Annotated in this window: 65 protein-coding genes, 1 pseudogene and 1 riboswitch (1 of these 67 cut by a window edge); of the genes and pseudogenes, 15 read left to right on the top strand and 51 right to left on the bottom strand. The window is 45.2% G+C overall.

From position 1 onward, the window contains the following. The 9 genes from NIE88_RS15195 to NIE88_RS15155 all read right to left on the bottom strand — a co-directional run. A protein-coding gene (locus NIE88_RS15195) for a YwaF family protein (protein WP_253063378.1) crosses the window boundary here: on the bottom strand, positions 1-320 show its start. Its footprint begins 436 nt before the window's first position; only the first 320 of its 756 coding nucleotides appear in the window; its start codon is at positions 318-320; the stop codon falls past the left edge of the window. A gap of 42 nt (positions 321-362) precedes the next feature. Next, positions 363-1799 carry an MDR family MFS transporter gene (locus NIE88_RS15190; protein ID WP_253063376.1) on the bottom strand — a complete coding sequence of 479 codons (1437 nt, stop codon included), beginning with the start codon at positions 1797-1799 and terminating at the stop codon, positions 363-365. A 133-nt stretch (positions 1800-1932) separates the two neighbouring features. Beyond that, entirely contained in the window at positions 1933-2763 is an 831-nt protein-coding gene (locus NIE88_RS15185) for an aldo/keto reductase (protein WP_253063374.1), read from the bottom strand. Positions 2764-2962: 199 nt separating this feature from the next. Beyond that, the gene (locus NIE88_RS15180) at positions 2963-3328 is read right to left on the bottom strand and encodes a hypothetical protein (protein ID WP_253063372.1); all 366 of its coding nucleotides are present in this window, start codon (positions 3326-3328) and stop codon (positions 2963-2965) included. Further along, positions 3328-3831: an Rrf2 family transcriptional regulator gene (locus NIE88_RS15175; RefSeq protein ID WP_253063370.1), complete on the bottom strand. Its 504-nt coding sequence runs from the start codon at positions 3829-3831 to the stop codon at positions 3328-3330. The genes NIE88_RS15180 and NIE88_RS15175 overlap by 1 nt, the downstream gene beginning before the upstream one ends. 194 nt (positions 3832-4025) lie before the next feature. After that, positions 4026-5234, bottom strand: coding sequence for an AGE family epimerase/isomerase (locus tag NIE88_RS15170; RefSeq protein ID WP_253063368.1), 1209 nt, complete (start codon positions 5232-5234; stop codon positions 4026-4028). Positions 5235-5514: 280 nt separating this feature from the next. Then, complete coding sequence (locus NIE88_RS15165) at positions 5515-6921, bottom strand: DHA2 family efflux MFS transporter permease subunit (RefSeq protein WP_253063366.1); 1407 nt, start codon at positions 6919-6921, stop codon at positions 5515-5517. A gap of 144 nt (positions 6922-7065) precedes the next feature. Next, positions 7066-7905 carry a DUF4097 family beta strand repeat-containing protein gene (locus NIE88_RS15160; protein WP_253063364.1) on the bottom strand — a complete coding sequence of 280 codons (840 nt, stop codon included), beginning with the start codon at positions 7903-7905 and terminating at the stop codon, positions 7066-7068. Between the two features lie 180 nt (positions 7906-8085). After that, complete coding sequence (locus NIE88_RS15155) at positions 8086-8577, bottom strand: YbaK/EbsC family protein (protein WP_253063362.1); 492 nt, start codon at positions 8575-8577, stop codon at positions 8086-8088. Positions 8578-8754: 177 nt separating this feature from the next. Between NIE88_RS15155 and NIE88_RS15150 the strand changes: the two genes are divergently transcribed. Continuing rightward, complete coding sequence (locus tag NIE88_RS15150; protein WP_253063360.1) at positions 8755-9126, top strand: ParB N-terminal domain-containing protein; 372 nt, start codon at positions 8755-8757, stop codon at positions 9124-9126. A 30-nt stretch (positions 9127-9156) separates the two neighbouring features. On the opposite strand, the gene NIE88_RS15145 is transcribed toward NIE88_RS15150, so the two are convergent. From NIE88_RS15145 to NIE88_RS15130, 4 genes are all read right to left on the bottom strand, one after another. Beyond that, positions 9157-9462: a hypothetical protein gene (locus tag NIE88_RS15145; protein WP_253063358.1), complete on the bottom strand. Its 306-nt coding sequence runs from the start codon at positions 9460-9462 to the stop codon at positions 9157-9159. 52 nt (positions 9463-9514) lie between these two features. Next, positions 9515-9979 (bottom strand): hypothetical protein, encoded by a 465-nt coding sequence (locus tag NIE88_RS15140; RefSeq protein ID WP_253063356.1) that lies wholly within the window; start codon positions 9977-9979, stop codon positions 9515-9517. Next, a complete protein-coding gene (locus tag NIE88_RS15135) occupies positions 9954-10259 on the bottom strand; it encodes a hypothetical protein (protein WP_253063354.1) in 306 nt (101 codons plus the stop codon). Before NIE88_RS15135 ends, NIE88_RS15140 begins: the two co-directional genes overlap by 26 nt. A 355-nt stretch (positions 10260-10614) precedes the next feature. After that, positions 10615-11058: a hypothetical protein gene (locus NIE88_RS15130; protein WP_253063352.1), complete on the bottom strand. Its 444-nt coding sequence runs from the start codon at positions 11056-11058 to the stop codon at positions 10615-10617. 761 nt (positions 11059-11819) lie between these two features. Between NIE88_RS15130 and NIE88_RS15125 the strand changes: the two genes are divergently transcribed. From NIE88_RS15125 to NIE88_RS15105, 5 genes are read left to right on the top strand one after another with little or no spacing between them, the layout of a single operon-like run. Beyond that, positions 11820-12182, top strand: a complete 363-nt coding sequence (locus NIE88_RS15125; protein ID WP_253063350.1) for a PadR family transcriptional regulator — start codon at positions 11820-11822, stop codon at positions 12180-12182. Further along, positions 12148-12828, top strand: coding sequence for a DUF1129 family protein (locus NIE88_RS15120; protein ID WP_253063349.1), 681 nt, complete (start codon positions 12148-12150; stop codon positions 12826-12828). The genes NIE88_RS15125 and NIE88_RS15120 overlap by 35 nt, the downstream gene beginning before the upstream one ends. 12 nt (positions 12829-12840) lie before the next feature. Next, the gene (locus NIE88_RS15115) at positions 12841-13527 is read left to right on the top strand and encodes a DUF1129 family protein (protein ID WP_253063347.1); all 687 of its coding nucleotides are present in this window, start codon (positions 12841-12843) and stop codon (positions 13525-13527) included. Positions 13528-13539: 12 nt separating this feature from the next. Continuing rightward, positions 13540-13968, top strand: a complete 429-nt coding sequence (locus NIE88_RS15110) for a DUF4064 domain-containing protein (protein WP_253063345.1) — start codon at positions 13540-13542, stop codon at positions 13966-13968. A 26-nt stretch (positions 13969-13994) separates the two neighbouring features. Next, positions 13995-14741, top strand: coding sequence for an EcsC family protein (locus tag NIE88_RS15105; RefSeq protein WP_253063343.1), 747 nt, complete (start codon positions 13995-13997; stop codon positions 14739-14741). Positions 14742-14872: 131 nt separating this feature from the next. Here NIE88_RS15105 and NIE88_RS15100 read toward each other — a convergent pair whose 3' ends face one another. From NIE88_RS15100 to NIE88_RS15035, 14 genes are all read right to left on the bottom strand, one after another. Continuing rightward, entirely contained in the window at positions 14873-15595 is a 723-nt protein-coding gene (locus NIE88_RS15100) for an amino acid ABC transporter ATP-binding protein (protein ID WP_253063427.1), read from the bottom strand. Next, complete coding sequence (locus NIE88_RS15095; protein ID WP_253063341.1) at positions 15595-16254, bottom strand: amino acid ABC transporter permease; 660 nt, start codon at positions 16252-16254, stop codon at positions 15595-15597. The genes NIE88_RS15100 and NIE88_RS15095 overlap by 1 nt, the downstream gene beginning before the upstream one ends. A 77-nt stretch (positions 16255-16331) precedes the next feature. Beyond that, complete coding sequence (locus tag NIE88_RS15090; RefSeq protein ID WP_253063340.1) at positions 16332-17150, bottom strand: basic amino acid ABC transporter substrate-binding protein; 819 nt, start codon at positions 17148-17150, stop codon at positions 16332-16334. Positions 17151-17344: 194 nt separating this feature from the next. Further along, entirely contained in the window at positions 17345-17956 is a 612-nt protein-coding gene (locus tag NIE88_RS15085; protein WP_253063339.1) for a nitroreductase family protein, read from the bottom strand. A gap of 84 nt (positions 17957-18040) precedes the next feature. After that, positions 18041-18373: a winged helix-turn-helix transcriptional regulator gene (locus NIE88_RS15080; RefSeq protein WP_253063338.1), complete on the bottom strand. Its 333-nt coding sequence runs from the start codon at positions 18371-18373 to the stop codon at positions 18041-18043. A gap of 126 nt (positions 18374-18499) precedes the next feature. After that, positions 18500-18901: a hypothetical protein gene (locus NIE88_RS15075; RefSeq protein ID WP_253063337.1), complete on the bottom strand. Its 402-nt coding sequence runs from the start codon at positions 18899-18901 to the stop codon at positions 18500-18502. A gap of 3 nt (positions 18902-18904) precedes the next feature. Then, complete coding sequence (locus tag NIE88_RS15070) at positions 18905-19114, bottom strand: helix-turn-helix transcriptional regulator (RefSeq protein ID WP_253063336.1); 210 nt, start codon at positions 19112-19114, stop codon at positions 18905-18907. Positions 19115-19415: 301 nt separating this feature from the next. Continuing rightward, positions 19416-19661, bottom strand: a complete 246-nt coding sequence (locus NIE88_RS15065) for a hypothetical protein (RefSeq protein ID WP_253063335.1) — start codon at positions 19659-19661, stop codon at positions 19416-19418. A gap of 21 nt (positions 19662-19682) precedes the next feature. Then, positions 19683-20207: an MFS transporter gene (locus NIE88_RS15060; protein WP_253063334.1), complete on the bottom strand. Its 525-nt coding sequence runs from the start codon at positions 20205-20207 to the stop codon at positions 19683-19685. A 13-nt stretch (positions 20208-20220) separates the two neighbouring features. Next, positions 20221-20502, bottom strand: a complete 282-nt coding sequence (locus tag NIE88_RS15055; RefSeq protein ID WP_373689447.1) for an MFS transporter — start codon at positions 20500-20502, stop codon at positions 20221-20223. A gap of 377 nt (positions 20503-20879) precedes the next feature. Next, complete coding sequence (locus NIE88_RS15050; RefSeq protein WP_373689446.1) at positions 20880-21212, bottom strand: DMT family transporter; 333 nt, start codon at positions 21210-21212, stop codon at positions 20880-20882. Further along, positions 21209-21604: a YvaD family protein gene (locus NIE88_RS15045; protein ID WP_253063331.1), complete on the bottom strand. Its 396-nt coding sequence runs from the start codon at positions 21602-21604 to the stop codon at positions 21209-21211. The genes NIE88_RS15050 and NIE88_RS15045 overlap by 4 nt, the downstream gene beginning before the upstream one ends. A 4-nt stretch (positions 21605-21608) precedes the next feature. Continuing rightward, a complete protein-coding gene (locus NIE88_RS15040; protein WP_253063329.1) occupies positions 21609-22052 on the bottom strand; it encodes a MarR family winged helix-turn-helix transcriptional regulator in 444 nt (147 codons plus the stop codon). Between the two features lie 131 nt (positions 22053-22183). Continuing rightward, positions 22184-22684, bottom strand: coding sequence for an AAA family ATPase (locus tag NIE88_RS15035; RefSeq protein WP_253063326.1), 501 nt, complete (start codon positions 22682-22684; stop codon positions 22184-22186). A 138-nt stretch (positions 22685-22822) separates the two neighbouring features. Between NIE88_RS15035 and hemH the strand changes: the two genes are divergently transcribed. Beyond that, on the top strand, positions 22823-23809 hold the full coding sequence (hemH, locus tag NIE88_RS15030; protein ID WP_253063324.1) for a ferrochelatase: 987 nt from the start codon (positions 22823-22825) through the stop codon (positions 23807-23809). 190 nt (positions 23810-23999) lie between these two features. Here hemH and NIE88_RS15025 read toward each other — a convergent pair whose 3' ends face one another. The 16 genes from NIE88_RS15025 to NIE88_RS14950 form a co-directional block, all read right to left on the bottom strand. Next, entirely contained in the window at positions 24000-24455 is a 456-nt protein-coding gene (locus NIE88_RS15025) for a heme-degrading domain-containing protein (protein ID WP_253063322.1), read from the bottom strand. A 14-nt stretch (positions 24456-24469) separates the two neighbouring features. Beyond that, the gene (locus NIE88_RS15020) at positions 24470-25657 is read right to left on the bottom strand and encodes an MFS transporter (protein ID WP_253063321.1); all 1188 of its coding nucleotides are present in this window, start codon (positions 25655-25657) and stop codon (positions 24470-24472) included. A 27-nt stretch (positions 25658-25684) separates the two neighbouring features. Then, a complete protein-coding gene (locus tag NIE88_RS15015; protein WP_253063320.1) occupies positions 25685-26422 on the bottom strand; it encodes an IclR family transcriptional regulator in 738 nt (245 codons plus the stop codon). Between the two features lie 234 nt (positions 26423-26656). Further along, positions 26657-27022: a hypothetical protein gene (locus NIE88_RS15010; protein ID WP_253063319.1), complete on the bottom strand. Its 366-nt coding sequence runs from the start codon at positions 27020-27022 to the stop codon at positions 26657-26659. 344 nt (positions 27023-27366) lie between these two features. Continuing rightward, a complete protein-coding gene (locus tag NIE88_RS15005; RefSeq protein ID WP_253063318.1) occupies positions 27367-27603 on the bottom strand; it encodes a hypothetical protein in 237 nt (78 codons plus the stop codon). Between the two features lie 151 nt (positions 27604-27754). Further along, positions 27755-28798: an ABC transporter ATP-binding protein gene (locus tag NIE88_RS15000; protein ID WP_253063425.1), complete on the bottom strand. Its 1044-nt coding sequence runs from the start codon at positions 28796-28798 to the stop codon at positions 27755-27757. Beyond that, on the bottom strand, positions 28770-29684 hold the full coding sequence (locus NIE88_RS14995) for an ABC transporter permease (RefSeq protein ID WP_253063317.1): 915 nt from the start codon (positions 29682-29684) through the stop codon (positions 28770-28772). Before NIE88_RS14995 ends, NIE88_RS15000 begins: the two co-directional genes overlap by 29 nt. Before the next feature lie 7 nt (positions 29685-29691). Further along, complete coding sequence (locus NIE88_RS14990) at positions 29692-30648, bottom strand: ABC transporter permease (RefSeq protein ID WP_253063316.1); 957 nt, start codon at positions 30646-30648, stop codon at positions 29692-29694. 153 nt (positions 30649-30801) lie between these two features. Further along, positions 30802-32508: a peptide ABC transporter substrate-binding protein gene (locus NIE88_RS14985; protein ID WP_253063315.1), complete on the bottom strand. Its 1707-nt coding sequence runs from the start codon at positions 32506-32508 to the stop codon at positions 30802-30804. A 182-nt stretch (positions 32509-32690) separates the two neighbouring features. Then, a riboswitch (SAM riboswitch) is annotated at positions 32691-32795 on the bottom strand. Positions 32796-32983: 188 nt separating this feature from the next. Continuing rightward, on the bottom strand, positions 32984-33505 hold the full coding sequence (locus NIE88_RS14980; RefSeq protein WP_253063314.1) for a GNAT family N-acetyltransferase: 522 nt from the start codon (positions 33503-33505) through the stop codon (positions 32984-32986). A 15-nt stretch (positions 33506-33520) separates the two neighbouring features. Continuing rightward, positions 33521-33943 (bottom strand): DUF1801 domain-containing protein, encoded by a 423-nt coding sequence (locus NIE88_RS14975; RefSeq protein ID WP_253063313.1) that lies wholly within the window; start codon positions 33941-33943, stop codon positions 33521-33523. A 100-nt stretch (positions 33944-34043) separates the two neighbouring features. Next, positions 34044-34628 carry a sensor histidine kinase gene (locus tag NIE88_RS14970; protein ID WP_253063311.1) on the bottom strand — a complete coding sequence of 195 codons (585 nt, stop codon included), beginning with the start codon at positions 34626-34628 and terminating at the stop codon, positions 34044-34046. After that, on the bottom strand, positions 34594-35241 hold the full coding sequence (locus NIE88_RS14965; protein ID WP_253063309.1) for a response regulator transcription factor: 648 nt from the start codon (positions 35239-35241) through the stop codon (positions 34594-34596). Before NIE88_RS14965 ends, NIE88_RS14970 begins: the two co-directional genes overlap by 35 nt. A 5-nt stretch (positions 35242-35246) precedes the next feature. Then, on the bottom strand, positions 35247-35585 hold the full coding sequence (locus NIE88_RS14960) for an ABC-2 family transporter permease (protein WP_253063307.1): 339 nt from the start codon (positions 35583-35585) through the stop codon (positions 35247-35249). Further along, positions 35582-36340, bottom strand: coding sequence for a lantibiotic immunity ABC transporter MutE/EpiE family permease subunit (locus NIE88_RS14955; RefSeq protein WP_253063305.1), 759 nt, complete (start codon positions 36338-36340; stop codon positions 35582-35584). The genes NIE88_RS14960 and NIE88_RS14955 overlap by 4 nt, the downstream gene beginning before the upstream one ends. Before the next feature lies 1 nt (position 36341). Beyond that, complete coding sequence (locus tag NIE88_RS14950; protein WP_253063423.1) at positions 36342-37025, bottom strand: lantibiotic protection ABC transporter ATP-binding protein; 684 nt, start codon at positions 37023-37025, stop codon at positions 36342-36344. A 346-nt stretch (positions 37026-37371) separates the two neighbouring features. Here NIE88_RS14950 and NIE88_RS14945 point away from each other — a divergent pair, with 346 nt between their 5' ends. Continuing rightward, entirely contained in the window at positions 37372-40302 is a 2931-nt protein-coding gene (locus NIE88_RS14945; RefSeq protein ID WP_253063303.1) for an insulinase family protein, read from the top strand. Positions 40303-40367: 65 nt separating this feature from the next. Here NIE88_RS14945 and levB read toward each other — a convergent pair whose 3' ends face one another. From levB to sacB, 3 genes are all read right to left on the bottom strand, one after another. Then, the gene (levB, locus tag NIE88_RS14940) at positions 40368-41942 is read right to left on the bottom strand and encodes a 2,6-beta-fructan 6-levanbiohydrolase (RefSeq protein WP_373689445.1); all 1575 of its coding nucleotides are present in this window, start codon (positions 41940-41942) and stop codon (positions 40368-40370) included. Between the two features lie 197 nt (positions 41943-42139). Next, positions 42140-42691: a serine O-acetyltransferase gene (locus NIE88_RS14935; RefSeq protein WP_253063301.1), complete on the bottom strand. Its 552-nt coding sequence runs from the start codon at positions 42689-42691 to the stop codon at positions 42140-42142. Between the two features lie 548 nt (positions 42692-43239). Then, positions 43240-44700, bottom strand: coding sequence for a levansucrase (sacB, locus tag NIE88_RS14930; RefSeq protein WP_253063419.1), 1461 nt, complete (start codon positions 44698-44700; stop codon positions 43240-43242). 586 nt (positions 44701-45286) lie between these two features. On the opposite strand from sacB, the pseudogene NIE88_RS14925 reads away from it, so the two are divergent. From NIE88_RS14925 to NIE88_RS14915, 3 genes and pseudogenes are all read left to right on the top strand, one after another. Continuing rightward, positions 45287-45374: pseudogene (locus tag NIE88_RS14925) on the top strand (MBL fold metallo-hydrolase); the annotation flags it as partial. Between the two features lie 491 nt (positions 45375-45865). After that, entirely contained in the window at positions 45866-46171 is a 306-nt protein-coding gene (locus NIE88_RS14920; RefSeq protein WP_253063300.1) for a DUF2089 family protein, read from the top strand. Beyond that, positions 46168-46338: a hypothetical protein gene (locus tag NIE88_RS14915; protein ID WP_253063299.1), complete on the top strand. Its 171-nt coding sequence runs from the start codon at positions 46168-46170 to the stop codon at positions 46336-46338. Before NIE88_RS14920 ends, NIE88_RS14915 begins: the two co-directional genes overlap by 4 nt. A 70-nt stretch (positions 46339-46408) precedes the next feature. Here NIE88_RS14915 and NIE88_RS14910 read toward each other — a convergent pair whose 3' ends face one another. Genes NIE88_RS14910 through NIE88_RS14890 form a run of 5 tightly spaced genes read right to left on the bottom strand, consistent with a single transcriptional unit; the run spans position 46409 to position 52772 of the window. Next, complete coding sequence (locus NIE88_RS14910) at positions 46409-48148, bottom strand: ABC transporter ATP-binding protein (protein ID WP_253063298.1); 1740 nt, start codon at positions 48146-48148, stop codon at positions 46409-46411. Then, a complete protein-coding gene (locus NIE88_RS14905; RefSeq protein WP_253063297.1) occupies positions 48145-49965 on the bottom strand; it encodes an ABC transporter ATP-binding protein in 1821 nt (606 codons plus the stop codon). Before NIE88_RS14905 ends, NIE88_RS14910 begins: the two co-directional genes overlap by 4 nt. Positions 49966-49986: 21 nt before the next feature. Beyond that, positions 49987-51456, bottom strand: a complete 1470-nt coding sequence (locus tag NIE88_RS14900) for an ABC transporter ATP-binding protein (RefSeq protein WP_253063296.1) — start codon at positions 51454-51456, stop codon at positions 49987-49989. Between the two features lie 20 nt (positions 51457-51476). Further along, positions 51477-52145, bottom strand: a complete 669-nt coding sequence (locus NIE88_RS14895) for an energy-coupling factor transporter transmembrane component T family protein (protein WP_253063295.1) — start codon at positions 52143-52145, stop codon at positions 51477-51479. Positions 52146-52163: 18 nt separating this feature from the next. Beyond that, positions 52164-52772, bottom strand: coding sequence for an MptD family putative ECF transporter S component (locus NIE88_RS14890; protein WP_253063294.1), 609 nt, complete (start codon positions 52770-52772; stop codon positions 52164-52166). Positions 52773-53159: 387 nt separating this feature from the next. Here NIE88_RS14890 and NIE88_RS14885 point away from each other — a divergent pair, with 387 nt between their 5' ends. From NIE88_RS14885 to NIE88_RS14870, 4 genes are all read left to right on the top strand, one after another. Beyond that, on the top strand, positions 53160-53768 hold the full coding sequence (locus tag NIE88_RS14885; protein ID WP_253063293.1) for an MptD family putative ECF transporter S component: 609 nt from the start codon (positions 53160-53162) through the stop codon (positions 53766-53768). Next, on the top strand, positions 53765-54454 hold the full coding sequence (locus tag NIE88_RS14880) for an energy-coupling factor transporter transmembrane component T (protein WP_253063292.1): 690 nt from the start codon (positions 53765-53767) through the stop codon (positions 54452-54454). The genes NIE88_RS14885 and NIE88_RS14880 overlap by 4 nt, the downstream gene beginning before the upstream one ends. Continuing rightward, positions 54451-55857 carry an ABC transporter ATP-binding protein gene (locus tag NIE88_RS14875; RefSeq protein ID WP_253063290.1) on the top strand — a complete coding sequence of 469 codons (1407 nt, stop codon included), beginning with the start codon at positions 54451-54453 and terminating at the stop codon, positions 55855-55857. The genes NIE88_RS14880 and NIE88_RS14875 overlap by 4 nt, the downstream gene beginning before the upstream one ends. 196 nt (positions 55858-56053) lie before the next feature. Next, positions 56054-56680, top strand: a complete 627-nt coding sequence (locus NIE88_RS14870; RefSeq protein ID WP_253063289.1) for an NADPH-dependent F420 reductase — start codon at positions 56054-56056, stop codon at positions 56678-56680. Positions 56681-56929 lie beyond the last annotated feature (249 nt).

The following is a 56929-nucleotide window of genomic DNA, read 5'->3' as shown; positions in this document are numbered from 1 at the left end:
GCAAGCAACGCCGAAACATCGCTGACTTCAAGCGGAAGCGATGCCCGCGCCGACCAATCGCCCGCAATCAGCGTGCCGATTTGATAACCTGCTTCGCCAATCAGCAAAACTGCCGCGAGAACATAGCGTGTAAGATTCCTCGGCTCCGGCGCTATTTTAGCTCTTTTTCTACGAAATTTTTTAGTTTCTTTTTTTATGAAAAGGGTCTGCCTGAACAGAAACAGGCAGACCCCTAACGTCATGATGACCAATAATGTACTTATATGCTCGACCGAAAAGAGTGTAAAGCCGGCGATTTGCGGATAAAGATATTCAGACAATTTTTTTCACCTCAAAAGCATTATGCCGCAAAAGCCGCTATTTTACCCTTCAGCATGATCTTCCTTCGGTGCGACGGTGCGCTTCAGAAAGAGTGAAAGTAGCAATGAAATCACGCCGACTACAAGCGCGATGAAAAAGGCACGGCTCATTCCGGCAACAAGCCCCTGCAACATTTGAGCGGGCGCCTCGGGATTTGCAGATCGGCTGAGATATGCCTGCTGGCCGGACACCATAATACCGATAAACAGTGCGGTTCCGATACCGCCGGCAACCTGCTGCAAGGTGTTCATGATCGCCGTGCCGTGCGGATACATCTGCTTCGGAAGCTGATTCATACCGGTTGTCGTTACCGGCATCATGACCATCGACATGCCAATCAGCAATGCAGCATACAAAATGATCACATACAGCATACTTTCGGAAACCGTAAGTCTGCTGAAGAGCCAGATGACGATGCACATAATCAGCAGTCCGGGGGTGACAAGCCAGCGCGGGCCAAATTTATCGAACAGCTTACCCATCACTGGCGACAGCATACCATTAATCAGCCCACCTGGCAGGAGCACAAGTCCGGCGGAGAACGATGACAAGAGCAGCGCCTGTTGCAGATAGAGCGGCAACAGAATCATCGTCGCGAACAGCGTCACCATAACCAAGATCAGGATGATGGTTGCAAGTGTATACATCGGATATTTAAAGGCGCGAAAATCGAGAATCGGATTTGTGATCGCGAGTTGGCGCCAAACGAACAAAATTAAGCTCGCCACCCCGACAACCAACAAGACAATGCTGAGCCAGCCGCCTTCCGCTCCGGAACCCATGCCGTACACGAGTCCGCCGAATCCGAGCGTGGACAGAATCACAGAAACGACATCTACCTTAGGCTTCGTCACCTGGGACACATCGGTAAGATAGCGCGCCGCAAACAGAATCGAGAACACCGCGAGTGGCAGAACGAGATAGAAGAGCCATCGCCAGGAAAGCGAGGCAATGATTAGCCCGGACAAAGTTGGCCCAAGCGCCGGCGCGAACATGATCACGAGTCCGATCAGCCCCATAGCGCCGCCACGTTTATCCGGCGGATAGATGAACAGGATTGTGTTCATCATGACCGGAAGAATAAGTCCGGAGCCGGCCGCCTGAATGACGCGCCCGACAAGTAAAAAGGAAAAGGTCGGTGCAAATCCGCAAATGACGGTACCAATAAGGAAAATGGTCATCGCGCCAAGAAACATTTGCCGTGTTGTGAACCAGCCGGTTAGAAGTGCCGTTACCGGCATTAAGACACCGATCACGAGCAAATAAGCCGTGGTCAGCCACTGGACTGTTGTCGCGGTGACATGAAAATAGCCAATCAGGTCGGAGAGTGCAATGTTGAGCAGTGTCTCATTCAGGATCGCGACAAATGCACCGATGATTAGAGCAACGGTAATCGGACCGCGCTTGATCTCTTGCTTTGTTTTTGCGAGTGTTGTCATCAATGAAGAACTCCCTGTCTTTATTTTCTATGATTAACTTATAGAAGAAACATTTTTGGTCAGAAAAAGAGTCTGACAAAATGTCTGTACTTTTGCCAGGCTCTTTCCTATTTATTACTTTAACTGCGTTTGATTAAAAGTTAAAGTTGTCAGGATCTGATCCAAAGCGTTTATCCTCGTTTAATGCGTCGATTTTATCAATGTCTTCCGAAGACAGTTCAAAGTCAAAAATGTCGGCATTGCTGACGATATGCGCTTTCTGAGTCGAGCGCGGGATGGTAATAATTTCATTTTCGACATCCCAGCGCAGCATGACTTGAGCAGCTGTTTTGCCATATTTTTCTCCGATCGCTTTGAGGGTCGGATGATTGATCAGCCCGCCGCTCCCAAGTGGCGAGTAGGCTTCGACAGCGATGCCCTGTTTGTAGCAGTAGTTACGCAGCGGCACCTGAGACAGGAGTGGGTGCAGTTCGATCTGATCGACAGCCGGCATGATCGCCGCATCCTGCAGCAAATCCTCAAGGTGATGCTCATGGAAGTTGCAGACACCGATCGCACGTGCCCGGCCGTCTTTATACAGTTTTTCCATGGCCTTCCATGTTTCCTTGTACTTTCCGGCAACCGGCCAATGGATCAGATACAGATCGACCGTCTCAATGCCCAGCTTCTTCATACTTGTATCAAAAGCCGCCAGCGTCGAATCATAGCCCTGATCGGCATTCCACACCTTTGTTGTAATGAACACGTCGTCCCGTTTCATCCCTGATTGGCGCAGCGCTTCGCCGACACCGGCTTCATTGCGATAAATCGCAGCCGTGTCGATCATTGTGTAACCGGCCTTCAGTGCCGATCGAACCGAATGGATGACCTCCTCGCCGTCCTTCACCTTCCAGACACCAAGCCCGAAGCTCGGCATAACCAGTCCATTGTTAAGTTTAATCGTATCATTCAATGACTGAATCATTTCATCCGCCCTCCTTATCATATTTATTTTCTCATAGATTCAAATTGGAGAAAATAAATTTGCTCATTATATTCTGTACTAATTTCGAGAAAAATTCGACACAATTCCAGGAAAAAGGCCTCGTATTCATGAATCTTCACTTATCCGGGTGCACCTAAAGAAAAAAGGTACCCGCAGGCACCTCTTTTCTTTTCGTTATTCAGTGTTGGGCCGACCAGTACCAAGATCCGGCTTGCGCTTGGCTGTCTCCGACTGTTCTGCCGGTGCGTGCAGATAATTGCCCGGACAGATCCATGAACCAGTCGCGATCAGATGTGATGAGTGCGAGATCGGTCATGCTGCGCAGTTCCTGGCCGTTCAGCGGCGTAACCGGGAACGGCTTGATCAGGTAACCGAGTGTTTCAATCACTCGACCGACCGTTGTATCACGGTCGCAGGCAACAACGTGGATCTTGACGGTCCCTTCCTCATGGTTGTAGTCAACGACAAACCCATGCATGAGCTCGCCATTTACCGTTCTGCCTTTTACCCAATCGCCTTTTTTCCATTTGGATTCATGTTGCATCAACCTTCACCACCGATCTTTTTTATATGTTTTTTCATTTTTCCTTTGATTCGTGCAGCAAGCAGCGTATCGTGCTCCGGAAACTGTTCAGCCGATGATCCCGTTCGCTTGATCAGCGAATCAATCGACCAATGTTCAAGATATTCTTCGAGACCGCGCTCTGCTCCTGTAAACGCAAAATCCATCACAGAGCGGATACGGTCGAATTCAGGGTCCTGCTCGCAACCGCCGGAACACCAGCTGAGCTTCAAGGGATCGCAAGAAATAGATTGATAGATCCGTGCCAGTGTGCATTCGCTAGGATCGCAGCCGATCCGATAACCGCCGCCGATACCTTCCTTTGTTTCGACGAGTCCATTCTTACGAAGCATACTCATAATCTTGCGAATTCGGGCCGGATGCGTATGCACCTTCTGCGACAGCGAATCGCTGTTCCAAACATGATCCGGCGTCTTGGCGAGCACAATCAGGCAATGAACCGCAATAGTAAACTGACTGTTCATTCTATGATTCCCCTTTTCGGAGATTAGTGTAATTATAATAGATACAGTTTCTAAAATCAATTGATTCCTACGTAAAAAGTGTTGTTGCCAGCATTTTACATCAGAATTCATCGATTTTCTCAATCATCTCAAGGCTGGTGCATCGCCGAATTCTGCAGAAACAGAGCTGGTGCTCGTCAGTTGGGCTCCGATCCCTATTTTTTGAACACATGCATCGCTTCATAATAATTGGTGATCGGATGATAGTCTGTTTTTGTAAGCGGACTTTTTTCATAAATGATACGAAGATTCGCGCGTCCGAGTTTCGGATACCACGCGCCGTAACGGTGATCAATGAAATGAGCCCAGCAATAAGCGAAAAGCTGACGATAACGGTTCAGATAAAAGTCTGTATCCGGTGCCGCAGCGGTAAGACATGCGGAAGCGCCAAGTGTTTCGGCCATAACCCAATAATATTTATAAGGATCAAGAATCCGTCCATCCGGCGCCATCGAAAAATAAAGCCCCCCATACAGAGGATCCGCTGCGGCCTTCCAGGCAGTTCGGTAGAGAAAAACAGCCCGATTAACAAGCCATGGTTCGTGCGTATAGTCGTGCAGCTTCATTAAGAGCTTGCTCCATTCAATCGAATGACCGAGAACAAATCCATACAACCGAAATTCATTGTTTTTATATTCGGCATGCTGCTCCCAATCCGGTTGCCACTGCATATCGTACTGCTCCCAAACAAGTCCGCCCGTTTGATCCGCGAGTGTAACGGTCACGGAATACGCGAGTACCATAGCGCGATGCAGGCAAGCCTGTTCGCTGGTCGCCTCAAAAGCAGCGATCATCGCCTCACAGGTGTGCATATTTGCGTTTTGCCCGCGATACGGATCGGTCATACTCCAGTCACGATTCTTTGCATCGAGATAGAGCTGATGCTCGTCATCCCAAAAATGATCTTCTAAAATTTGCATCTGTGCATCGAGCAACGGACGTGTGTTTCCGATTCCCGCCTTGTCTGCAGTTGCCAGTGCGAGCAGTACGAAAGCCTGGCCATACATGTACTTCCCCGCATCGGTTACCTCCCGCTTTTCTGCCTGCCAATAGTAGCCGCCGTATTCATGATCGTGCATGACTTCTTCAAGAAAACACAAGCCGTGTTCCGCCATGGCTTTCCAGCGCTGCGAACCTCCGATCAGGAACCCAATGCTGAATATATAGATGAATCGCGCAATGCCGACGAGCGACTTGGTTTCACAATCGCAAATTGTACCATCGTCAAGGTAGCAATGATAATAGCCGCCATTTATACGATCAATACACTGCGGATCATAAAAATTGATTGTCTCAAAAATTTGCTCGCGTAGCCAATTCGGATCAAAAAATGCTCGGCCGCCGTCAATCATTTCATCACGCATGGTGCACCCTCCCCGCAGATTCTCATACTAGATGTATGCTGCGTGACAGCTGGCTATGAAAAAAGGCAGCAGCGGCCGAACGATTACAATCGAGTCGATGAACAGAACTAGCGATCAATGCATGAACGGGAGCCTGAACCAACTCTATACATCAAATCCACGCGCTTATACATGAAAATCAAGGATCAATGCACGAAAACCAAAAGTCACATCAGGGATTAAAGAGCAGCAAAAAAATCCTCCGCGCACTATTTTTAGGTGTGGGGAGGATTTTTTTTTATTAGCGGCTTGGTTTTTTCACAAAAAATGCGAGAATCAATGCCGCTAAAATAATCAGCGAAGCGACGAAGAACGCTGCATTGACACCGCGGATCAACCCGTCGACCCCATATTTCTGAGGGTTGAGCGCAGTCGAGGCCATGACGGTGAACAGGAGCGCCGTTCCGATCGAGCCAGCAACCTGACGCATGGTATTGTTCATGGCTGTGCCATGCGGAATCATGTGATGCGGCAGCTGATTCAGGCCGGCCGTCGTTGTTGGCATCAGAACCATTGACAGACCGAACATGCGCACCGCATTGACAAGCGCCAAATAGACAAACGATGTTGACGCATCCAAGCGACACAGCAGCAGGGTCATCACAAGCAGAATCGTGAGACCGGTGATTGACAAGCCGCGTGCGCCGATTTTATCGAAAATGCGTCCGGTAATCGGCGACATCACGCCCATCACAATTGCTCCGGGAAGAAGCATCAGCCCGGATTTGAGCGGTGAGAAACCGAGCATTGTCTGCATGTAAATCGGCAGCATGGTTGCCCCGGCAATAAACGCCGTGAAACAGAGCATTCCGATTGCCGTTGTCAATGCGAAGACCGGATAGCGGAACACCTTGAATTCCAGTATTGGCTGCTCAAGCCGAAGCTGTCTGAGAATGAACAAGGTGAGTGCTACGGCACCAAGTGCAAGCGTCAGCAGTACCTCCGGATCACCCCAGCCACGACTTCCTGCAATACTTGATCCGTACAGCAGGCCACCGAAGCCGAGCGTGGAAAGGACAATCGAGGATATATCCAGCTTCGGATACGTTCGCTTGGTCACATTTTTCAAAATAAAAAAAGCGAGAATAAAATCAAGCAGCGCTACCGGAAGCACGACATAAAACAAAATGCGCCATGAATAATGATTAATCAGCCAACCGGACAAGGTTGGTCCGATGGCTGGAGCAAAACCGATCACAAGCCCGAATATCCCCATAACCGAGCCGCGTTTCTCAATCGGAAAAATAATAAACATAATCGTCATCATTAGTGGCATCATAATTCCGGCGCCCATCGCCTGAATGATGCGGCCGATAATCAGAAAAACAAAATTGTTCGAGACAAGACATACAAGCGTGCCAACTGTAAATGATCCCATCGCCGATAAAAACAGCGCGCGCGTGGTAAACCTTCCCTCAAGAAAGGCCGTAATTGGAATCATAATCCCATTGACAAGCAAAAACACTGTCTGAATCCACTGTACCATAACCGAAGTCAATCTCAGATCATGCATAATGCTTGGCAGCGCAGTAACCAGCAGTGTCTGATTCAAAATCGTTATAAATCCGCCGAAAACCAAAACAAGAACAATCGGTACTACATTGAGATTTCGGTGGACCTGAATTCTGTTTTCTTCCATTATACTCATGCCAACACTTCTTTCTAAACCATTCATGATTGACAATGCTGATTATGGTTCACCGAACATCAGCATCGGGCAACTTATTCATCATACCATGAAAAATTTATTCGTGTAAGCATTATAATGCGGTCGGGTAAAATTCGACTGCTTTTAATAAATGCGCAACACACCACTGTTTACCGTCGCATCAAACGTATACGTTCCGGAGCCATGGACACCGCTGATTATTTTGTCTCCGGACTGCTTTTCTTTCAGCGGCAAGGTGCAGCGAATGATCCCGCTGTTAGTTTTTCCATTGAAACTGAAATCGGCGTCATTCGGGAGATCAACCTTTGCCAGACCTGAATTAACCGTAATTTTGACCGGTCCGCTCAATTTGGCGACCCCCATCGTCAAATTCCCGGAACGCACCTGCGCATGGAATGCTCCGGAGAAACGGGTAACATTCAGATTGCCGGAACGTATATCAAGCTTTGCCGACCGTGCGTGTAACTGATCCATTCGCAAATGGCCCGAATGGACGTCCACCTGAGCGGAATTGACGGAAATCCCGCGCAGATCCGCAGATCCCGATGATATATTCACTGCTAATTTTCGATAAGCTGCCTCATCATCAAATTTTAACGTTCCGGAGCCGACATCCAAACTGAGCGTTTGCGCATAGGAACGCGGGATCGTAATCGTTACCTTCGACCGGTTCCACCATGAGAAAAAGGTAAATTGCCGGTGCGTTTTCACCTGAACCGTATCTCCCGATCGTTGAACCGAGACACTCCCTTGGCCGCTCAGCTTTGCATGCACTTGATTTCCTTCATCAGACACAACTTCTGCCTGAATGCTCCCCGTTTTTACTTGAATCTGATTCACTTGATCCGTCAGAGTCACTGAGTCACGCTGCTTGCCGAAGGGCAGACCCTGTAAATGAATCGGATTGAAAAAAATTAAATACGTGGCTACGACAACGCCTAATACAATCGCAAACCGTTTCACAAAAATCAACTCCTTTTATGTTTTCTTTTTGTAAAAACTTGTCCTTACCTAAGTCGAGTTTTTAGCTGCGTGTATACTATAATCCATGAAATTTTTAACTTTCTTATAGTATAAAAAAACACCGGCGGTTTAGGAACCGTCCGGCGCTCTATAAGTGTCTACGTCTTAAGTGCTAACTATTCAGGCCTGCGGTTCATCCTGCCAGCCTCTGCATGCATCGACCCACGATTTGCCGTTGCCGAAACTGTACAAGTCATCAATGGTCAGTTCGATGGCGGAATTACTGCTGCCGCACGCCGGGAACACGGTTTCAAAACGTTTCAATGACTCATCCATATATACAGGCCAATCGTGAGTCAAGGCAAACGGACAAACGCCGCCAACTGCGTGACCGACGAGCTCCAGCGTTTCTTCGGGTGAGAGCATATGTGCTTTGAAGCCGAATTCATGACGAAATTTTTTATTGTCTATCTTCGCATCGCCCGCCATGACAACCAGCATCGCACCTTCCTTATTTTCACCGCGAAAAGCAAGTGTTTTCGCGATGCGTTCCGGTTCAACATGCAAATGCTCCGCCGCGAGCTGCACCGTCGCACTGGAGAGCTTCAATTCAATAACATCCTTTTCACGGCCGACCGACCGAAAATAGGCCTTCACTTTTTCTACAGACATCCTAACGCCTCCGTCCCTCTTGCATTATCGTCAAGTTTAGCAAAAAAAAGTGTTCTGTCAATCCATGCATGGAATAATTTATACTTTGCAAAATCTACGGATCTATTATAAATTTAAACTACTATCATTTGTGAGCGCGCGAATGCTTGCGGGAAAATCATAAAGAAGGGGTTGCGCATGGCAGAATTATTAACTGGAAAAGAAATTTGCGGTCGCTACAGCGATCTTCAACATGATGCATTTGGCACAGAAGATCATCAATTCAAACGGATCACAATCGAGAAGGAAAAACTGTACGATGTACCTTGCTCATTCAGCAACAATGGAAAGAATCTGGTGACCTATAAAGAATGGGCAAACGACCCGGAAAACTACGATGACTATCACACCGATAATGTCAAACAGATGGTTGATTATCTACAGGAAGGCGGAATATTGCCACCGATGATGGTCAACAGAGACTTAAGCTTGTATGATGGTCAGCATCGGCTGACCGCATACAGCCTGATCCCCGAGATCAAGGAAGTCGAAATATATAAAGAAGTCTAACGTAAAGCGAGCGCCCGGACGCTCGCTTTTTTACTTAACGGCCGGCGTGTCTTTTTTAAGCATCTGTGTGATCCAATAGCCGAATACAAGCCGAACTCCGGCAATCGCTAGTAACGAGCCCAGCCCCATATCGCTGCCTGAGACGCTAAGATACCCGGCCATCAGTATGCTGATGATGCTTCCCTGCACAAAAATGAGATACGAGATGTGTTCGATCATTTTATTGCTTACCTGATCATTTGTTTTCAGCATCTTGATGGTCTTTTCATTCATAATCAGCGTCGTAAAATAACTGTCAAACATACTTCTGCGAAATTTAATGATACCGAGCAGCATACCAAGAAGGCCCTCGCTGAATACTGTGAGTACTATATAAAAAACATTCCGCTCATCTCTCCAATTTGCTGACCCACTTTACAAACGTATATTGCCAATATTTTCCTGAAAGTGGAACCTTATCATTCCTTTCCGGATTAAGTTGTCTGATCAGGCGACGACGATTCTGATCTGCAAAGCAATACATCCATTCCTCTAAAATCCATAAAATTAAAACGCATGTCAAAGCGATGTCCAGCAGCTCAAGTATGCTGCCTAGGTCATCAGAAAATAGGATTCCGCCAAACAATCCGCAGCTTAGCATGACGGCAGCAACGAGCAACTTGGCGAGCTGAAAAATTTTTCCTTTTTTTAAAATGCTTTCCGGCTTTGGCACGTGAAGGAGTGCTTCGGTGCGTTCCATCAACGGAAGTAAATAATCGCTCGTCAGGATCTCGATTTTTTTAGTGTAGTGGGCAACGAGCTGATTGACGGCTTTCACTTCTTCTTTTTTACCTAAATAACGATCGCCTCTCATGACGATGATTGAAACCAAGCGATGAAAAGGCGAGACAGATCAATACCCACATAATGATGTACTGATTAAGCGGAAAATCCATAAGCGCATCACGATTAGCCAGCATCCGGTCAATCTTGGTCACATCCATCGTCGCTAAATAAAAGATCATAATGAAAGCGAGCAGCATACAGATTCCGGCAGCAGCTCTTATGATTCGAAGCAGCGACCGGGTTCGAGTATGGCAGTCCTCCCATGTAATGTTCGGATTGGCCGCCCATGCTACGCATTTAACATTCATTAAGGCAACGATCGTAAAAAAGATCAACGCACTCACTGTGATCCATACATGGTCAAGGCTGAATGGTAAGCTGATCGCGCCAATCCAGATTAAGTATGCGATCGCGGTCTCTATGTATATGCGGCTTCGTTTTTTTCCATGCGCTTAATTCCAGCGAAGCCATTTGGCGCACTGTCGTTCGTACGGAGCGATATGAATATCGTCCAGCAACAGACAGAAAAAATAAAATTAGCTTAAAAAGACAAGAATTAAAGACATGCTCACGCCTCTCTCGTTTTTCTTCACTTGTATTGTATCAGATTATAAGAAAAAGATGGCACCGGATCGTGGGCCATCTCTTTTGTACCGTTATTTTTTATCGGCATGCCGGATGCCACGGAAATTGCGAGCACCACCAGGGCCTCGGCGGGCGCGGCGGCTGTGGCTGCGGATAGGGTACACCCCGTGGCGGGTTCGATCCGAGATAAGTAAGTCCAGACATATCTGTGTAGTGTTCTTGATGCTGTACCCAGCGCCGCTGCTGCGGCAAATAGACGTTCATGCTGACCATGCCGGTATTATGATTGATGCCGAGCAGCTGAATCAGCATCATCCGATTGTAGCTTGCAAGCCGGGTTTGATAAAAATGACCGCGTCTGCCGCGATTGAGTTCCTGCTGAATCGCGTTTGGCGGGACGAGAAATGTCTGTGGCTGTTCGCGTTCATCGTAATCATCATCATATTCGGTCACATAACTGTACGGCTCATATTCGTATGATTCGTAGCCGTACGGGTATTCTCCGTTCTGATCGTAATACATTTTATAAACACCTGCCTATCTTGTTTGTAATACTATATGCCGGGCATTTGCATCGGGGTGGGCAGGTGCCCACAGCTGCGGTTCGGCTAAATGAAAAATTGCCGGCTTTTAGTGATGTGGGCGCTTACGTAGATGATTGACATGATTTGCCTTTGATTATGCGCTGTTGCTTCATTTTTGCTGTTTTTCTATTTCGTCTTTTTCAAGAAAATTTATTATCTTATTTTTATCCAAAGAAAGGTAGAGGGCTCATTGATCAAAAAACAGAGAACGATGTCCTGTATCCTCCGCTCATTGCACGCGTTGAAACGCCAATTGCTGCCACTGCTAATTATTCAAAAACAGCGCACCATGCTGCTTGAGGACTACTTCTTGCTACGTCACCCATCATAACGAACCGTGAGTTCCGACGCTGGGCGTACATAGAAGCTCGAATGCAGGCAGCCACTCTGCTCAAAAACACGAATCGACGCCATACGGGCAGCCATCGCCATACAATTTATCACCAACCCAATCAGTATTGAACAAAAACGGCTTGTACACTCCTTTCGTGTATTGATTTTTGTGTATAGAGTCGGTTCCGGAGCACATTTATGCATTGATTTCTATTTTTCGTGCATTGAACCCGGGGCTTTCATGCATGTGTTGACATCTCTCCTCCGCTTCTTTATAATTTAATCAGCTACTTGGTAATGCCAAATAGCTGATTTTTTAACCTGGTATCTTGTTTTGCAATATACCATTTAAAGAAAGGAGCAGCTATGTCTGTTCGGAGTCAGCTTCTGAAAGGTGTGCTTGATGGGTGTGTGCTCTCCATCATTGAGAAGGAAAACGTTTATGGCTATGAGCTGTCGAAAAAGTTGCAGGATGCCGGCCTGGGTGACGTCAGTGAGGGAACGATCTATCCGGTACTGCTGCGGCTGCAGAAAAATGGGTACATTCGCGGAGAAATGCGTCCGTCCGAATCGGGACCGAACCGCAAGTATTACTCGCTGACGGACGAGGGATGCGCGGCGCTGAACGAACTGGCGCAGGAATGGGCGCATATCGCCGGTCCTGTGACAGCATTAATGCGAAGGAGGCAGGCAGATGATTCGTTCGAAGCAATTAATCGCGGAAAATAACAAAAAGCGCAAGCTGCTGACTAAAGAAAATGAAAAATACTATGATGATATGCTTATCTATATCCGGTTGAATTGGAAAGCATCTGAACAGCAGAGCGAAGAAATTCTGATGGAACTGCTCGATCATCTGATTGAAGGACAGCACGACGGCAAAACAGCGGCCGATATCTTCGGTGATGATCCAAAGGGTTACGCAGATGAACTGCTCGGCGAGCTGCCCAGGGAAACTTGGAAAATGAGACTGCTGTTTTTCAGTTACCTCATTGTCAACCTCATCTCAATCTTTGTGGGCGTTCGTGGGATCGTATTGTTGATTGTCGGTTTCTTCAGGCCGGTGGACACGTCAATCTTCATCTTCAAGTCCACACTTGTTACGCTCTATTGGCTGCTCGCCATTGCCCTTCTCATTTGGTTCATTCTTCATATCATCGAAAAATCTATTTTTAAACAAAACTCAAGCAATTGGAAGAATGCCTTGAAAGCCGGATTAGCCGGCTCATTGGTCACCGGATCGGGCTTCGTGATGACGTTTTTAGTTCCGAATTTCGGCCCCTCTTTCGCTTTCGGTTGGCTACCGTCGCTTGCGAGTGGTGTCATCCTGTGGCTGATTAATTTCTGGGCAAAGAAGCAATTTAACATTCTTTGAGGAGGCGCAAAATTGATTGGCTCGAAGCAATTAGTCGCGGATAACAACGAAAAGCGCAAGCTGCTGACTAAGGAAAATGAAAAATACTATGATGATATGCTCGTCTATATCCGAATAAAATCCAAGGTTTCCGCGCAAGAGAGTGAAGAGATTCTAATGGAGCTTCTCGACCATTTAATCGAGGGACAGCAGGATGGAAAAACCGCGGCCGACATCTTCGGCAAAAACCCTAAGGGCTACGCGGACGAATTAATCAGCGAACTACCGAAAGAGACGTTCCGAACAAGACTGCCGTTTTTCGGCATCTTGGCCGGAATCTTCATTTCGTGGTCACTGATCGGTCGTGGACTTTTCTCCCTCATCACCGGACTTTTTACCGTATTGGACACCCGTGTGTACTTGGGCACCGTAGTGATTGAAACGCTTTACTGGCTCATTTTTGCCCTTCTTATGATCTGGTTCGTCTTCCGTTGCGTGGAACGCTCACTTTTTAATAAAAAAAGAGCACTTTTGAAGCAGATGATTCTCGCGGGGATTGTCGGCGTGCTGGGATCGGCTCCCGGATTTATTCTTATCTTTTTTCATCTTGTGTCCAACTTCGGACCTTCCTTTGCATTCGGCTGGCTTCCGTCGCTGGCAAGCGGCGCACTTTTGCGTATCGGATGCTTCTTGGCAAACAAAAAGCTCAACATTTTTTAGGAGGAAAAAATTATGTACAAACGAGCACTTGAACGAACATTAAGCATCATCGGATTGGTGATCGCCGGACTGCAGACTTGCGCCGGTGTCTTTTCACTGGTGGCTTCACAAAGCAGCGAGTTAAAAAAAGCCATGATGGAATCAGATTCCGCGAAGCATGTGAACGAGCAAATTGCCGAGATGCAGCGCGTCGGTGCATCATTTCTCACCTTCAGCGGTTTGGCCTTCACGCTTGCATTGGTCGCGGTGTGCCTGCTCAGTAAAAAGAAAAAAGCGACTATTCCAGCGGTTCTGCTGATTGTCTCAGGTGTCCTGATTACAGGAAACTTAGTTTTTGCCGGACCGAATCCGGGTCTGTTCGCCGCACTTCTGCTTGTTATTTCCGGTGTGATCGCTTGGCGCAAAAAGCCCATCGCAGATGAAACGCCTGGTCCGCAGTAAACGTAAATGTTCTGAGGAGGAAACCAATGAACGATTACGAATTGCGCGCTTATGATGAAATTATGGCTTGGAAGCGCAAGATGCTCAAGCCCTCAGGTCTGCTGAATCGGATGTCTAAAAAAGTTCAGGCAAAAATGAATGGGTATATACCTGAAAAGGTGCAAGCCACGATTACTGCTGCGATAAAAGGTATGGTTCAATCGACGCTGACCGGTTCGCACTGGATCACGAAAAAGAATCAGGCTGCCGGTCTGTCATTGGAAGAAAAGGATCGATTGGTGACTGAAAAACTATCCAATTATCGAAAAACCGCTGTAGTGGAAGGCGCTGGAACCGGTGCCGGTGGCATTTTGCTCGGTCTGGCTGACTTCCCACTTCTTCTGTCCATCAAGATGAAATTTCTTTTTGACGCAGCATCGGTTTACGGTTTCGATACAAAGGAATATGAGGAACGGATCTTTATTCTGCAAGTGTTTAAGCTTGCTTTCTCAAGTGATGATGTGCGGAATGAGACACTCGCAATTATTGAAAATTGGGACACGCGTAAGCAGCAATTCATGGAGATGGACTGGCAGGAATTCCAGCAGGAATATCGAGACTACCTCGATTTCGCCAAAATGCTTCAGCTGATGCCCGGAATCGGTGCCGCAGTCGGAGCAGTGGTCAACTACAATTTGCTTGACCGGCTCGGCGAAACGGCGAAGAACTGTTATCGGCTGCGCCTTTTGACCGCACAACCCAAATGGATTGACGCACCATCGCAAAAAGACTAAGGCCTCTTCATCAAAAGCTTTAATCGCGACATTCATGGGTTGCCCTTCTTCCCAGATGATTGCGAAACGCGATATCCTATAAATGAAATAGGCAAGCAGCGAATCATTACGATTTGCTGCTTGCCCATTTCTTATAAAACTTTGCTTAAAAATGCCTTGGTTCGCTCCTCTTTTGGCTGTTCGAACAGTTGATTCGGTTCATTTTCTTCCACTATATATCCACCGTCCATGAAGATAACACGGTCACCGACTTCGCGCGCGAAGCCCATTTCGTGAGTAACGACAACCATTGTCATACCGTCTTTAGCGAGCTGCTTCATCACATCGAGCACTTCGCCGACCATTTCCGGATCGAGCGCCGAGGTCGGTTCGTCAAACAGCATCATTTTCGGCTCCATCGCGAGTGCTCGGGCAATCGCAATACGCTGTTTCTGACCGCCGGACAATGAATCCGGATAGGCGTCTGCTTTTTCCGCGAGTCCGACCTTGCCGAGCAGATCCATCGCTTTTGTTTTCGCCTGCTCCCTGCTCACCTTTTTCACCTTGAGCGGCGCGATCATGATATTCTCAAGTACGGTCATGTGCGGAAACAAATTGAATTGCTGAAATACCATACCGACATCCTGACGAATCCGATTGATGTTCGCCTTTTTATCGGCAATATCCGTACCCTCAATAAATACATGACCAGAAGTAATCGTCTCCAGCAGATTAATACAGCGAAGCAGCGTCGACTTGCCCGATCCGGACGGACCGATGACAACGACTACTTCTTGCTTCTCCACCTGAAGATTAATTTTCTTTAACACTTCATTGTCGCCAAATGATTTCTTCAAGTTCTCAACTTCAATCATCATTTTGTCGCCATCCTCCTCTCCAGACGGTTAACAAGGAAGCTCATCGCCAAAGTCAGAATCAGATAGATGAGGGAAATTGCCAGATACGGTGTCCAGACGATTGCATACTGAGCGCCCATTGCCTGTGCCCAATAGGTCAATTCCGGTGCCGCTATCGCAGCAAGCAGAGAACTATCCTTAATAAGGCTGATAAATTCATTGCCCATCGGCGGCAGCACGCGGCGAACCGCTTGCGGCAGTACCACATAACGCATCGCCTGTAGCCTGTCCATCCCCAACGAGCGGGCAGCTTCTGTCTGTCCCTCATCAATGGACTGAATACCGGCCCGGAATACTTCGGCGATATAGGCCGCTTCATTCAGCGACAAGGCAACAATTCCAGAGATAATGCCGTTCGATTGATGAAAAATTGCCGGGACAACGCCGAAGTGTATGATTAAAATCTGAACGAATAACGGCGTGCCTCGAAAAAAGGTAATGTAACAGACAAATGGGGCCGACAACCATTTGTTATGAATCATTTTCCCAAAACAAATGAGCAGGCCAAGGATTGTCCCAAACACAATTCCGGCAAGTGAAAAACCAATGGTAAATAATGTCCCGCTCGCAAAAAAGGGCAAGTATTCTTTAATCAGCGCAAAAGGGCTAACACCCAACAAAATCCTCCCCTAACTTGAAAAAGTTGCTTAACAAGTGTTAAGCAACTCTCAATTGTTGATCCTCATTTCAGTCATTAATTCTGTGCTTGCAGCTTGTCCAGATCCGGTTCTTTATCAAACCATTTTTTATAAATTTTCGTATAGGTACCATCATCAATAATTTTCTTGATGGCTTTATCGAATACCGATTTCAACTTGCTGTCTTTCGGATACATGATGCCATAAAATTCGCCGTCGAACGTTTTTTCATCACCGACTGTTTTTAGGTTCTTACCCGGGTTATTTTTCACATAGTAATCCATGACACCGTTGTCTGCCACAACTGCATCCGCTCCGTGGTTAAGCATTTCCATAATCGCAAGGTTGACTGTTTTAAATTTTTTGATTTTCGGATTGTTTTTCCCAAGTACTTTTTCTACTGCATATTGACCGGTTGTTCCTTGCTGAACGGCAACCGTCTTGCCTTTCAAATCCTGTGCCGACGCGATCTTACTCGCCTTCGGAACCATGATTTCGTTGATTGAACGGTAATATGGGTTTGAGAAGTCATATGTTTTCTCGCGATCACTCGTGATTGAAATCGCTGAAATACTCATGTCCGCTGTCTTTGACTTCAATTCGGCAAACACAGGATCCCAACCGACATTGACCAGCTTGTATTTATAATCTGCCGCCTTTGCAAGCGCCGCCATGACGTCCACATCGAAACCTTCCATTTTACCTTTATTCAATGTTTCAAAAGGCGGGTAAGTGGCATCGTTAACGACACGCAATACTTTTTTCGTCGATGCTTTCTTGCCTGAATCCGATGAACCGCTGCTGCCGGATGAACAGGCCGTAAAAATCAAAATGAATATCAGTAAAAGTGATACAACAGATAATTTCTTAATCATGAAAAGGTCCCCCTGTGTCTTTCTGATTACATGCAAATTAAATTATTTTTAATTATACTCTCTTCGTGAAAGTGATAGCAAGATAAAAGTTGAATTTTAGAACAATTTGAGCTATTTTATTACAGCTCATGATAGAAAAGTTAACAAAAAAGACCGAAGGGGAATGTGATCCCTTCGGTCTTTGCTGCGTATAATCAGCCGAATACTTTGACACGCTCATCGATCGGAGCGAATTCTTTTTCGCCCGCCGGAGCCGCAATATTTCCAAACGGCATTTGCGCGCGCAGCTTCCAGTTCTTCGGAATGTCGAATTCAGCTTGAACCGCCGCATCAATCAGCGGGTTGTAGTGCTGCAGTGAGGCGCCAATACCGATTTCGGACAGTGCGGTCCATACCGCGAACTGTGTTAGTCCTGTGCTGTGTTCCGACCATACCGGGAAGTTGTCGGCATACAGCGCAAATTTTTCCTGCAAACCTTTGACAACAGCTTGATCTTCATAGAACAGTACGGTTCCGACACCTGCGTTAAATGAAGCAAGCTTCTGAGCTGTCGAATCAAACGATTGACCTTCAGGAATCACTTTGCGCAATTCTCGTTCCGCAATACCGCCTTCACCCCAGATTCTCTCACTTTCGGACCCGAACAGGACAACCGCATGTGCCGATTGTGAGTTGAATGCGGAAGGTGCGAATTTTACAGCCTCCTGAATGGTTTTAATGATTTCTTCCTTGCTTACTTTCACGTTCTTATCTAGGGCATAGATGGACCTGCGATTTTCGATTGCATGAATAAATGTGTTTGTCATATGCGAAAACACTCCTCAACTAATTAATTTTTCTTTACTTACATAAATATAGTTTATAATTAAAAAAAAGTAAAGCATTTGCACTTACTTTTTTTCAGTGACATCTCCATACCATTTGTTTGCCCAATTGTGAACTTCATCCAAGATCGGTTTGAATCCCTTGCCCATCTCCGTTAAGCGATACGTCACTTGGATCGGGTATCCGGTATCAACAATGCGCTCAATGATCCCCATTTCTTCAAGCTCTCTCAATCGTGCGGAAAGCATTCGATCGCTCAATTCGGGAATCGATCCGGAAATGGTACTAAAATGAGTTTCTCCGACTAGAAGCACTTCTATAATCAAGCCATTCCATTTTTTCCCTAAAATTTGAAAAGCTTTTTCTAATTTGGGACAGACTGAAACTGCTCTTTGCATGACGCTCACCCCTTTCTTTATTGTACTATACATACAATAAATAACCAACTAACTTTTATTAATTAGATTCTTTTTTATTATTGACAATTTGTTTTCAATTCATTACAGAGGCCGTTGCGCAGGATCTCATAGTTTTGCTGCAATCAGCGTACCGATTCCGATCACCAAATACAAAATCATCATGAAGACAAGCAGCATCCCGGTTTCAATCGCTTGAATACCCATGGCATACAAAACAAGCAAAGCGGCTCCGCTGCCAAATAGCACAAAGTACAAGACACCTAGAAAATAGCGTTTCAAAATTAATGCGGTGCGCTCATCTGCTTCCGGGATCGTTCCCAGTCTGTTCCTGCGCCACGCATTCAATAAAAATATGACGAGAAACACAAGCAGCGGAGTGCCGACAATTGCCGCCGCAATGCCAAAGTCGACAGTCACGCCGGCTATGTGCATACCGATAAAGCCGCCGATGATCATGCCAAGTAAAAGAACGCCCATGGTTAGTTGTTCCAAACGCTTTTTCTTCATTAACTATTCGTCATCCCCTTCTAGATGAAACAATTCCTCAATTGGCACATTAAAATACCGAATTAACTTCAAGGCAAGTTCCAAGCTCGGATTGTATTTGTTTTTTTCAATTGCATTAACCGTTTGGCGAGTAATTTTCAAATCCTGCGCCATCTTCACTTGTGTAATGCCGTTTTTCAGACGAATTTCCCGAATATGATTCACAACATTCATGGCAGTTCCCTTCATAAAGTAAAGATATCTTTACACGCAATATATCATCAATTCTCCTATATGTAAACATATCTTTACATATTTTCCTGTTTAAGATTTTACTTCCACAGGATGCGGTGGCTTTCGCGTTGTCCCATATAAAATAAGCGGAATTTTTCCGTTTATTTCTCAGATTGGGCGCTTACCTGATCGCCCTAACCAAATCTTATGACGTTGATCGTCGTACCAGCAAGGGCAAAACGACGTTAAACTTTTTTTACCTGCAAAAAAAGGAACCGGACGCACCCAGTTCCTTGATGATTTATTCTTTTAATGGCCGAATCGGAAGCAGCATGCCGAACAAGGCAATCGCTGCGGCCCCGAGAAAAATCCACTGCATCGAATCGCCAGCTGCAACAAAAGACAGGGCCAGAAACACCGCCAAATCGCAGCTGGAATCGACAATCGACAGCAGCGAGATCGTTGTCGCGCGGACCGACGATGGAATGTAATCATTGCTGATCCGCGAATAGATCGGGTAGCAAATCACATGGACGATCCGCAGCAAAAGGAACACGCCGATTGCCAGTCACAGTGCTGCTCCGGTAAAAGCCGCCAATACTAAGCCGATAACTGACAACGCGCCGATTACGAACATCAGCACAATTCGGAAATAATGATCGGTCAGCCAGCTGATTGAGCGAAAGGTAAAAAAACCGAGCGCGGCAGCTCCGGCATAAAACAGACCGATAGCAGCAACCGGAACACCCGCATGGGTCAGGAATGGCTGATCAAGATTTTTGAACACCGCACCAACCGGAATGAACACGAGTGTGACATTCAGAAACATGAACAGCAAAAGCGGCTTTCGCTTAATGACAAGAAAACCTTCCTTGATGCGGCGAAGCGGATTCTCAAACAGATCAGCAGCGCGTTTCAGCTTCTTCAGTAATAATGTCAGCATGAGTTCAGCCAATTGAAACGCGATGGTGAGCAGGATCAGCAGATCAAACTGCGATCTGCTCAAGTCTTTTGCCATGTAGGCACCGAACAAAACCGCAACAATCATTGCAATGAAGCTGGCGGATTGAATGTTTCCCATCGCTTGATCCATTCGATGCTCCTCATCACTCTCTTATCAGAGACTCATAGATGAATGCCTCATCGGCTCCCGAATAAAAAGTGACGGAAAAACCATTGATAAAGCTGCAAACGAAAAACATCCAAGTCTCCGATGCGAAAAAAAGTAAAACAATACTTGCTATTCTGAGTACGGGATCGGTAATAAAGGAACATTTCGCACCGAAACGATCCGCGTAAACACCGGTAGGAATCTCCCCAATCAGCACGGCGACGCTCCAGCAAAAAAGTATGATAAAGATGTCCCGCACGCTCAAACCGTGTTGCATGTAAAAAAGCGTCATGACCGGCTGCAGGAAATTCATCGTGTCGAAAAAATCGGGTCAAAATAATAAGTGGGGATTATTATGAAGCAATTGTTTTCAAAATGGTTGTCCCACTCTCTAATTAAATTTAGGTTTAATTAGGAAAGCAGGAGATCTTGCGAATGTTAAGCGATGCAGCCTCCTGCTTCCTGATTTGAGAAGAAGCGTTTTCTTTTTTGCATCTGTAGTTCCCCTACCTTTAAATTGTCTAAAGTATAGCAAAAAAATCTGTTACTATAGATTAAATAAATCAAACAAAAAACCCTGAGTTGCCCATACTAGAGTACCTGCAACCAGATACCGCCTATATATTTTATTACTTTAAAAAATAATTCATAAAATTAATGTCCCTCGCCAAACACATTTAAACCAATGGCGCCAATCACAATCAAACTGATAAAAACGACTTTAGGCAATGAAAGCGACTCTTTGAAAAACAGAACACCAATGGCAACGATGAGAACAATGCCCATGCCCGACCAAATGGCGTAGGCAATGCTGATGTCGATTTTTTTCAATGCCATCGATAACATACCGAGACTGACCATGTACGCAACCATCATCAGCACATCAATCCAAAAATGTGACAAGCCCTTGGACAGCTTCATCAGCAATGTCCCACAGACTTCAAAGAGAATAGCGAATACGAGAAAAAACCAACTCAACTTGCTCACCTCATCTGTTCGGATTGTTTCAACAATTTAGGAAGGAAAAACAGTGGATAAATCATTAAATATAAATTAAACAGCCACCAAGTCCAATCAAAATCGAGTCGAATGGTCCAAAAGACAATCGCCTGCAATCCTGAACAAAAAGTTAATACAAGAGAAACGAACGAAAAATTTCGCCAAGCAACATTTCCTTTACGGAAATAATAAAGCCCCATCAAACCAGTGAACGAGATCAATAAATCAAGTGGAAGAAACGACCAGTTCCAAGAGACAAGCAATGGATTATTGTAATCTTTAAAAAGCATATTTTCGGGAATTACATGCAAAAACGTAATCAGCCAATAAAGCAAAAACCCGATATCCGTAACATAGAAGAATACTTTCATTTTACCCATCTGATTACACCTTCGCCTTGTTCTCTTTCAGACGATCCACTACTTGATCAAATATCTGCTTCAGCACGTTCAACTGATCTTTTGAAATGGTTTCTGCCAATAAATTTTCCAAGTCTTTGAAGGACTTATAATCGTTCTCAATGATCCTCCTGCCTTTGTCAGTTACTTTAAGATGATAAATACGCTTATCCTCCGTCGACCGCTTTTTTTCAACGAATCCTTTTTCTGTTAACCGTTTTACAATCGCCGATATTGCCGGTTTTGTTAATTGGAGTTCTTCTGCTAGTTTTCCCAGATTAGGAGTCTCCATTTGATAAATAATCGTTAAATAGTAGTAATCGTTCATATTGAAGTGGCGAACCTCAGATTCAGATAACGTTCGGTTCAACTCAATAACGGATTGTTTCCACAGATAATTTGCGATCACCGACAAGTGTTCCTGAAACATAAAACCACCTCCAACACATTAGTTTAAATATTTTAATTAATTTTATTTAATTAAATTCATTTAACTATATTATCAATGTTTATGACTGATCTCAAGTACTTTTTCAAAAAATAACGTGAATCAAGGCCTTTTCAAAGAGACACTGTTTTGTTCAGATCCTTTTTCACTTTCAAAATAACCGTCTTTTCCTGAAAAGAATTGAGCATATGTAAAATTTGTGATCTTCCCTCTTTCTGGAATTGCGCACTCCATTGAAACATCATCCAGAGCATGTGAAAGGTTGGTCGATAGTTAGCCTCTTCCAAGTGCAATTTCTGCTGAATGAACCGTTTAACGATCCGATGCTGTATGACCCTATTCGGTGGATCAAGAAAAATAATCCGGTCAGCACTCCGCAACGCAGGAAGCACCCAATCAGCATACTGCGCGCCTTCGATGATCCACGAATCCTTTTTCAAAATGTCTTGCAAAATAGCGTCACGTTCCGCCGGTATCCGGCGCCTGTCTCCGTCAGGGCGATGTTCCCAGACGACGTTATCGAGTTCATAGGCGGCGATCTCTGTTTTTTTGGCGATGTTCCTCGCCAACGTTGTTTTGCCGCTGCCGACCGAACCGATAATATAGATTTTCATGGTTTCACCGCCTGTCCCTTTTTCTTCAGTTTAACGACTCCGCAGCGGATCAGCCAAATAAATTTTTTGCAATCTCTGCGTTTACGCCTGCCTTTTTTTGATACACTTAATTTATTCTGTAGTGAACGGAGCTTGATCATGGATAAGACTGCCGTACTGCTTGTCAATCTTGGAACACCAGACGCGCCGGATCCGAAATCTGTGCGCCGCTATTTAGCCGAATTTCTCAGTGATCCGCGCGTCATTGATTTGCCGCGTTGGAAGTGGCTGCCGATTCTTCATGGTATCATTCTGCGCGTGCGTCCGAAGAAATCGGCGAAGCTGTATCAATCCGTATGGACAGACGAAGGCTCTCCACTTCTGCTCAATGGCCGCCGGCAGCAGGCTGCGCTTCAGGAACGATTGGCGGATACCGGTGTGAAGGCTGTGCTGGCAATGAGTTACGGAACACCCCATTTAAGCGGGGAATTGGAAAAGTTGCATCAGTGGGGGGTACGTCATCTTGTTGTCGTACCGCTCTATCCGCAGTATTCGTCGACGACGGTCGGATCCGTCTGGGACGGGCTGCAGCAGTCGCTTGCGGGTTGGCGCGATTTGCCGGAGCTGGCGTTCATTCGTGATTACCCGGATCATCAGAGCTATATCGCGGCCCTGGCTGATCGCATCCGCAACACTGTTTCCGATCATGGCATGCCCGGACGACTCCTTCTTTCTTATCACGGGATTCCGATCCGCTATGCGCGAAACGAAGATGATTATCCGCAGCGCTGCCGGATCACAACCGAAATCATCAGGCAACAGTTTCCGGAACTATCCATTTTGGAAACTTTCCAATCGAAATTCGGTAACGAGGAATGGCTGAAACCGGCGACGATTGATACCGTTCGAGCACTGGCTGGACAAGGTGTAAAACACATCGCCGTGATCGCACCTGGTTTCAGTGCTGATTGCTTAGAGACGCTTCAGGAACTCGCGCAGGAAAATGCCCACGCCTTTTATGAAGCGGGCGGGCAGCAGTTCGACTATATTCCGGCCGTCAATGATCATCCGTTTTTTATCGATTGTCTCGAAGATCTGGTGCGGCAAAGGCTGAAAATGCCTGCCAAAATAAAGAACCGTTATTAGAAAATTGAGCTACGCCAAACCTCCGCCGCAGGTTCATGGATAGACGAGTACGGGGCGAGCCGCAGGATGCGGTGACTTCGGTATTGCTCATAAATTGTGAGCGCCGTTAGCCGAAAATTTCTTATTTCTTTAATACTTATTTTTATTAAAAAAAGATCGGGAAGCTGTCCCGATCTTTTTACTGTATCCGTTATTTCTTTAAAAAGCTCCTCACACCGGCAACAGCGTAATCATGATCGAGCTGCGCGGTCAGGCCGGCAACGGTGACGGAGCCGAGGACACCCGCGTTCCGAACACGAATCGGGAATGAGCCGCCGACCGCCTGATATTCGGAAGGCGGGAGCAGCGAATTCTGATCATGGGTCAGGCCGCCGGCTTCAAAACGTTTGCCGATGTAAAGCGAGCTGTGATTATAATGATCGACCACTCGCTTCTTTCTCCCAAACCAGTAGACATTTTCCTCCGAGGTTCCTTCCATTAAATAAGTAAACAGCGGGACGCGATTTCTTTCAATATGAATGGCGATTGATTTGCCGTTTTTCTTTGCATAATCAATCAATAACAGTCCAAGCTGAAGCGCATCCTCATTGGTAAACTGATCAAATTGAAGCTCATTTTCGAGCTGTTCCAGTTCTTGTAAGGTCATCATACGTGCCTCCATTAAAATAGTTTTTGTTTTTTATCCATCCGATAATTAATAATTGCCAGTACACAAGCTGTCGCGGACATCAATGCGCCGACCCAAGCCGTATCGAGATAGGTCAGGAAGTCAACGGCCCATCCGCCCAAGGTTGACCCGACCGCAATGCCGACATTGAAGGCGGAGATATTTAGCGCAGATGCCATATCACTCGCCGCGGGAACAAGTTTCTCTGCTAAGCCGACCATGTAGGCTTGAACGCCGGGCGACATCATAAATGCGAATAGTCCGAGCAGGCAAATCGAGATAAGACTCAACGCTTTATTCGGCAAAAGCCACATTTGCAGCAAGAGCACCACGGACTGGAACAGGAAAACCGGACGCAATCCTTTTACAGGGTGCACGTTGGCGATTTTCCCGCCTAAAATATTGCCAATGGCGACGGCCGCGCCGTAGAGCAGCAGCAGCCACGATATGGATGATGTTGAAAATCCGCTTACCTTCTCCAGAATCGGCGATAAATAAGTAAATAAAGTAAACGTCCCGCCAAAACCGAGACAGGTCATGACAAAGGCCATGAGAATGCGCGGATTGCCAATGCATTGCACCATGTCTTTCAACGTCGGTACGTGTGCGCTCCGTTTAATTCGATCAATCGTGAAAACATTGATGATCAGCCCGATGCAGCCGAGTACAGCAATGAGAACGAAGGTCGCGCGCCAGCCGAAATGCTGACCAATATACGTGCCCAGAGGAACACCGACGATGGTCGCAATTGTCAATCCGGTAAAGACAATGGCAATTGCCGTACCTCTTTTTTCAGTCGGCACAAGTGAAGCGGCAACGACTGCGGCAATCGCTAAGAATACACCATGCGTAACCGCCGTAAGCACACGTGCCGCCATCAGCCATTCATAAGTTCCGGAAAGTGCCGCGATCACATTTCCCAATGTGAACAGAGTCATGAGCATGATTAAAAAGCCTTTTTTGGGAATACGCCCGGTCAGCGCTGCAATAATTGGCGTGCCAATCGCGATCGCTGCAGCATAGCCCGAAATGAGTGTCCCGGCCTTTGTTACGGAAATGTGCAGATCCGCGGCAATCGTCGGAAGCAGACCGACAATAACAAATTCGGTTGTGCCGATCGCAAACGCGCTGATTGCCAGAGAATAGATGCCAACAAGCGCTTTGGCAGACATTTCTTTCATAGGTAAACCTCCATTATAAAAGCACCATTAGTCAAGCAATTTAGAGATCTGCTTACTGCAAGCCATTAACTTTTTACTCAGCAGCTTATCCTTCTTTTTTACGAGCCGAGATGCCGGTCCTGATAAAGCGACGGCGGCGATCACTCGGCCATGATAAAAAATTGGAGCCGCAACGCAGCGAAGACCGATTTCCGTCTCTTCATCGTCAACGGAGTAGCCCTGATCGTGTATGACGGCCAAATGGGCACGGAGCAAGTGAAAATCAGCAAATGTTTTCTCCGTTTTGCGTACGAGTGTCAGCTGTCGAAACAAAGATTCGCGTTCGTGATCATTGAGAAAAGCTAAAATAACTTTTCCCAGTGCGCTTAAATGCGCCGCTGCCCGATCACCGATTTCCGAATGACTGCGGATCGCATGATTCCCGTCAACGACTTGAGTGGTAAGGACATCGGTTCCGATCAGCGTTCCCACATAGACGGTTTCACCTAGCTCCGCACTTAGTTGGTGCAGCGGCGCGGCCGTCAGCCAATTCACTTTTACTGATTCAGGTGCGGAATAGATGCTGAGTTTATGGCTTGCACGATAGGATTTTCCTTCTTTTTTCACATAACCCATCGCTTCAAGTGTCGCGACCAAACGAAAAGCAGTGGATTTATTTAAGTTCAATTGTTCGATTATTTCGCTAAGTGTCAGCGCTTCTGTCTGACGTAAAGCATCCAAAATCAGGAGTCCCTTTTTTAAGGTGGCCACCTCATACTGACTCATTTCGGTTCACCTCTTTCTTGGATGTGCCCATCATAAACAGAACGAGATGGAAAATCAAATATTGATTCTATTGTTTCTATAATTGAAACTTTGGGATAGGTATAAGAATAACCTGAACCTTTGCGCGGCACCGGCATTTTTGAATTTATTCGATTTTGGAGTTGTGTCACCGCTGCCGGTGGATGTGTTTTGGGGAATTCATTGACGCGGTTTATCTTCAAGTAATACTGCGGCTCACGATGATCTTGCTTTCTTTTTCAATGCGCGAATGGAAACATCATGTTCGCCGAGCATTTCAAAAATTGCGGCTTGATTTTTGAGCATTTTATCCATGGATTGCTGACTGTGATTGACTTTTTCATCGATCTTCTTCACGTAGCCATGCAGCTTGTCGACGTCACTGCTCAGCGCCGTCAGCTTCGCATCCGACACCTCTTGACGATCATAAACCGCTTTAAGGATACGGTCAGTTTCGTCGAGCTGCGCCTGCATCAGATCCTGTTTTTCTTCCATATGGTCCATACGGGTTTCCATGTTACCCATGCGGCCGTCCATACTTGTCAGTTTATCGAGAATTAACTCGAGCACTTTTTCGCTCATGTATTCACCTATCCTATTGTTTCGCGTAATTTCAGTAAAAGTCATGGATTCTAGCAAATATGTAAAAGAAATTCGCCGATTTGTCAAACGTAATTTCACCTTGTCAGACCCATTGCTTCAGCTTGATCACGTGCGTTAGGTGTAGCTGATTCTGATTTTATCGAACGTTTCGCCAATTAAAAAAGCCGACTCCCGCAGAGAGAAGTCGGACTCACCCTTTATTCGATTAAAAATCAAAATTATCCGAAGTGAAACCTGTGCAGTGATTTTGGTTCAGTACGTTAATCACATTCTCTGCTAATCGTCCCTAACCTTTAAAACTTTGATATTAAGAATCATCATGTCTATCGTTGTAACCAGTAATCAATTGCTCCCGCGACAAGGATAAAACCGAAAAAAATAACAGCAAGTACTCCGACAAAGTTAAAATATCTAAATCGTTTCCTCCAACTCGGTTCATTCACCAGTTTATATGTAGATCTTTTGAGTACTAGTCCTGCCACAACAAATAATCCGAGTGAAGAAACGATAAGCAGAACACGTTGATCTAATAAGAGAAGTGCTTTTACATCCCCATTCAATCGGAAAAATCCTGCACATGTCGTAAAGACCATTACCAAAAAAATGCTTATAAAACTTATCCAAACGGATCTCAGTAAATCCCTAATAAAATCAATGATTCGTCTCATCACGCACCCCTAATTTATAGATCACAGTTTCGCTCAAAAACATTTAGATCGACCATTCCACCTTCGGCGCCTGAGAATGATGCAGCCAGCAAGAAGCCGTATGTCCGAGCCCGAAATCAAAAGATTCGGGGTTGGCTTCCACGCATACATTCATACAATAGGGACATCTTGCCGCAAAAGGGCAGCCTTTGGGCGGATCTAACAAGTCTGGCGGGCGGCCCTCAATAGAATAGAGTTTTTCTTTCGACTTATCGGTCAACTTCGGAATCGCGCGTAACAGTGCAATCGTGTAGGGATGTTTCGGATGATAAAAAATATCATCACTGGAACCGCGTTCTACGATTCTCCCTGAATACATAATGATCACTCTGCTGGCGATGTTGGCAACGATCCCCAGATCATGCGTAATCAGCATTACCGATGTATTCTTCTTTACCTGCAGTGAACGAATCATATCCAGAATTTGTGCTTGGATGGTGACATCAAGCGCTGTTGTCGGTTCATCCGCAATCAGCAGCTTCGGATTGCAAGCAAAGGCAATGGCGATCATCACACGTTGACGCATACCACCGGATAGCTGGTGCGGATAACTTTTCAATTTTTTTGACGCATCGGGGATGCCCACCTGTTCTAAAAGACCGGTGGCACGCTCAACTGCTGCCTTTTTAGATATTTTCTCATGTGCAAATATATTTTCGGTAATTTGATCGCCTATCGTCATCGTCGGATTAAGTGCGGTCAAGGCATCCTGAAAAATAATCGATGATTCGCCTCCGCGATAATATGCCCACTCTTTGGACGTAAACGTCAAAATATTTTTCCCGCGATAGCGTATCTCACTGCTAAGCTTGATCTCTCCAATCGGCGGTTTGATAAGACCCATAATTGATCGTGCTGTAACTGATTTACCACAGCCTGATTCTCCAACAATTGCCAGCGTTTCTCCTTCTTTTACATCAAAGGATATGCCTCGTACCGATTGGACCTCGCCCGCATACGTATGGTAGGAAACGCTTAGATTAGTTACCTCAAGTAATTGTGTGATCGTTATCCCTCCCTCATTGGCGCATTCTTGGATCCAAAGCATCACGCAATCCATCGCCCAGAAGATTAAAAGCGAGAACAATTGTGCAAAGAATCAGTCCGGGAACCAGCAACTGAATTGGAAAGAAGTCCATCGTCTGCTGCCCGATCGAGATCAGTACGCCAAGACTTGTATTCGGCGGCTGCAGTCCAATTCCAAGAAAGCTTAGTCCTGCTTCGGTAAAAATATAGTCCGGGATACTGGTTGCAATTGTCAGCATGAGCAGACCGAATGTGTTCGGAATCAAGTGTTTTAAAATCACCCAAAATGGCGAAGCACCCAGCGCCACAGCTGCAAGTACATATTCCGCCTCTCGAAGCTGCATGACTTGACCACGAATTAAGCGCGCCGTCCCGCACCATGAGGTGACGCTCATGGCAACAAGCAGCGCGACCATCCCGTTTCCGAGTACCATCATGGTCAGAATAGTAATCAACAACGTCGGCATTGAGGTCATAACTTCAATAATGCGCATCAGCACTTCGTCTACCCAGCCACCGAAGTAAGCCATGACACCGCCATATAAGCAACCGGTCACTGTTTGAATCAATGTACAGACGAGCGCTACAATAATGGAAGCTCTAGCGCCATACCATACGCGTGTAAATAGATCTCTGCCTAAATTATCGGTACCGAACCAATTCTCAAGCGATGGATTCAGATTTGCTCGTCGTGGATTAATTGATGAAATATCGTGACCGCTGATGAGCGGACCAATAATAACGAGTATAATAATAATGACCAGTGCCGCAAGCGAAAGCATTGCAGTTGGGTTAACCATGAGTCTACGCCATACATCTTTCCAATACGTTGCCGAGTAGCCGGACAGCTCTTCAGCATTCAGCCGCTTGCCATTATATTTCTTAAAGCTTATTTTCGTTAGTTCCATCGTGATGCTACTTCCTTCCGCCCTGAATCTGAATTCTCGGATCGACGATCGTATAGAGAACATCGGTAATAAAAATTACGGTAACGTAAATGGCTGATATGATCACGGTTTGTCCCATAATCAATGGTAAGTCTCTTCCATTCACCGACGTGACGTAATACATACCGATTCCGGGAATGGAAAAAATTCGTTCAATAAAAAAAGATCCAGTGATACACATGGCAATGCTCATCGGCAGATTCGTAATGATCGGAATCATTGAATTTCGAAGTACATGTTTAAGAACCACACGTGCTTTAGATATTCCTTTGGACTCCGCCGTCAAAATATAGTCCTGATTTACGACATCAAGCATGGATGTTTTTAATAGTCGTGTGTACGAGGCTATATAGGCAAAGCAGCCAGTTAATGTCGGAAGAATGGTATATTCCCATCCCCCAGTCCACAAATCTTTGCCTTTCGGCCAACCGATAACGGGAAACCAGCCAAGATTTCCGGCAAACATTTTTTGAAGAAGCAAACCGAAAATCAGATGCGGAATCGAAATCAGCAGTATGGCCGCTGTAATAATACTGTAGTCAATCCATGTGTTCTTTTTCATAGCAGCAATAATTCCGAGTCCCAAGCCAATGGTAATGCCAAGCACCATTTGCTGAATGCCCAATCGAGCAGAAGCAGGCAGTTTGTCATGCAGAATACTTTGAACAGTTTGTCCCGGATAAATAATGGATTCGCCAAAATTCCCTACAGCAAGGCCCTTCATTGTAATCACATATCGTTGAAGTAGCGGTTTATTCAATCCATATTTTGCATACATATTATGTCTTATTTGAGTCGGCAATTTTTCAACCCGGTCTGAAATTGGATCGCCGGGCACGGCCGCAAGCAGAAAAAATGTCGCTGTCGCAATAATAAACAAAGTCAAAATCATCTCAGCAAGGCGGCGAAATGTATAGATTAGCATGTGTGATGACTCCTATTTATTATTAAATTTAATAAATACAGGAAAAGAAAACATTGTAACGACATGTTTCTTCTCCTGTAATAAACTGCTATGGATGAGCAACTATAACTATACTCATTCCTCAAACTTCATAAAAAAGGCGATACTTCTTTCTTATTCCTTGCCGGAAATGTAAGCACGGCTGAAGTCAATCGGCGTACCAAAGAGTGGGAAGCTGATGTTCTTCACATAGTTTTGAACAAAGTACTGTGAATCGCCATAGTAGATTGGCGCCACACCCGCGTCTTTAGCAATTAGCAAATCTTCTAGCTGTGCATAAATTTTTTCGCGTTGGGCATCATCGGTTACACCATCCAATTTCTTGTAATATGCATCATACTTTTTATCTGAATAAAAACCGAAGAATTTCGAAAATCCATTATTCGCTGTCCACATATCGGTAAACGTGGATGGATCATTATAATCGCCGAACCAGCCGTTCAGCAGGAGATCGTATTTATTTGCATTTCGCTGTGCAACAAACAATTTTGATTCAAGAACATTCAGCTTAACTTTGACACCCAGATTCTTTTCCCATTCCTGCTGATAGTATTCCTGTTCCGATTTTGAAAGTGCATCGGTGCCGGTCGTAATCAGAGTGAATGTAATATCGCTCAGCCTTTTCTTAACACCCAGCTCTTTCAAACCTTCTTTAAACAATTCCTGAAGTTCGCTCTTATTGCCGTTATATTTGTCATACAGAGGTTTCAGCGGTTGTGCAACGTCATCCCGATAGTCTTTATTTCCTACCTGAATACCGTTTGGAATCAATCCATAAGCCGGACGGTAGCGGCCGAACACCAATTTAACCAAATCTTCACGGTTAATCGCTAGAGATAGCGCCAAACGAATTTTCGCGTTCTTCAGTAAACCTGATGTACCGCCGGACTTCTGGTTAAATACGATATAGCTTGTGAGTGGCGTATTGCCATGAATATACTGAATCTTACCTTGTTTTGATTCACCAGCCCATTTCTTGATGTATTGCTGCTGAGCAGCAATAACATCCGTTTGTTTCGACTGGAACAGTGAGGCCTGAGTTGACGTCTCGTCTACTTTCTTTAAATTTACAGTTTTAAGATGCACATTCTTTGCATCCCAGTATTTCGGATTCTTTTTCAATACTAGGCTGTTATCCTTAACCCAGCTCTTAATAACAAAAGGTCCGCTAAAAACCTGTGCCTTATAATCGGTTGCATAGGTTTCTCCACCTTTTTTAATAACATCAAGCCGGATTGGAAACAATGCGACAAAACCGAATTTCTTATTAAATTGCGGTGTCGGTTTTTCCAGTGTGAATTGCAAAGTCTTATCGTCAAGAGCTTTGACGCCGACGTCTTTTGCTTTTGCCTTGCCCGCATAATATTTTTCTGCATTTTTAATGTCATAAGCAAAGAAAGCATAAGAAAATGCTTTTTTTGGATCAAGGAGGCGAAGCACTGAGTCCACATAATTTTGCGCCGTTACTTCTTTTCCATCCGACCATTTATAATTGCGAAGTTTAAATGTGTATACCGTTCCGCCATTAGTAATCTTCCAACTTTTTGCACCTGCTGGCACTGTTTTTTCCTTACCGTTTTTATCCGTATAAGTACGCACAAGTCCCTCTTGAACTTGTGACAGAATCTGGAATTCACTTGAATTACGTACATCGTTCACATCAAGTGTGGTCGGTGATTCAAAAAACAGATTCAGCGTTTGATTCTTGTCGGGTTGCTGACCGGATGATTGATTTGATTCACTTGATCCGCACGCTGTTAACAGTGAAGTAATAATCAACAGAACAGCACAAATCGTTGCAGTTAATTTCTTTGAACACATAGCGTCTCCCCATTTCTATCTCTAATGTTTTCTGACTCGATGAGTCATGTATCAAATCTTTGATACTGTAGTTCTGCAATCTTTCTATTATGTATTTCCTCCCTCTTTGATTTATTTTTATGCAAATCAAATAGCTGCTTTCTCAAAGATAAGAAAAAGCAGCTGGCTAACGGATACTGTTTTTCTTATCTGTCAGACATTGGATCATCTGCTGGAATTAACACCTTTGCACATAGGCAGGTTGTCGGGTTTCATCGGGCCAGTCCCTCCGCCACTCTAGATAAGAATTATGAAATTAATTGTAGTTTATCCCAATTAATCCTATCTGTCAACATGTATTTAAAGGCCAATACGGCACCCTAATTTCAATGTGTATAATTAAAAATCAAAGTTATCCGGGTCGAGGCCTGTGCGGTAATCCTGGTTTAACGCATTGATTGCCACCATAAGTATCATAGGAATAATAAAGTGACCATTACTTTTCACTATATTCATGTTCCAAAAGCGACATTACAATGAGAGACTTATAGCGATCAGAATATCGCATGCACTCGCGCAGCACGCCTTCTTGAACAAAGCCCGCTTTCTGATACACATGCCTCGCTCTCCCATTATCGTCAACCACATCCAGCCAAAGCCGGTGCGCGCCTAACCCCTCAAAACATAGACGCTTCAAAAGAAACAGCACTTCTGTTCCATAGCCTTTCCCTTTTTGAGTAACGGCGATGCGCAGGAGATTAATATTATGATCGCTGCTGGCGACGCCCGCTAAAATAATGTATCCCACACGCACATTGCCTCCATCGCGCACAGTAAAATGAAGCTTGTCGTGATCCGTGAGGGCAGCCTGATGCTCCGCTACTGTCCAATCGCCGACAAATTGGGCGTTCTCCACTGCTCGCTCCACCGATTTCACGAAGGTCAGATCTGCCTCTTCAGTTGGCACGAGTCGAATCAAGGCACCTTTTAAAAATTCCTCTTTTAATTGAATGGACATCTTGTCTCCCCCGATTCATCGATTCTGCTTTTTTGAAAAAATAACTGACACCTTGATCATCTCTTTCAGCACCGCGACATTGATATCCGCGAGCTTGTTGACGTAAATACATGCTTTTCCGCGTGTATGTTTACCAAAATCTGCTGCAAATTTTTCGTATTCATCATCGGGCATGGTCAGGTATAAGCTGATCTTCGCTTTTCGCGGCGAAAATCCGGTGAGCGGGGCGTTGCCTTCATGCCCGGACGCGTACTTATAATGATACGAGCCGAATCCGATGATGCTCGGGCCCCACATTTTCGCCTCATAACCGGTTATCTCCGTAAAAAGATCCAGTAACCGATAAGCATCCTCGCGTTTTCTCGGACTTTCCACAGCTTCAATGAATTCAATCACGTTGTTGTCGTTTTGCTTCAGTTTTGCTTCTTTATTGGCCAACTTCGCTCACCTCGCCGATTTTTTCATCTGAAAAAGTCCTGTGCCTAAATCCTTAACTAGCTTTGAAATTCCTTAAAAATGCACCGCATAAACCTTAATTCTACCTTTTATTTAATAAAATCGTCACTTTTGCGCCGTTTATTTTGCGGCCGACGTAACTATTTTCAAGCTTCAATTCTCCGTGATTATTAGCTAACGACTCAGCGGCAATCGTCAATCCGAGTCCGTAGTGCGGAGCGCCCTTTGTTTTTGTCGTAAAAAATCTGCCGGTCGCTTCTTTTAACGCCTGCTCGCTAAAGCCCGGCCCTTGATCGATGATTGTTATTCGGTAACTTCCGGGTGTGTCTTCAAATGAAAGAATAATCGGCGAATCCGGCGGCGCGTGCTCAACGCTGTTGACAACAATATTTTGAATGGCGTTTGACAGTTGTTCCTTATCGATGCGAAGACTGCTTTCGTCGTGACACCGTACTTCGAGCGTCAATCCGGCATTTTTGGATAAGGAGGCGGCCAACGCTACCCAGCTGCCAACCACTTGCTTATTGATCGGCATCTTGATTCTTTTTTGACTCGAAATACCGCTGATTTTTTTTAATTGCTCGATATACTGTTCTAAACGTTTTACACCATTCTTCAAGTCAGCTAAATATTCAGACTGTCCCGTGATCAATGATTCTTCTTCCATTGATGTCCCACTTATACCCGACTCCCCAAACCGTCTGGATTGGATTAATGTTCGCTTTCTGGAATTTATTTCGAATCTGCTTGATTCGTTCCGTAATCGTTGTTTGACTGTCGCCAACTGCGTCATATCCGTAAACAGAAGTATAGATATCTTTTTTTGAAAAGACCTGCTTGCTGTTCCGCAATAAAAAGACACATAGTTCATATTCGGATGGAGTAAGCTGTATCGGCATTTGATTGGCAAAGAACTTTTTTTGAATCAGATCACATGCCACCGGACCATCCGATAAGCGACTGTGCTTTTTCCTTTTCTCTCGCCGCATATGAGCATCGACACGCGCGCGAAGTTCTTTTATTGAAAAAGGTTTCGTTATATAGTCGTCCGCTCCCGAGGCAAAGCCCTCTAGCTTATCCTCTTCAAAATCTCTGGCAGTAAGAAACAGAACCGGTGCGTCGATGTAATAACGATTTTCTCTTAAAAAATCAAATCCGTCTTTTTCAGGCATCATCACATCAAGAATAATTAAATCATAGAGACCTAATTGATTGGGATCAATGCCAATCGCGTTATCTCTCGTCGTCACTTCATTGCTGGATTTAAGTGCTTGATTCATTAGTTTCAGTAGATCATGATCGTGACGAGCATCAAAATCATAAAGAATCGACTGACAAACAACTTTCCCCTCGATATGCCGATTCTTAATTCATTGCCGAAGTTTCCGGCTTCTCTGTCCGGAGACAGTAAGAGCGGAATAAGTAGGCTCAGTGTAAATAACGCGCAAAGTGTAAAAAACAGGAAAAAAGTGGTGTACTCATTCAATGCCGTTACCCCTGATTTGCCCCGGCTATAAAAGTATAAAAAGAGAACACTTGAATACACGACAGGCAGCAAGAGACGCATCGTTCGAACAAACGTTCTCTTCGCTTTTAACCAATGCGCCCACATCAATTGAATCATCGTCCATTTCTCCTTTTAGAAAGGGCTGTTTGTATGATAACAATGAGACCGTAAACAATAAGTGAGAGAAGTACCCCTGTTCCAATAGAGCCGGTATTGAGCAAAGGACTGCCGGCAGGTAAAAATGTACCGTTAGGATGGAGCCCCAGCGTTGGCGCCATCATTCTAATGTTGTAGCACCATGCGAAGAGCAGCCAGCTTCCTTCTACCGCGATGAGTGCGGCGGCCGAACTCAGAATGAAGTTGATCAAGATCACGATGATTCGATTCAAAAAGCGATTGAGTACAAAGCTAATACCGACGACAGGCAAACTTCCCAGAAACAGACAAGCAGTAGCTATGACAATTCGGCCAAAGGAAATAGTGTCATTTAACAATAGACCGTTCAAAAGAAGAACGAGCAGGCCGGAAAACGCCAACGTGATCAATAGTTCAAAAATAACGATCATATTCTTAGCCATCCATTGATAGCTGGAATCAATGCCTAAAGAACGGGTGAAAACTTCATTTACGGTTTTTTCTTTTCCCTTGATATTGGTAACGAATAAAGTGAGAATGACCGGCAAAATGATTAACGGATACCAGTTGAACGCCGCGGCAACCAGATAACTCTTGCCTTTTGGCGCTGTTCCCATCAATAGAGTCATTAAAAAGCTGAACATGATAAAAACAAGCGGTGTCATCATCATTAGTTTTCTATTTGCAGAACGTTTCTCTTTTAACCATTCTGCTTTAATTTGACGTATAAGCATCATTTCATCTGCTCCTTTTTACGATATCCATAAACAGTTGTTCTAAGTTTTCTTTCCGTTGATCATTACTGTTCTCGTAACATAAATGACCGTTATAAATAATGCCTACGGTGTCGGCAACCTGCTCTACTTTACTCAAAATGTGACTGGACAAAATGACTGAGATTCCCTGCTCCGGAAAGGAGCGGATCAATTCTCGAAGTTCTTGTATACCGAGCGGATCCAAGCCATTCGTTGGTTCATCCAAAATCAATAATTTAGGTTGATTCAAAAGAGCCATCGCAATGCCTAGTCGCTGTTTCATCCCTAGCGAAAAATGTTTAGCTGTCTTATTTCCGGTATTTTTGAGATCGACAATCCGCAGAACTTCAGCTATTCGCGCTTTATCAATGTCCAGCAGTGTCGCTAATACTCGCAAATTTTCTTGCGCCGTCAGATTCGGATAAATCGCCGGGCCTTCAATCATAGCGCCAGTATGAGCCAAATCCCCATGCTTCCATGGCAAAATCTCGCCGGAATCAGGTCTGAGCACGCCTGTTATTGATTTTAATAAAGTCGATTTGCCCGCTCCGTTGGGACCCAATAGTCCATATACGGAATTTTCTTCTACATGAATAGACACCTTTTCAAGTGCCACTTCCTTTTTAAATTTAGTCAGCTGCTTTGTTTCAATAATAGTTTTCATGATGCAATCCCCTCCATGCTCTAAAGGGTACGAAAAAAAAATAATTAAATGATAATCAAGGTTGCTCAATAGCCGAAATTCTTGTTACGGCCGGCGGCTCTTTTGACCGAACGCGAATAGGGCAATAAAAAAATGAAAAGTGGGAATGATAAATTGAAGATTTTATCCTAAGTAAGTGAACGATTAACCTTAGTGAATGAGGAAGCATGGTTATTTAACATCGCGAACGAAAGCTTTGGTTTGTCAATGGCATTTTTTCTCATTTATTAATGTATAATAAATATGTCGCCTTTTTCCGCTCAGTGCCATGAGCCTGGGGACGAAACATCTTTAAACAGGAGGTTTTTTAATGGAAACTCTTACTCAAAACAAGGTTGTCCACGGTTTTCGCCTGCTTCACAAGGACACGATTCAAGACATTCACTCACAGGCCTATGTATTCGAGCATGAGAAAAGCGGCGCGAAGTTATTGTTTCTGGAAAACGACGATGACAATAAAGTCTTCTCAATCAGTTTTCGCACGCCTCCAGAAAATAACACCGGCGTTTTTCACATTCTTGAGCACTCGGTCCTATGCGGATCGGATAAGTATCCGGTAAAAGAACCGTTCGTTGAGCTGCTCAAAGGTTCGCTCAACACCTTTTTGAACGCGTTTACCTTCAGCGATAAGACAATGTATCCGGTGGCAAGTAAAAATGATAAAGATTTTCAGAATCTAATGGACGTCTATCTCGATGCCGTGTTTCACCCGAACATTTATAAATACAAGGAAATTCTGCAACAGGAAGGCTGGCATTACGAGTTGGAAAACGCCGACGATCCGATCAATTATAAAGGCGTCGTTTACAATGAAATGAAAGGCGCGTTCTCTTCCCCCGAGGGCTTGCTGATGCGCGCGAATCAGAACTCGCTGTTTCCGGACACGAGCTACGGCTATGAATCCGGCGGTGATCCGCTTTATATTCCCGATCTGACCCAAGAGTACTTCCTGCAATGCCATAAAAAATATTACAGCCCGGCCAATAGCTATATCTATCTTTACGGAAATATGGACATTGAAGAAAAGCTTGCCTATCTGGATCAGGCGTATCTTGACAGCTATGATCGCACCGCTGTCGACTCGTCGATCGCCGTGCAGAAGCCGATCGGCAAAATCAATGAAATTATCAAGGAATACCCGGTGCTCCCTGATACGGATTTAAAGGATAAAACCTACCTGAGCATGAATTTCGCCGTCTCGACCTCTACCAACCCGGAAACCTATCTGGCGTTCGATATTCTCGATTATCTGTTGCTCGACAGTCCGGCAGCACCACTTAAGAAAGCGATTCTTGACGCGGGCATTGGCCAAGATGTGTTCGGTTCTTATGACACCAGCATGCTCCAGCCGTTTTTCTCCATTAATGTGAAAAACGCGAATGAGAACCAAAAGGAAGCCTTTAAAAAGGTTGTTTTCGATACACTGCGCACATTTGTCAAAGACGGTTTGGATAAAAAACAGATTGAAGCGGCGATCAACGTCAAAGAATTCCAGCTGCGCGAAGCCGATTACGGATCGATGCCAAAAGGGTTGGTCTACAGCATCATGTCAATGGACAGCTGGCTGTATGACGAAGATCCGTTCATGCATCTGAAATTCGAAGGCACTTTGATAAAAATCAAGCAGGCGCTAACGAGCAATTACTTCGAGGCACTTATTGAAAACTATTTGCTGAACAGCAATCATCAAACCTTTGTGACGATTGCACCGTCAAAAACCATTGCAGAAAAGGAAGCCAAACTCGTTGAAGCGAAGCTGGCGGACGTCAAGAAAAATTTAAGTGTCGAAGGCGTACAGCAGATTATCGACGAAACGCAGAAACTTAAGGCGCGTCAGTCCGGCGCAGACAGTCCCGAAGATCTGCGTAAAATTCCAACACTGTCGATTGCCGACGTAGCGAAAAAGGCTGAGGAACTTCCGCTGAAAGAAGTGACGATTGACGCAGTCAAAACACTCTACCATGATCTGGAAACCAACAAGATTGCCTACGTCAATCTTTATTTTGACGCGTCAGCGGTTCCTGCCGATCAAATTTCCTGTCTCACCCTTTTGCAGGAAGTACTTGGGAAAGTCGATACGGAAAAATACGCCTACTCAGATTTAGTTAGTGAGATCAATATTCACACCGGCGGCATTGATTTTGATAATCAGACTTATGGGGATAAGTCTGATGACGATGCTTATGCGCCGAAATTTTCTGCAAAAACAAAAGTGCTTCAAGATAAATTGCCTCAGGCATTTGCACTCATTCATGAGATCATCTACCACAGCAAGTTTGACAACGCATCACGAATTAGAGAGATTGTCAAAGAAATCAAATCCCGCGTGGAGATGTCCTTTAACCAAAACGGTCAATCGGTTGTCGTCCGCCGGCTCGGCTCCTATTTTTCAGAGGCTGCCGCTTATGGTGAAAAACTGAGAGGGCTGGATTTCTACCGATTCATTTCAGATTTGGATAAAAATTGGGATGATCGTTTTGAAGAATTATCCGCTACTCTATCCACGCTGGCAAAACTGCTGTTTAACAAAAAGTCCCTTGTCGCAAGCATTACCGGTGACGCCGCAATACTGAGTACCGTTGAGACGCAATTCGCTCAGCTGGACTTGCAAACAGATGCCGCCGCAGTACGCGGTTCGGAAAAATTGCCGGAACCGGAAGCGAAAAATGAAGGCTTGATGACTTCGAGCAAGGTTCAATATGCGGCAAAAGGCGCGAACTTTAAGTCACTCGGTTATGATTACACAGGCAAGCTTCAGGTACTGAAAAAAATCCTGTCACTTGATTACTTGTGGAATCAAGTGCGCGTGATGGGTGGCGCATACGGCGCGGGACTCGCGCTCGAATCGGCAGGCAACCTGATCTTTTGGTCGTACCGAGATCCGAATTTGAAGGAAACGCTGTCGATATATGATAACGCAGCAAAATTTGTCGAAGCGTTTGATGCCGATGATTTTGAAATGACAAAATACATCATCGGAACCTTGTCCGATCTTGATACACCGCTGACGCCGCGCGGCAAAGGCAGCATGGCCGACGCCCAGTATTTCAAGCACATCACTCAGGCCGACGTGCAAGGAACTCGCGACGCAGTGCTTGATACCAACCGCACCGACATCAACGATTTCGGGCAGCTGCTGAAAAAAGTTACCGACCAAGGTCTGGTCTGTGTCCTCGGCAATGAAGGGAAAATTCAAGAAAACAAGGAACTGTTTCAATCATGCGTCAACGTATTTGACTGATTGGGATTGGGAAAGAGCTGTGAGCGACTCTGCTCACAGCTCTTTTTTGGCTTCATTCAGTCACCTTACTTCGTCGTTTCATTAATTGATCGGAAATGTTTGATCTTCATATTTTCGAAAACAGCGGTGCCGCCTTCGGAGTATAGGCTGATGCCCTCGTCGTTCAGGCGCGGAAACACTTGATTCGTAAGCACAGTCCTACCGTCGTCGACAAACACTTCGATACTTGTTTTATCCACGAGAATTTTCAGATGTACGCGCTTGGTTCCGGCCGCAAGCGGCGCATGGCTCTCCAAATATTTTTTACTTTTATCCGGCTGGTTTGTGAACGCACGATTGACGTAGAGATACCCTGCGGTTGAAAAAATACCAACGTCAATATGCCGTTCTTTGTCTTCGGATTCACGCAACCTAAACCCGACGTTACCGGCGTCGGTCCATGAAATGTCGGCTTCAAGCTGATACGCAGTTCCACGCGCATCGAGTGTTTTCGTCCCATTGACGCGAATTGTTTTCAGCTGTTGCGTCGATGCGGCAAGCTTATCCAGTTCGGCAGCCGGCTGAGAAGCGAGGCTGTAGCCGTCATCCTGCTTAACGAGATGAATTTTGCGCACGATTGAGTTTACCCCGTTGAATTTATCCCTCTTTAAAGTGGGCGTAATGTTCGGGTAATCCCAATTGTTCATCCAAGCGATCGCATAGCGCGAATCGAGCGACGCCCTCGCGTTTTCGAATGTCACGCCGGCATACCAATCGAATCCATAGTCCAGCCATTGCGGCGCATCGTGATCAGCGGTAAACTTTTCACCATTAAAGTCACCAATCCAATAGGCGTATGTATTCGGCAGTCCCGCTGCTTTTCCGTTCGCGCTTGCGCCGAGTACCCACTTGACGGTTCCGTCGCCTGCGCGTAGTTGAAACAGGTCCGGACATTCAACGATCCCGATATCATGAGTCATGAACCCATTCATATAGCGCCATTCCTTCAAATTTTCAGATTCATAAAAACCGATTTTTGACCCTTCAGCGAGCAGCAGCACCCACTTATTACGCACTCCATCCCAAATCACCTTTGGATCGCGAAAATCCTTTACTCCCGGATTGGGCAGTACCGATTTTTCGTTGTCCTGTTTAAATGTTTTCCCGTCATCGGTACTGTGCCACAGAAATTGTTCCTGATCTCGATGCGCGGGCGGCTGAGTCACAAGTGCAACCAACGCATTTTTACCGAAGCCGGCCGTATTTTCCCTATCGCGCACAACAGATCCGGTCCAGATATCGCCGTTTTTATTCGTATATTTCGGAATCGCAACTCCATGATCCTTCCAGTGTATGAGATCCTTGGAAGTAGCCAGCCGCCACTCTGTTCCATTCCCTTTCGGATAATCACGATTGTACAAATAATAATAATGATATTTACCCTTAAAATAGAGCGGTCGCTGCGGATCATTCATCCATTTTTCCGGTACTGAAAAATGATAGACCGGGCGATAGGAATCCTTCTTCTTAGGAATCACTTGCTTTTCCTTCGAGCGAAATGATTGAGAAAGGACGAGCGTTATAATCACAAGAAGCAGCCCAAGCATTATGAAACTACTCATCGTCCATATTTTTTTGTTCACAAGAAAAACCTCCAGCATGTCACAGCATTCATCGTCGCACATTTTTTACGCAAAAAAAGAAAATGTCGCCTATAATCGACATTATTTTTGTCTTGTGCTTATTATGAACCATTATGTTCATAGGTATGAATGCTCCACTTGCTGTCATGAAAGGAACCGACGGTTTGCCGGACTGTTTAAAAGGTACGAAAATAATCAGATTCGGACATCTACCATCATTTCTTTAATTTTACCGATGGAGAATGGCGCGTATAGATGATTTCAGTGCTTTCAATAATTCTTGCCGGTACGCCGACAGCCCGAGCTATTTCAGGAACATTTGTTAAGACTACGGCATTCGCACCGATAATCGCATGGTCTCCAATTTTAATTTTGCCGACGACTTTAGCACCCGCACCAATATAGACGTCATTGCCGATCACCGGACTGTCGTCCGGATGCGTACGGTGATGAGAATTTTCTCCGATAGTCACTTGCTGAAGGATCGAGACTCGTTCACCAATTACTGCTCGCTCGTGAACAACAACACCGCTGCCGCCATGGGCCAAGTAAAGTCCTGATCCTATTTTACTGCTTGCTGGAATATCTGCTGAACAAAAGCCCTTTGCAATGATCAGGTTCAATACCTTGTAAATCCCCCAGAGCAGTTGACGAATAACAGGTACTCTAAAATCGTAGTATAACCAATTGCCAAAGCGGTATATTGTCACAACAAGCTTACCATTCACACGATCATTGGCCTTCATATCCAGATGCCATTTACTCATTTAACCATCCTAACCTTTTTTAAATTTTCTTACAATCTTTCCATGTTGATCATGAACCACAGTACAAAAAGTTCCCATATCACAGGAAAACGGTGAAAACCAACATGATTCGATGCATACGAAACGAAAAACTGTATCTTACTTCTCAGAGTATCCATAGTCTTCTCGAAAGGAGTTTACCATTTGCCAAGAGTCATTACGATCCGTCTGTATTGGAGTCGTTCACGGGGTAATAAGGAATGAGGATGCACAGCTCCGAATTCCTTATCTGCAGATGTTACCTAATTTCCAGTTTTCATATTCAGTATAGCATACTGCACTTATAAAAAAATGGAGAACCAATTAATTAACTGATTTTTCTGGTTAATGCAATGCTTTTTGAATGCTCGTGCCTATGCACGCAACGCTCTATTAAAGAAAACATGCTTTCTTCAAATCTCCAGCGGTAACCAAAAATCAGTTGCTTTGTGTCCCACTCAATTAAATGTGAAAAAAAGACTTCCGTTAAGAAGCCTCTTTTAATTCTTATATGAACCACTTTTTCCGAATTATTGATCAACAGTGAGTTGGCCTTGATCAAGAATGCTGTCCGGTACAACCGATGACCGCGAACCTTGAAGCTTCACAAGGAAGCTTGGCGCAAAGGTTGAGTGCTGATCGTCAAATGTCCCTCTGTTGGTCATATAGCTTGTGATAACCACTTTGTTTCCACGTTTCTGCGGCACCGCAAAATGGGAATAAGTCCAAGTAATGTCATCAGTATCCAAGCCCATTTGAAGTACAAGGCCACTGCCATTAAGCGGGTGATACATACCGGTCAGCGAGTTGGAAACGTAACCGAGCATGTAAACGTCTTTATCGCCAATGCCGTCGATCGTCATTTTTGCGCCGCGCGAATCGGTGAACAGATACCATTTGCCGTTCATTTTAAATACGTTGGCCCGTTCAATTTCGTCGGTAACTGTGTTCGATGCGATTAAAGGTTTCATAACCTTCTTCAAGGTATAATCATTATTCAGTTCAATGATACCGAGCGCTCCATTGGCAAGTGACGCCAGTTTCTTTTTCGGTCTGTCCAGCAATGCCTTGCGTTCCTTTTGGAAATAACGGAGCCCGCCGCCGTAATATGCACGGTTGTTAAACTGATCTTCGCCTTGATAACCGACCTTCTTGCCGGTGTTCGCTTCAAAAACTAAATATTTGCGTCCCTTATCTTCAACATAGTGGGGATCGCGCAAGGTGTGGTTATCCGAAAAATTCTCGGCTTCAATTCCCTGCTCCACTGTCTGATAATATTTTCCGTCGCCATCAAAAATTGATTTCAAATCTTCGGTACCGTCGATCTTCAATGAATCCGCATCCGGTTGCGAAAGATTGATCTGAGCCGTTGTCAGCGTCTGTCTGCCATAAAGATTTTTATCTGGATTCCATGGATGACGGTTGGTGTAGAACAGGCGTACCTTGCCGTCCTTCGTCAGCGTTGCCGATCCGGACCATTCTTCAGACTGATCCTTCAAAATCGGGTCGTTAGCCTTCAAATGATCATCCGGTTGAAACACGCGACCGGCGTTCTTCCAGCTGTCAATTGATGTGTCGCCTTTCTTTTGATAGAAAAGATAGATAAAGGTGTCGCTGCCAATCTTCGGATCACCGGCAAGTGCGAAGACGATGTTGTATTCTTTATAATCGGCAACTGTTCCGTCCGCATTCTGCAGCGGCCAGCTGTCCCATACATCCAAATCAATTTCTTTTCCGTCCTTGTCTTTACCGACTGCCGAAGGAAGATTTTCAATCGTGGATTCATCGAATTCAGGCACCTGAAAACGTTCATTTTCTTGCTGATCCGGAATCTTACTCATATCGAAGCGTGTAATATGCGAAATGCCATAAGTCTTATTTTCCCCAAAATAATTACTTGGCTTCGCTGACGCCTGTGCGGCGCCGCCGATCATAAAGATTGCGACAAGCAATGCAGCCGCTGTCTGTTTTGCGATTGTGCGAATGTGCATAGTTCCCTCTCCCTGTCCTTTATTTGTTTTGCAGCAACATTTCATGGATCCGAGCACCGTGCCGGTTAACGCACTTTTCTCTTTGCCCAATTTCCATGAAAGAATGATGATTGTCAACCGGACGTCAAAAGAGACCACATCGGTTCTCCACAAGAATACGAGGAAAACAATAATGCCGTCAATTGAGCAAATGAAGGATATAAACGCAAATTTTGCCAAGTCAATTCGTTCAATCATAGGTCTTAAGACACATGCACGATTGCATTAATGACAAACAGTGTCATAATCTCTGATGCAGCAAAATAATTCCTGATTTTGAGCTATTCATGTTCGATTCATGCCTGTTCTGAAATCCCTCATCTTCCGAATAAATAGAAGCGTTTTCTTTTATGCAATCTGTCCATTGCTGTCTTGTCATGAAAAAGTAATAAAAATAGTTCGAATAGAACGCGAGAATAAACTAAAATTGGATAATTTTACTATTATTTTTTGTTCACAAAACTAATTACATTAGCTATACTGCTAATACAATTCGTTCATAAGGAGACATTTCATGCATTGATTAAAATACGATCATTTTTATCAACTGACTTTTTTCCCGATCCTGTTTCCTGTAAATTGCTACCTTGTTGAAGAAGATACGGCGCCTTACTTTAATGGATTGCGGACTTCCATCAAGATTAGCGATAGCTGGCAGAAGAAAAGCCGGGCAAAAAGCGCCTGGTCCTTATTTCCGCAGGATGCGGACGCTTTCGCGTTGCCCCTTAATAAGCGGAGGTTTTACGCTTATTTACATCATGGCGCTTGTTCATAGGTAAGTAAGGGGAATTTTTCCGCTTATCCAAAGAAAAACGCTCCATTTTCACGTTTTTCGATTCGATAAGCGGAATTTCTCCGTCTATTTAAGCAATTTTTCCATCCATTTTCTAATTAAGCGAAATTTTTCCGTCTATTTCTCAGATTTGGCGCTTGCTCGATCTCCCAACCGAATCTTATGCCGTTGATCGTCGTACCAGGAAGACAAAACGATAAACTTTCTTTACTGCAAGAAAAAAGTGTCTGAGACATTCATCGTCCAAATTTAATTAAGCTATTATTTTCATATTGATTTTAATAATATTAAAGTTTATAATTAGTATTATTAAATAAGTTAGAAGGTGGTTTGATGACCGTTGAAGCTGTTCCGGAGTGGATGATCAATCTTGATGATGAGGATATCGTTTTTATCAAAAATTTTTTACTCGCCTCCGGTTCATTAAAAGAAATAGCGAAGCTGTATGGCGTCACCTATCCGACGGTGCGTTTGCGCCTTGATCGGCTGATTCAGAAAATCACCATTAACGAAAGTACCACAACCGACCCTTATATCGCCTTAATCAAACGACTGACCATCAATGAAAAGATTGATTTTGATACCGCGAAATTACTGATTTCTCATTACAAAAAAACAAGAAAGAAGGCTGAACCATGAGTGTGATTGCTTTTTTACCCGCTATTATAATGTTGATCTCCCTCAGCATTATCGCCGCACTGATTGTCACAATCGTATATTTGATACGTCATAGCTTAAGAAAGCGCAACAGCAAAAGTGAACGTCAAGCTGAACTGGAGCAAATGAAAATCGATGATTTAGAATAAAAACAAGGGGCACAGATGTCGCCTGTACCCCTTGTTTTTATAGATGAACCTGAGTCTTTTATTTTTATCTTTACTGAACGCTCCAGCCCTCGGCCTCCTGCTGCAATTGCCAAAGGCGCGCATAGACACCATCCTTTTCAACGAGCTGATCATGACTGCCTTGTTGCACGAGTTGTCCTTGATCAAGAACAATAATTTGATCTGCTTCTTTAATGGTTTTCAATCGATGTGCGATGATGACAACAGTCTTATTAACGACCAGCGCATTGATTGCTGCCTGAACCGCCTGCTCGTTCTCGGGATCAAGTGAGGCCGTTGCTTCATCAAGCAAAATAATATCGGCATCCTTGAGCAGCGCTCGCGCAATTGAAATACGCTGTTTTTCGCCGCCCGACAATGTTGACCCGCCTTCGCCGACCATTGTGTCATACCCCTGAGGAAGAGACATAATGAAATCATGGCATTGTGCTTTTCTCGCTGCTTCTTCGATTTCTTCACGTGTGGCGTTTTGTTTTCCGACACAAATATTATTCAAAATCGTATCCTTGAACAGATATACATCTTGAAAGACCATGGATATATGACGAAGTAATTTTTCAGGATCTGCTTTGGACAGCACTTCCTCTCCAATCCGGATCTCGCCGGATTGAATATCCCAGAATCGAGCAATAAGTTTGGTAATCGTACTTTTTCCACTTCCCGACGGTCCAACAAGCGCCGTAATTTTATTTGCCGGGATCGTAAAGCTGATGTTCCTGAGCACCTGCTCATCATCTTGATAGCTGAAAGTGACCTGATCAAAGATAATGTCTTTATGAGCCGGTACCTCCCGATCACCGGAAAGCGGTTTTTCTTTCATGATTGCCATCACACGCTTGGCGCTGAAAGCACCGTAACGAAGTTCACCATAGCTGGTTAACAGAACGGTCATTGGTTCGAACACACGTACTCCGACAAGCAGAAACATGAGAAAAACAGGTAACGTTAATTGCCCGTCAATCACAAGATAGGTTCCGAAAAAAATCATGATCGGCAGACCTGAACGAATAAGTACGATTGCCGCCATCAAAATCGGGCCCATTAAGCCTTCAATGCGAATGGAGTGCCGCATTAATTCTTCAAATGATCGGCGCAACCGCTCAAAACGTTCGCCGCCCATATTATGCGCCTTAATTTCTCGGATACCACGCAGATATTCCTGAAGCCGACTGGCCGCCACATTTTTCGCTTCAATATGATTCTTGCTCAGTTTTTCCTGAAAACGATCCGTCGCCCATACAATAAGAACGGCTAACGGCAATGCAAGAAACATTGCCACAGCCATCTGCCAGTTTACAAACAGCAGACCCGCAAAAGCTAAAACCGGAAAGACAATCGAGCTGACCATCTGCGGCACATGATGCGATACGCCCTGCTCAACAAGTGCGTAATCACTGAGCATCATATTGGTCAGCTCAGCCGGATCCCTTGACCCTAGAAATCCGAGTGAGAGCTTGCGGATATGCTCGGCCAACTTGATCCGTCCATCGGCGGATACCTGATAAGCAGCAAGAAAACTTCGATTATAGGCCACCACCGAACTGATAAATTGCGGCAGCAGCCAGATGATCAGGATAAGACTTGAAATCCATAAGCGCGTTATGTTGAGTGGTGTTGCCGGATCGGCAAAAGAGACGTAAATGGTATTAAATACATCAATAATCAGGATTGCCGGTATAAGCCGAATCATTCCCTCAACAAGTGAGGACCAGGCGGAAGGCCAAAGTGATCTTGGATTTCCGGAACTGATATTATATAGGTAGTTGTTCATTGTGCATTCACCTCACCCGATTGCTTGCTTCCGCCCAGTCGCCATTGTGCCGTCGAAAGATGGGCGCGCCACATATGCTCATAGAGACCGCCGATTTTTAATAATTCGTCATGGGTACCGCGTTCGGCAATAGAGCCTTTTTTGATCACCAGTATTTGATCTGCCAAACGAATCGTCGATAGCCGATGGGCAATCATAATAACGGTTTTATTCTTGATTAATGCATTGATTGCCTTTTGAATATGTGCCTCATTTTCAGCATCAGCATACGCGGTGGCTTCATCTAATACAAGAATTGGCGCGTTTTTCAGCAATGCGCGGGCAATCGCCACTCTCTGCTCCTCGCCTCCCGACAGATAGACCCCTGCCTCGCCGATTTTTGTTTGATAGCCATCAGGCAGCTGCATAATAAACTCATGACAGCATGCCGCTTTCGCCGCTTGGACAACCTCGTCAAAAGTCGCCGTCTTATTCCCCATACGAATGTTCTCTTCAATGGTATCGAAAAAAAGATGAACATCTTGAAAAACAAAAGAGACAAGATCCATCAAGGCTTCCGTCCCAAGATCACGGATATCCGTACCGCCAATCGTTATCTTGCCTTGATGAACATCCCAGAAGCGTGGAATCAGGCTGGCGATTGTCGACTTTCCTCCACCGGATGGGCCGACGAGCGCCGTCAGCGTCCCTTCTTCTGCTGTGAACGTGACCTCATTCAGTATGGGTTTGTAATCCGCATCTTCCTTTTTTGCATAGGCAAACGCAACCTGATGAAATCCGATATCAAACGAATGCGCTTGTTTCGGATGCTTGGGCTCCTCAATTGGTTTTTGCTGAAAAATTTTATCAATACGGCTCACGCCTTCAGAAATGATTCTCAGGTTGCCGCCCAGATAGAGAAGACGCATCATCGGGGCAGCCAGGCTTGGTGCGATACTGAGGAATAACAGAAGCGTTAAAGCAAACGCTTGATTGTTCGGCTGCCCGCTGATTAGAAAAATACCGACCGGCAGAATAAAGGTCAGAATTGATGACAACATCACTAAATAAATCATGTATGGGGTACGACAAAATTTTGTATAGGTGACCGCCCAGTCACGAAAATCGGTGATCGTCTTTTTAAATTGCAGAAAAGTATTGACCGTCATGCCAAATACTTTAACCGCAGGCATGCCGCGAATGTACTCGACACCAGCGGCATTCATGTTTTCAAGTGCGTCTTGGTACTGCACCATCGCATCCTTTCCAGTTTTGCTGCTGTACAAAACAACTTGAATCATAAAACCTGCAATGACCGGAATGAGCGCCGCAAGCGCCATCCGCCAATCAAGGACGAACATGACAGCGATCATGATTAGCGGCATGCAGATCGCGCTGACCAGATCAGGTAATTGATGAGCGACAAAATTTTCAATTTTTTCTACACTGACCTCGAGTGTTTTCTTAATTGCCCCGGTTGTATTACGGGTATGGTAACCCATCGGAAGTTTGGCAAGATGCTCGGCCAGGGCGATCCTTAGCTGATACAGAATTCGGAAAGCCGATATATGCGAGCACATGGTACTGACATAAAGCATGGCGATTCCGGCAAACAGCGAGATCAGCGCAATCCATCCCCACAAGATCATCCAGCCTGCATCGACAGCGCTGATATCTCGCGCGTGATTAATAATCTCTCGAACAACAAAATAAACCGATACGAACGGAACAGCCATCATGAACGTCGCTAATACAGAAAGAATACCGGCAACAACAAGCAGACCTTTCTTTTCATGGGTCAGCTCAAACAAACGGGCAATTCCTGATTTTCCATTCATTTCTGTCACCTCCGCAATTTTTTAATAATTTGTCATTTCATGAACGAGTGTTGCCAACTTCAAATCACTCGTCTTTTTATTAAGGATGATTTGACCATCCCTTAATTTCACAACACGGTCACAAGCTCCTGCAACCAATTCATGATCGTGCGTGATGATTAAAATACCGCATCCTCTTGCACGAAGATCTTTTATTTGATCAATGACTCTGCACAGATTCTTCCCGTCAAGTCCGGATGTCGGTTCATCAAGAATCATCAGATCGGTTTGCTGCATTAAACCGACACCAAGAACAAGGCGCTGCTTTTGACCACCGGACAATGAAGCAGGGTGTCTGTCCTTAATCGCCCACAAGTGCAGTTGTTTCAAGAGCAGTTCTGCCCGGGCTGTTGTTTCGGCAGTAACCGGATGATTGAGCATAATTTCATTCCAGACACTGTCTGTGAATAACTGATACACCGTATCCTGCATCACAAACCAGCACTGCTGTCTCCGCCGCTTTCTAGGAACCGATTGTGCATTAAATGCGATCGTACCGCACTTTTCGCCGATTAATCCGCAAATTGTACGAGCCAGAGTAGTTTTCCCCGCGCCGTTTTTGCCAATTAACGCGACGACTTCTCCCTTGGCAACATTTAGATTCACATCGCGAAGCGCCGGTTGTTTCGCTCGACGATACTGTACGGACAAATTGCGTATATTCAAGCGTTGTTCAGATTCCTTGCAGATACCCGCGCGCCCGCTCCGTCCATGGGTCAATACCGGCCCGCGAAGCCCCAATTCCGCAAGCTTCTCGTCGGAGAATGCGATTAATTGTTCAGGAGTAAAAAGATCAATAATTCGTCCATCCTCCATATAAACGATCCGGTCGGCAACATCCGTCAAATAATAGAGACGATGCTCGGCGATGACAATCGTTTTCCCCTGTTCTTTTAACTGAAGCAGCATCCGGCGCATCTGCTCGGTCGCCTTCATATCCAGATTTGCGGAAGGCTCATCCATAATATAAATGTCAGGCTGAACCATTTCAGCTGCAGCTACCGCTACCGATTGCTTCTGACCACTCGACAACTGCATAAGCGAACGATATTCCAAATCGCGGAGCGACCTATTTTCTAAAACACCGGACAAACGCCGACTCATTTCATTAAGGCTTGCTCCATAATTGCCCATGCCAAATGCCAGTTCATCTCTTACAATTGACGTGAAAAATTGGCTTTTCGGATCTTGGAACACACTGCCGACGGTTTGTCCTATTTTCCATAACGGCCATTGCCGCGTATCCTGATCTTTGATCGCGACATTCCCTGTCAGTTCACCTTCATAGAAGTGGGGAATCAGTCCGTTCATGACACGTGTGAGCGTCGTTTTTCCACATCCCGAAGACCCGGTAATAACGACACACTCGCCCTCTTTAATTTTCAAATTAATCTCTTTGAGCTGCTTCGACTGTCCCTGATAGCCAAAAGATACATGATTTAGCGTAATCACCGGATTCATCCTCTACTTTCTTATAAAAAGAGACTTGCGCCAATGAGTCCGATCAGGATCACATTGACGACATCAAACTGCCTGAATTTAATTTGATACAGACTTGTTTTCTCCCCTGGAGCATCAATACCGCGCGTTGATGCCGATGCTGAGAGATCGTCCACGAGCTTGAGCGTCCGCATGAGCAGCGGAACAATCATATGTTCAAATAAAATCAGCGGATGCTTCCAGTTGCGCCAATCGCGGACCGACAACCCGCGCAAGTACGCACTATCGTTAATCATTTTGATTTCATCCATTAAAATCGGGAAAAAACGAAGCGCAACGGTTAATGTCAGCAAAATGCTCTCAGGAATTTTGAGTTTCTTCAATCCTGCAACGAGTTCTCCCGTCGGCAAAACGCCGAGTGAGGCGGCAACCATAAGCAGCGGGATAAATCGCAAAATAATCAGCAGGATAAAATTTAAATAGTTCAACACCGACCATGGTGCGTGAAATAAGCCAACAGAGCAGACAAGCAGTCCGAAAAAGATGATGATCCACTTGAACGCTTGTTTTATTAGCCCCTGCGACAGCAGGAAAAGAAACGCAATGACCGCCACCGCCGACAAACCGGTCGTACCGACAATAAATACCAGGATACTGCATAAGATAAGCATGGCAAACTGTAATCGTACATCAAAATTCATTCGTTCACCCACCGCCTATTAATAGTTTGCGAGATAGCCCGCTTTGACAAAATGCTTTTTCAACATGCGACTGGAGATGTAGCAACCGAGCAGCGTCACGACAAACGAAAAAAGAAGGCCGGCAGCCATCCAGAGCGGCGAATAAGCAAAATAAATCATTCGTTTAATTAATTCAGACGAATAGTTGAACTTCTCAAACAAACCTGTTCCCATGACATAGATCGCCATAAAATTGCCCACACCAAATAGAGAACCATAAGCGGCATAGGCAAAAGATTGCCGTTTTATTTTACGATACTGACTGCCGTCACCCTTCCACAGAACAAGTTCACCCACGATGCCGGCCAATATAAAATACGGAAGCATCAGCACAATACCCATTAACGTATAGATAAGTCCCGTAACCGCAGCCATGAGCAGCATGGCTCCTTTTTTGCCGACTTTTACCGCCATCAGCAAATAAACAATGGATGAGAAAAACAAACAAACGCCCGAAAGAAATGGCATGGCGACAAACATCGCCGGACTCAGCGCCATACCAACAATGGCATTCACAAGGTAAATTAACAGAGTGTACAAGCCAATCGTGATGTAGTCACGCGCTTTTAACTTTTGACTTTGAATCATATCGGTCGCTCCCGTCTAAATGATAATCGTAATCATTACTATTTAAAGGTGCGGTATATATAACAATGAACCTAACTTCGTTCATTGATCTAGATTTGCTTCTTTAAACGATAATGATTTTCATTATTAATTAAAAAGTGATTTTTAATTTTTGTCAATATCTTTTTTAAAAACTCAGTGAAGTACATTTTCTCAAGCGAAAGAATACTTTATCTGCTATAAAAATAGAAGATTCCATTTGATGACAACGCTAACAGTAGCAAAAATGTGACAAATATCATACATTTTTTGCTTTTTGGATTTTCATTGAATCATATATGCTACTATAATGATGTTTCTAATTTTGTCTATTTTGTAACAGATTCATGTCGAAAAGAGGAATTTACCATGGCTTCATCACAAAATAAAGAATCAACTCGTCTGTCGGTACGTAATTACGCAACAATCGGTATTTTCAGCGTCTTAATGATTATTTTAGCAATCGCGGTGGCCATTCCAGCGATGTCCGTACTCTATTTCTCACTGTTCATCAGCAGCCCGCTGATTGCCTTTCTCTCAGCCCCCCTGTTTACCTTTATGGTGCTGAAGGTACATAAGCGCGGAACCGTCCTAATCTATTGCCTGATCATGGCCATTCTCTATTTAATCAGCGGCACGCCTTATCTCGCCGCATGGTTTCTGCTTTCTGCTCTTCTTGGCGAACTTGCAATGACCGGACGCGATGCTTATAAAAAATTTGCCCGAATCACCATCAGCTGGATCATTTGCTCACTGTTCCGCGCGACAAACGGTATGATCGATATCTGGTTTTTCTCCAAACAATACCTTGCATCCGGTGTCAGCAAAGCGCACTTCAATCAAGTTGTTCATTTCTACTATTCAGCGCCTTGGATACTGCTTATTCTCTTGCTGACTGCCATTGGTGCCTCGCTCGGCGGCCTTGTTTCGACAAAACTGATGAAGAAACATTTTGTTAAAAGTGAGTTGCTCCGATGAGACGACCCGCTGTTCATGTGGATTTCCGCGCTAAGTTGGCCGTCTTCGCGCTGATGTTCGTGCTCTCCGCTCTGCTCATACATGATGTTTCGGTTTGTCTCGCCATGCTTTTCATGACGCTTTATCTTTGCGCGCAGTCCTTTTACCGAGCGGGTATTGTTTATTTTCTGACCGGATGCACCATCGCCTTTCTACGCAGTTTACCGGGGGTCGAGGGAATCACGATCCTTCTTCCCGACGTTCTGCTTTTCGCAATCCTGCGTATTACACTTGTTATAATGGCGGCCTACGCCATGATGCGTATGCCACCGGGCGAGATCACCGCGGCGTTTATGAAAATGCGGCTGCCCTCCGCTCTCGCATTACCGATTACATTCATGCTCCGATTCGCGCCGACCGTCCGTGGTGAATTTCGCACTGTTTTTGCTGCGCTCCGTATGCGTGGTCTGTTGTCCATGACTCATCCGTTGCGAACATTCGAATACACACTCATCCCGGTGATTACACGAAGCACAGTCCTTTCGGATAATCTGGCCGCTTCCGCTGAATTGCGCGGCATCTCCAATCCAGGGATTCACAGTTCGCTACGCTTGATTCGTTTTCAAAAGATTGATAGTCTTCTGCTTCTCTTAGCATTCGGTTTTTCAGCTATTTGTCTCTATATTGACAGGTGGGTGATGACTTGATCGAACTGAAACAGGTTTCTTTTTCCTATGATGGAAGTGCGTTCCCGGTGGTTCATGATCTGAATCTTACTGTGCAGAAAGGAGAACTTGTTGTCATTACCGGGAAGAGCGGCTGCGGCAAAACAACCGTTACGCGTATCATTAATGGTTTGGCAACACATTTCTATAGGGGTGCGCTTGATGGTCAGATTGTGATCGACGGCCAGAATCAACACGATATTCCCTTTTGGAAAATCGGCAAACGGATCGGAGCAGTACTTCAAGATCCCAGCAGTCAATTCTTTGCGGATCAAGCCATTGATGAGATTGCCTTTGGCTGTGAGAATTATGGGATGGAACGTCATGAAATGCAGCGGCGTATTTCTCGTGCCGCTGAAAAAACTGGAAGCACCGCGCTGCTTGATCAACGGCTTTACGATCTTTCAAGCGGTCAGCAGCAACGACTAGCAATCGCCAGCATCTATGCGATCAGCCCGGATATTTATGTGTTCGACGAACCATCTGCAAACCTTGATTCAGAGGCTGTTGAGCGGTTGCGCCTATTGCTTGGCGCCCTAAAAAAAGAAGGTAAAACTGTGCTTATTTCCGAACATCGCCTGTTCTATCTGGCCGAGGTTGCCGATCGAATTGTGTGTATGAAAAATGGTGTATTCACGAAGACCTTTTCCTCAGCAGAGTTGTCCCGCCTGAATACTGATGATTTACGCTGGTTCGGTTTGCGCTGCGCCGCCCTACCCGTTCTGAACACACGCGCGCAGTGTACGCACAAGGAAGAAGCAATGGTGATCGAACATCTGTCCTTTGCCTACAAAAAAACGCCGGTCATTCATGACTTCAGCATGCAAATCGGCAGAGGCGAAGTGGTCGCTTTGACCGGTCCGAATGGTGCTGGCAAAACAAGCTTGGCAAGGATTCTGAGCGGCCTGATTACGGAAAAATCAGGCCGGATTCTCGTAGAGCATCATTCAGCCAGCCGCAGACTGCGAAGAAAACTCGTTTTTTTTGTTATGCAGCATGCCGACAGTCAGCTGTTCGCCGAAAGCGCACTTGAAGAAATACGTCTCAGCGCTCAGGCTCCTGAACAGGCAGAAACCCTGTTGGAATCGTACGGGCTGTCTCCTTTCAAAGACGCGCACCCATCCACATTGTCCGGCGGTCAAAAACAACGCCTGCTCCTTGCCGCCGCCGAGAGTATGAAACCCTCAATCTTGATTCTCGACGAGCCGACCAGTGGACTTGACGGTGAAAACATGCGTCTGCTTGCGGCAAGGATGCGTGAATTTGCTGCTCGTGGAAAAACGGTGCTTGTGATTACACATGATCAAGAATTCATTGCGCTGGCATGCTCAAGACTCATTCGATTAGAGCACGGCCGGAAGATTTTTGATAAACAAATTATGTGATAAAAATGAATTTAGTGTACGTCCGGCAATACAGACACCTTCGCTCATCACGCGTACGTCCTCATCCGTAGCCGCCGTGACGGTGACTTTTTCTTCGCCGGATGCTTGGGTTTCCTCAACTTCGAGCCAAGTTGTTAGACGCTCATGTTGGCGAATGCTACACTAGTCATGAAACAGAAAGGAGCGATCATTCATTATGAAAATCGGTTTTATCGGCAGCGGCAATATTGGCCGAACCGTTGCTTCTTGTTTTCTCCGTGCCGGCCATTCCGTTGTGATGTCCAATTCTCGGGGACCGGAAACACTGACCGATTTGGTCAGAAAGCTTGGTTCCAAAGCAACAGCCGCAACTGCGGAACAAGCAGCGCTCGCTGATGATCTGATTGTTGTAACGGTACCGCTGTACGCATTGCCTGAATTATCCACCTCCGGCACAAAGGACAAAGTAATCATTGACACGATGAATTATTATCCACTTCGGGACGGACATATCGCGTCCCTTGATAACGGAACGACAACAACAAGTGAATTGACTGCAGCACATTTTCCTAATGCTCACGTGGTCAAAGCATTCAACTCAATTATTGCCTCAGAAATTGAAACAACCGCCAAGCCGAAGAATGACCCGAAACGACGGGCACTCCCGATTGCCGGTGACAGCGCGAAGGCAAAAGAAACAGTCACTGATTTAATTGAAGCGATCGGCTTCGATGTTTATGACGCTGGTGATCTGCACGAAGGTTTTCGTTTTCAAAATGGCACTCCTGCTTACTGCGCCCGGGCAGATCGCAGTACACTTGTTGATCTCCTGCAGCAAGTGTGATCTCTATATACAATTGACCTATATTACTAAACTAAGGTGACATAGCGATCATTCACTCGTTATGCCACCTTTTAACACACCATTTTGAGACTTGACTATGCACCTCAAGAACTTTCATGCATTGAACGAGGATTCCCGGGTGTTGGGGCACAGATCTTTATTCATCGACCAGACACAGTCGCGTTTGTTTTTTCCACCCAAATCAATTACTGCTTGGCTGTATGCACACAAAAACCCCTCGTTACATTT

It is taken from the genome of Sporolactobacillus shoreicorticis (genome assembly GCF_024125445.1).
GTDB lineage: Bacteria > Bacillota > Bacilli > Bacillales > Sporolactobacillaceae > Sporolactobacillus > Sporolactobacillus shoreicorticis.
This window is presented reverse-complemented; position numbering and strand designations above follow the sequence as displayed.

Coding starts and splice junctions, on each gene's coding strand:
- NIE88_RS15055 (WP_373689447.1), bottom strand. CDS start 20,502: ATGCAACACGGTTTGAGCGTGCGGGACATCTTTATCATACTTTTTTGC.
- NIE88_RS15175 (WP_253063370.1), bottom strand. CDS start 3,831: ATGAACAGTCAGTTTACTATTGCGGTTCATTGCCTGATTGTGCTCGCC.
- NIE88_RS14995 (WP_253063317.1), bottom strand. CDS start 29,684: ATGGAACTAACGAAAATAAGCTTTAAGAAATATAATGGCAAGCGGCTG.
- NIE88_RS15185 (WP_253063374.1), bottom strand. CDS start 2,763: ATGATTCAGTCATTGAATGATACGATTAAACTTAACAATGGACTGGTT.
- NIE88_RS14910 (WP_253063298.1), bottom strand. CDS start 48,148: ATGAACAACTACCTATATAATATCAGTTCCGGAAATCCAAGATCACTT.
- NIE88_RS14955 (WP_253063305.1), bottom strand. CDS start 36,340: ATGATGCTTATACGTCAAATTAAAGCAGAATGGTTAAAAGAGAAACGT.
- NIE88_RS14935 (WP_253063301.1), bottom strand. CDS start 42,691: ATGAGTAAATGGCATCTGGATATGAAGGCCAATGATCGTGTGAATGGT.
- NIE88_RS15080 (WP_253063338.1), bottom strand. CDS start 18,373: ATGCAAAGAGCAGTTTCAGTCTGTCCCAAATTAGAAAAAGCTTTTCAA.
- NIE88_RS15010 (WP_253063319.1), bottom strand. CDS start 27,022: ATGAGCGAAAAAGTGCTCGAGTTAATTCTCGATAAACTGACAAGTATG.
- NIE88_RS15090 (WP_253063340.1), bottom strand. CDS start 17,150: ATGATTAAGAAATTATCTGTTGTATCACTTTTACTGATATTCATTTTG.
- NIE88_RS15120 (WP_253063349.1), top strand. CDS start 12,148: ATGATTCGTTCGAAGCAATTAATCGCGGAAAATAACAAAAAGCGCAAG.
- hemH (WP_253063324.1), top strand. CDS start 22,823: ATGGATAAGACTGCCGTACTGCTTGTCAATCTTGGAACACCAGACGCG.
- NIE88_RS15075 (WP_253063337.1), bottom strand. CDS start 18,901: ATGAAGAAAAAGCGTTTGGAACAACTAACCATGGGCGTTCTTTTACTT.
- NIE88_RS15145 (WP_253063358.1), bottom strand. CDS start 9,462: ATGCTGCTCGGTATCATTAAATTTCGCAGAAGTATGTTTGACAGTTAT.
- NIE88_RS15035 (WP_253063326.1), bottom strand. CDS start 22,684: ATGAAAATCTATATTATCGGTTCGGTCGGCAGCGGCAAAACAACGTTG.
- NIE88_RS15130 (WP_253063352.1), bottom strand. CDS start 11,058: ATGTATTACGATCAGAACGGAGAATACCCGTACGGCTACGAATCATAC.
- NIE88_RS15135 (WP_253063354.1), bottom strand. CDS start 10,259: ATGAATGTTAAATGCGTAGCATGGGCGGCCAATCCGAACATTACATGG.
- NIE88_RS15165 (WP_253063366.1), bottom strand. CDS start 6,921: ATGAGTATAATGGAAGAAAACAGAATTCAGGTCCACCGAAATCTCAAT.
- NIE88_RS15105 (WP_253063343.1), top strand. CDS start 13,995: ATGAACGATTACGAATTGCGCGCTTATGATGAAATTATGGCTTGGAAG.
- NIE88_RS14880 (WP_253063292.1), top strand. CDS start 53,765: ATGAGACGACCCGCTGTTCATGTGGATTTCCGCGCTAAGTTGGCCGTC.
- NIE88_RS15000 (WP_253063425.1), bottom strand. CDS start 28,798: ATGCTTTGGATCCAAGAATGCGCCAATGAGGGAGGGATAACGATCACA.
- NIE88_RS14895 (WP_253063295.1), bottom strand. CDS start 52,145: ATGAATTTTGATGTACGATTACAGTTTGCCATGCTTATCTTATGCAGT.
- NIE88_RS15110 (WP_253063345.1), top strand. CDS start 13,540: ATGTACAAACGAGCACTTGAACGAACATTAAGCATCATCGGATTGGTG.
- NIE88_RS14915 (WP_253063299.1), top strand. CDS start 46,168: ATGAGTGTGATTGCTTTTTTACCCGCTATTATAATGTTGATCTCCCTC.
- NIE88_RS15170 (WP_253063368.1), bottom strand. CDS start 5,234: ATGCGTGATGAAATGATTGACGGCGGCCGAGCATTTTTTGATCCGAAT.
- NIE88_RS14870 (WP_253063289.1), top strand. CDS start 56,054: ATGAAAATCGGTTTTATCGGCAGCGGCAATATTGGCCGAACCGTTGCT.
- NIE88_RS14990 (WP_253063316.1), bottom strand. CDS start 30,648: ATGCTAATCTATACATTTCGCCGCCTTGCTGAGATGATTTTGACTTTG.
- NIE88_RS15015 (WP_253063320.1), bottom strand. CDS start 26,422: ATGAGTCAGTATGAGGTGGCCACCTTAAAAAAGGGACTCCTGATTTTG.
- NIE88_RS15085 (WP_253063339.1), bottom strand. CDS start 17,956: ATGACAAACACATTTATTCATGCAATCGAAAATCGCAGGTCCATCTAT.
- NIE88_RS15040 (WP_253063329.1), bottom strand. CDS start 22,052: ATGTTTCAGGAACACTTGTCGGTGATCGCAAATTATCTGTGGAAACAA.
- NIE88_RS14920 (WP_253063300.1), top strand. CDS start 45,866: ATGACCGTTGAAGCTGTTCCGGAGTGGATGATCAATCTTGATGATGAG.
- NIE88_RS15190 (WP_253063376.1), bottom strand. CDS start 1,799: ATGACAACACTCGCAAAAACAAAGCAAGAGATCAAGCGCGGTCCGATT.
- NIE88_RS14885 (WP_253063293.1), top strand. CDS start 53,160: ATGGCTTCATCACAAAATAAAGAATCAACTCGTCTGTCGGTACGTAAT.
- NIE88_RS15020 (WP_253063321.1), bottom strand. CDS start 25,657: ATGAAAGAAATGTCTGCCAAAGCGCTTGTTGGCATCTATTCTCTGGCA.
- NIE88_RS15070 (WP_253063336.1), bottom strand. CDS start 19,114: ATGAATGTTGTGAATCATATTCGGGAAATTCGTCTGAAAAACGGCATT.
- levB (WP_373689445.1), bottom strand. CDS start 41,942: ATGCTGGAGGTTTTTCTTGTGAACAAAAAAATATGGACGATGAGTAGT.
- NIE88_RS14960 (WP_253063307.1), bottom strand. CDS start 35,585: ATGATTCAATTGATGTGGGCGCATTGGTTAAAAGCGAAGAGAACGTTT.
- NIE88_RS15155 (WP_253063362.1), bottom strand. CDS start 8,577: ATGTCTGTAGAAAAAGTGAAGGCCTATTTTCGGTCGGTCGGCCGTGAA.
- NIE88_RS14905 (WP_253063297.1), bottom strand. CDS start 49,965: ATGAATGGAAAATCAGGAATTGCCCGTTTGTTTGAGCTGACCCATGAA.
- NIE88_RS15045 (WP_253063331.1), bottom strand. CDS start 21,604: ATGGGTAAAATGAAAGTATTCTTCTATGTTACGGATATCGGGTTTTTG.
- NIE88_RS14890 (WP_253063294.1), bottom strand. CDS start 52,772: ATGATTCAAAGTCAAAAGTTAAAAGCGCGTGACTACATCACGATTGGC.
- NIE88_RS15060 (WP_253063334.1), bottom strand. CDS start 20,207: ATGGATCAAGCGATGGGAAACATTCAATCCGCCAGCTTCATTGCAATG.
- NIE88_RS15140 (WP_253063356.1), bottom strand. CDS start 9,979: ATGAGAGGCGATCGTTATTTAGGTAAAAAAGAAGAAGTGAAAGCCGTC.
- NIE88_RS14980 (WP_253063314.1), bottom strand. CDS start 33,505: ATGTCCATTCAATTAAAAGAGGAATTTTTAAAAGGTGCCTTGATTCGA.
- NIE88_RS15180 (WP_253063372.1), bottom strand. CDS start 3,328: ATGCAACATGAATCCAAATGGAAAAAAGGCGATTGGGTAAAAGGCAGA.
- NIE88_RS14945 (WP_253063303.1), top strand. CDS start 37,372: ATGGAAACTCTTACTCAAAACAAGGTTGTCCACGGTTTTCGCCTGCTT.
- NIE88_RS14965 (WP_253063309.1), bottom strand. CDS start 35,241: ATGAATCAAGCACTTAAATCCAGCAATGAAGTGACGACGAGAGATAAC.
- NIE88_RS14985 (WP_253063315.1), bottom strand. CDS start 32,508: ATGTGTTCAAAGAAATTAACTGCAACGATTTGTGCTGTTCTGTTGATT.
- NIE88_RS15125 (WP_253063350.1), top strand. CDS start 11,820: ATGTCTGTTCGGAGTCAGCTTCTGAAAGGTGTGCTTGATGGGTGTGTG.
- NIE88_RS15025 (WP_253063322.1), bottom strand. CDS start 24,455: ATGACCTTACAAGAACTGGAACAGCTCGAAAATGAGCTTCAATTTGAT.
- NIE88_RS15150 (WP_253063360.1), top strand. CDS start 8,755: ATGGCAGAATTATTAACTGGAAAAGAAATTTGCGGTCGCTACAGCGAT.
- NIE88_RS15100 (WP_253063427.1), bottom strand. CDS start 15,595: ATGATTGAAGTTGAGAACTTGAAGAAATCATTTGGCGACAATGAAGTG.
- sacB (WP_253063419.1), bottom strand. CDS start 44,700: ATGCACATTCGCACAATCGCAAAACAGACAGCGGCTGCATTGCTTGTC.
- NIE88_RS14970 (WP_253063311.1), bottom strand. CDS start 34,628: ATGGAAGAAGAATCATTGATCACGGGACAGTCTGAATATTTAGCTGAC.